The organism is Pseudaquabacterium pictum, assembly GCF_005403045.1.
Lineage (GTDB): Bacteria > Pseudomonadota > Gammaproteobacteria > Burkholderiales > Burkholderiaceae_C > Pseudaquabacterium > Pseudaquabacterium pictum.
The window spans coordinates 57,131-112,332 of sequence record NZ_BJCL01000011.1 but is presented as its reverse complement, the minus strand read 5'-3'; the positions used below and the strand labels follow the sequence as shown (position 1 = coordinate 112,332).

Below are 55,202 nucleotides of genomic sequence, written 5' to 3'. Positions count from 1 at the left end.
CTGTTCGGCCCGCTGGGCGACCGCTTCGGCAAGCTGCGCGTCATCACCTGGGCCTGCGTGGCCTCGGCCGGCACGGCGCTGCTGTGTGCCCTGGCGCCGGGCCACCACAGCCTGCTGGCCGGACGGCTGCTGGCCGGCGTGGCGGCGGCCGCGGTGATCCCGCTGGCCATGGCCTGGATCGGCGACGCCGTGCCCTACGAGCGGCGCCAGCCGGTGCTGGCGCGCTTCCTGATCGGCCAGATCGCCGGCTTCGCCACCGGCGTGTGGGCCGGTGGCTACACCGCCGAGCACCTGCCCTGGCGCACACCGTTCGTCGGCGTGGCGGTGCTGTTCCTGGCCGCGGCGGCGGTGCTGGTGCAGGCCCGGCGCCGGCTGCCGCCGCCGGTGCTGCAGCCGCCAGGGCGGCCGGGCGGCGCGGTCATCACCATGGTGCGGCAGTTCCGCGCCGTGCTGGCCCAGCCCTGGGCGCGGGTGGTGCTGGTGGTGGTGTTCTGCGAGGGCGCGGTGGTCTACGGGCCGTTCGCCTTCATCGCCGCCCACCTGCACCAGCGCTTCGGCCTGCCGCTGTCCACCGTGGGCGGGCTGGTGATGGGCTATGCGCTGGGCGGCCTGGTGTTCGCGCTGGGCGCGCGGGTGCTGGTGGCCCGGCTGGGCGAGGTGTGGCTGGTGCGCGGCGGCGGCTGGCTGATGGCCGCGGCCCTGGTCACCATCGGCTTCGCCCCGGCCTGGGGCTGGGCGGTGCCGGCCTGCATGGTGATGGGCCTGGGCTTCTACATGCTGCACAACACCCTGCAGACCAATGCCACGCAGATGGCGCCCGAACGCCGCGGCACCGCGGTGGCGGCCTTCGCCTGCAGCTTCTTCCTGGGGCAGAGCGTGGGCGTGGGACTGGCCGGCCTGGTGGTCGACCGCACCGGCACCGGCCCGGTGATGGCGGTGGGGGCGCTGGGGCTGCTGGCGGTGGCGGCGGCGTTCAACCGGCAACGGGCGCGGCGGGCGCAGACTGGGACGGCTGTGCACGTCTGAACCGACTTCAAGCATCGCTTTGTGCGAGCAAATCCGGGGACCTGGCACCAAGGACCTCGGCTCCAATTTCTGGATGCATGTGCACTCGCTTCGCGTCCTCTGGTTCACACCTGTGCCGGACAACGACACAGCCCAAGCAGTCGATGGTTTGCGCCAGCGCGGATGTTCGGTTCAGATCCTGCCGATGGCTGCGGTCAACACCGAGCAAACCGCGGATGTGGTGATTGCCAACCTCTCTGGCAATGCAACCGAATCAACGGCCGTGCAGCCGTCGCTCAGCGGCCGGGCGACGCCCATCCTGCTGCTGCTACCGACAGCGACCGAACTCGCGCAATGGCTGCCCGACTTGGCCGGCTGCCAGGATGCCACGGTCGCAGGCGAAGGGCTTGATGTGACGTGGGCGCGCCTGCAACGCCTGGTCCGGAACCACCGGCAGGCGATGTCGGCCACCGCACAGGATGCACTGACCGGCCTGGACAACCGGGTTGCCACGATGGACTGGGTGCAGCAGGCAGCCCTGGACGACGGTCCGGAACTGACAGTGCAGGCCCTGGTGATGCTGGACCTTGACCACTTCAAGCAGATCAATGACTCGGCCGGCCACGCGGCTGGCGATCTGGTGCTCCAGGCAGTGGCAGAGATGCTGAAAGGGCAACTGATGCAGGGTGACCGCTGCGGCCGCTACGGTGGTGAAGAGTTTGTGCTGCTGCTGCGACGCAGCAGCGTGGACGAGCTGCGCACGGCCATCGAACCGCTGCTTCAGGTGTCCTGCGCCGTGCCTGCAGGCTCATCGGCTGGAAGCGCGTCAGTGATCGACCTCACGCTGTCAGCAGGCATTGCACTGAGCGAAGCAGGGCTGTCGGGCACCGCGTGGCTGGAACGCGCGGACAGGGCTCTCTACGAGAGCAAGGCGCAGGGACGTCACCGGGCCACCTTCTTCGAAGAGATGCTTGGGGGCGACGGCGACACGCACTCGCTGCAAATGCGCCACTTCGACAACGTGACCCGTGTCGTGACGCAGCGGGTTGCCAGCCTGGTGTCGCTGATGGGTCAGCAGATGCTGCGGTCGCTGGAGCGGGAAGCTCGCCAGGACGCGCTGACCGGTGTGGCCAACCGCGGGCAATTCGACAAGCGCGCGATCCGTGAAGTTGAACGCGCCAGGCGAGACCATCGCCCACGCTCACTGCTCTTCATCGACATCGACGAGTTCGGCCGCTTCAACCGGGAGCACGGAGCACCGGTCGGAGACGCCGTGCTGCGCCACTTCGCGAAGACAGTTGACGGCGCCCTTCGACCCATCGACTGGCTTGCCAGGTACGGTGGCGAGGAGTTCTGCGTCGTGATGCAGGCTCAGGCCGACGCTGCGGTGGCCGCTGCGGATCGGCTGCGCGAGGTCGTCGCGCAGTCCAGCCTGGAACAGACCCGGGGCCCGGCGCTGAAAATCACCGTCAGCATTGGTGTGGCGCAGCACGACGGCAGTTCCGAAACAGTGGAGCAGTGGGTTCAGCGCGCCAGCTCAGCCTTGCAACAGGCCAAACGTGCGGGCCGAAACCGTGTCGTCTGCGCCGACAACGCGATCACGCCATCGAACTGAGGCCGTTCGCGGCGCTAGGAGAACCCCACCACCGCATGCGGCAGGTAGGGCGCCTGCAGCGCGGCGATCTCGTCGGCCGTCAGTGTGATCTCCAGCGCCGCCAGCGCATCGTCGAAGTGCACCGGCTTCGACGCGCCGATGATCGGCGCCGTCACCCCCGGCTTCTGCAGCAACCAGGCCAGCGCCACCGCGGCCAGCGGCGCGCCGCGGGCTGCAGCCACCTGCGCCAGGGCGGCATGCACCATGCTGTCGTTGGCCTCGGTGTGCTTGAACAGGCTGGCGCCGAACACATCGGTCTCCACCCGCGGCGTGTGCGCACCCCAGGGCCGGGCCAGGCGGCCGCGGGCCAGCGGGCTCCAGGGGATCACGCCCACGCCCTGGTCCTGGCACAGCGGCAGCATCTCGCGCTCTTCCTCGCGGTAGAGCAGGCTCAGCTCGGGCTGCATGCTGATGAACGGTGTCCAGCCATGGCGGCGCGCCACCTCGTTCGCCTTGGCGAACTGCCAAGCGTGCATGCTGCTGGCGCCCAGGTAGCGGGCCTTGCCGGCCTTCACCACGTCGTGCAGCGCCTCCATCGTCTCCTCGATCGGCGTGTCCGGGTCCCAGCGGTGGATCTGGTACAGGTCCACATGGTCCATGCCCAGCCGCCGCAGGCTGCCGTCGATCTCTTCGAAGATGGTCTTGCGCGACAGCCCACCGATGTTGGGCGCCCGCCGCGCGCCGAAGCGCACCTTGGTGGCCACCACGATCTCGTCGCGCCGCGCAAAGTCGCGCAGCGCCCGGCCGACGATCTCTTCGGACGTGCCGTCGGAATAGCTGTTGGCGGTGTCGAAGAAGTTGATGCCGCGCTCCACCGCCAGGCGGATCAGCGGGCGGCTCTGGTCTTCGGGCAGGGTCCAGGGGTGGGCGCCGCGCTCGGGCACGCCGTAGGTCATGCAGCCCAGGCAGAGCCGCGAAACGGTCAGCCCGGTGCGACCGAGCCGGGTGTACTGCATGCCGCTCATGGGTGCGGCCCCCACGGCGCGGCCATCATCAGCTTGTTCTCCTGGTGCTGCAGCAGCGGCCGCAGCTGGGCGGCGAAGGCCATGAAGTCGGGGTCGGCGAACAGCCCGGCCCAGAAGGCGCGGCGGTCGGCGTCGTCGTCGAACTTCCACAGGTGCACCAGCTGGTTCAGCGCGCCGATGTCGCCGGTGAAGTAGCCCACCAGCTTCTTCGGGTGCTTCTCCAGCGCCGGCCAGCCCAGCTCCTTGTACAGCCGCGTCACCTCGCTCATCTTGCCGACGGTGACCTGGTAGGTGCGCAGTTCGTAGATCGCCATGGATGCTCCAGCAGTTGCCAGCCGGCATGATGCGGGGCTGCCCGCGCGCGCGCTGACCGCTTGGCGACAAGCCCGCCAGTGCGGCGCTGTAGAGTGCCGGCACCGTGACCGAGCCCGACACCATCACCAACACCCCGCTGGATGTGCTGATCGTCGGCGCCGGCCTGTCGGGCATCGGCGCCGCCCGCCACCTGCAGCGGCGCTGCCCCGGCCGGCGCTGGGCCATCGTCGAGGCACGGCCCACGCTGGGCGGCACCTGGGACCTGTTCCGCTACCCTGGCATCCGGTCGGATTCGGACATGTACACCCTGGGCTACGACTTCAAGCCCTGGCGCGCCGCCAAGGCGATTGCCGACGGCCCGGCCATCCTGCAGTACATCCGCGAGACGGCCGACGAGGCCGGCATCACGCCGCAGATCCGCTTCGGCCACCGGGTGCAGCGCGCCGACTGGCACAGCGCCGATGCCTGCTGGACGGTGACGCTGCAGCACACCGATGCCGCCACCGGCGCGGTGCGCACCTGCACCCAGCGCGCCCGCTTCCTGTACCTGTGCAGCGGCTACTACAGCTACGCCCGTGGCCACCGGCCCACCTTCGACGGCGAGGCCGACTTCCGCGGCCGCATCGTCGAGCCGCAGTGTTGGCCGGGGGATCTCGACCATGCCGGCCAGCGGGTGGTGGTGGTGGGCAGCGGCGCCACCGCCGTCACCCTGGTGCCCGAGCTGGCCAAGACCGCCGCGCAGGTGACGATGCTGCAGCGCTCGCCCACCTACGTGGTCAACCGGCCGTCGGTCGATGCCATCGCCCAGCGGCTGAACCGCTGGCTGCCCGCCGGGCTGGCCTACACGCTGACCCGATGGAAGAACGTGCTGGTCGGCCGCTTCTACTACGGCCTGGCGCGCAAGCGACCGGCCCAGGTCAAGCAGCGCCTGGTGGCCATGGCCGCCGCCGAGCTGGGCGACAGCTGCGATGCGACGCTGCACTTCAGCCCCCGCTACAACCCCTGGGACCAGCGGGTGTGCGTGGCGCCCGATGGCGACCTGTTCCGGCAGATCCGTGCCGGGCGGGCGGCGGTGGTCACCGACACCATCGCACGCTTCACCGCCACCGGCCTGCAGCTGACCAGCGGGCAGCACCTGGAGGCCGACACCGTGGTGCTGGCCACCGGCCTGCAGCTCAACGTGGCCGGGGACATCGCCATCACCGTCGACGGCCGCGCCGTGGTGCCGGGCCAGACGCTGTCGTACAAGGGCATGATGCTGGGCGACGTGCCCAACCTGGCCCTGGCCTTCGGCTACACCAACGCGTCGTGGACGCTGAAGGCCGACCTCACCGCCGGCTGGGTGTGCCGGCTGCTGAACCACCTGCAGCGCCACGGTCAGGCCATCGCGGTGCCGCGGCACGATCCGTCGGTGCCGGTGCAGCCCTTCCTCAGCTTCACCTCGGGCTATGTGCAGCGCGCCGCCGGCCTGCTGCCGCAGCAGGGCACCCGCGCGCCCTGGCAGGTGCACCAGAGCTACCTGGCCGATCTGCTGGCCATCCGCTTCGGCCGGCTGGACGATGGCGTGCTGCAACTGCGCCGCGCCGGAGCAACCGCATGAAGCTCCATGGCCAGGTCGCCGTGCTCACCGGCGCCGCCAGCGGCATCGGCCGCGCCACCGCGCTGGCGCTGGCGCAGCGCGGCTGCCACCTGGCACTGGCCGACATCGACACCGCCGGCCTCGCCGACACCGCGGCAGCCGCGGCGGCCCAGGGCGTCCCCGTCAGCCAGCACCGGCTGGACGTGGCCAGCCGCGACGCGGTGGCCGCGCTGCCGACCGCGGTGCTGGCGCAGCACGGCCGCGTCAGCCTGCTGGTCAACAACGCCGGCGTGGCCCTGGGCGGCAGCTTCGACCAGGTGGCCGAGGCCGATTTCGACTGGCTGATGGACATCAACTTCCATGGCCTGGTGCGCATGACCCGCGCCTTCCTGCCGCTGCTGCGGCAGCAGCCGGTGGCGCGCATCGTCAACATCAGCAGCGTCTACGGCCTGATCGCGCCACCGGAGCAGACCGCCTACGCGGCGGCCAAGTTCGCGGTGCGCGGCTTCAGCCATGCGCTGCGGCATGAGCTGGCCGGCAGCACCGTGGGCATGACGGTGGTGCACCCCGGTGGCGTGGCCACCAACATTGCCCGCCGCGCCCGCCTGCCGGCTGATGCCGCGCCGGCCGATGTGCAGGCCCGCCTGGCCCTGGCCGAGAAGATGCTGCGCCTCTCGCCCGAGCGGGCAGCCGCCACCATCGTGCGCGGCATCGAGGCCGACCGCGCCCGGGTGCTGGTGGGCGGCGACGCCCACTTCATCGCCGCGCTGGAACGGCTGATGCCGGTGCGCTACTGGTCGGTGCTGGCGCGCTTGTTGCCTGCATGATCCCGCTGCAAAACCCCCACCCCTGAAGCCGAGGCCCCGATGAACGCCCCCCTGCCCCTGCCCGCCCTCGATGCCATCCGCCAGCACGAGGCCGAAATGGTCGCCATCCGCCAGCAGATCCATGCCAACCCCGAGCTGGCCTACGAAGAGCACGCCACCAGCGACCTGGTGGCCGAGCGGCTGCAGCGCTGGGGCTGGGAGGTGCACCGCGGCCTGGGCGGCACCGGCGTGGTGGGCACGCTGCGCGGCGCGCTGGGCAACAGCACCCGCCGCATCGGCCTGCGCGCCGACATGGATGCGCTGCCGATTGCCGAGACCAGCGGCAAGCCCTGGGCCAGCAAGGTGTTCGGCAAGATGCACGCCTGCGGCCACGACGGCCACACCGCCATGCTGCTTGCCGCCTGCCGCCACCTGGCCGCCACCCGCCAGTTCGACGGCATCCTGCATGCCGTCTTCCAGCCGGCCGAAGAGGGCCTGGCCGGCGCCCGCAAGATGCTGGAGGACGGCTTCCTCGATCTCTTCCCGTGTGACGCGATGTTCGGCATGCACAACATGCCCGGCCTGCCCGAAGGCCGCTTCCAGGCCGTGCCCGGCTTTGCGATGGCCAGCGGCGACACCTGCATCATCACCGTGCGCGGCACCGGCGGCCACGGCGCCATTCCGCAGACCGCGGTCGATCCGGTGGTGGCCGGGGCCAGCATCGTGATGGCGCTGCAGACCATCGTGGCGCGCAACGTGCCGCCGCTGCACACCGGCATCATCACCGTCGGCGCCTTCCTGGCCGGTGATGCACCCAACGTCATCCCCGGCACCGCCGAGCTGCGGCTCACGGTGCGCGCCATGCAGCCCACCGTGCGGGATCTGCTGGAACGCCGCATCACCGAGCTGGCCCAGGCCCAGGCCGCCAGCTACGGCGCCACGGCCGAGGTGAACTACATCCGCCGCTACCCGGTACTGAACAACACCCCGGAGCACACCGATTTCTGCAAGCAGCTGGTGCGCGACTGGCTGGGCGACACCGGCCTGGTCACCCACCCCGAGCCCTTGACCGCCAGCGAGGACTTCGCCTTCTTCCTGGAGAAGGTGCCCGGCTGCTACATCAACATCGGCAACGGCGTGGGCAGCGTCGGCGGCTGCATGGTGCACAACGCCGCGTACGACTTCAACGACCGGGTGCTGAGCACCGGCGCCACCTACTGGGTGAAGCTGGCCGAGCGCTGGCTGGCGCCGCAGGCCTGAGCGCGGCGCGTCCCTATGCTGCAGGTTGACCGCCTGCAGCACCGGTGGCCCACTGCGCGCTGGCCGGGCAGCCGCCCGTTGCCTGCAACTCGTGGGAGCTCCCGATGACCCTGGACAAGATCGCGCAAGGCAGCGCCGGACCGGTGGCCTTCGCCACGCTGGGCGGCGACACCGCCCTGGCCACCGAGGTGCAGCAGCGCCTCACCGAGGCCGGCCTGCTGGAGCCGCCGGCCGATGGCCAGTTCGGCCCCATCTCGCTGTGGGCGCTGGGTGAATTCATGGCCCGCATCGGCACGCCGGCCAAGTCGCAGCTGGACAAGGAATCGGCCCGGGCGCTGCTGGCGCCCAGCGTCAAGACGCTGTTCCCTCTGGTGCTGCCGCCCACGCTGGCCGGCCGCCTGGCCGCCGCGGTGCTGGCCAAGGGCTGGTGGTTCTGCCGCCACCCGGGCTGCGTGAACATCGTCTATGTCGAGGGCATGAACCCCGACGGCACCGCCAACGAAGACAAGCCCAACATCTTCAACGACCTGCGCACCGTGCTGCAGGTGGATGCCGACGGCGCGGTGCAGCTGGTCGGCAGCTGGCAAGGCACCACCGAGCCCGGCACCTACTACTCCAAGATCAAGGTGCTCGATCCCAACGGCGCGGCGCGCATCGCCTTCGGCCAGTACAAGGCCTGGGAGGTGGGCATGCACCCGCGCAATGGCGCCAACCCGCATGAAGCCCTGGTGCAGGTGGGCCCGATCACCGTGCACCGCGACCTGAACCAGGACTTCGAGCGCACCGGCGACAAGACCTTCACCGGCCTGTTCGGCGTCAACCAGCACTGGGGCTTCGACCTGCCGGAAAGCGACATCGGCAACGCCAGCGCCGGCTGCCTGGTGGGCCGCACCAAGGTCGGCCACCGCGAGTTCATGAAGGCGGTGAAGTCCGATGTGCGCTACATCGCCCGGCCGGGCTTCCGCTTCACCACCGCGGTGCTGGCGGCCGCCGACGTGCCGGACAGCCCGGCCTGAGCACCGGCCGCCGCCACCGTCACCGCGGCGGCGGCACCGGCTGGCCCAGCGCCCGCCGCCACAGCCAGGCCCAGGCGCGGCCCACGGCGGGCCGCATGCCCAGCTGCTCGGCCACCGGCAGCGGCACCCAGGCATCGCCCTGGCGCTGCGCAATCGCAAAGCGGAACACATAGGCCGGCTGCTGGCCCATGCGCAGGTCGGTGATGTGCAGGCGGCCGTCGGTCGCATCCAGCGCATAGAAGCCGTGGCTGAAGGCGGCGATGCGCTGCGCGCCGTCCAGCGCCTGCACCGCCGGCCACAGCGCGGTGCCACGGTCGAAGCGGTCGAAGGCCATGGCCGGGCCGCGGTCCAGCACCGAGCGGAAGCCCTCGTGGTACGCATCGCCCTGCACCGCCACCACCCGCCACAGCAGGGTGTTCAGCGGCGCCGGCGTCACCAGCAGCCGCTCGGCCACGATGCCCTGCGCCGCCAGCGCGGCCCGGGCCACCTGGGTGACGTGCTGCTGTGCCCACACGCCCCAGGCCAGGTAGGCGGTGCTCAGCACCAGGCCGGCGGCATTGGCGGCCAGGCCACGCCCGGTGCCGCCGCTGCGCAGGGCCCAGAGGGTGCCCACCAGCAGCGGCAGGGTGTAGGCCGGGTCGATGATGAACACGCTGCCCACACCGTAGGGGTGGTTGGTGAACGGCAGGCCCAGCTGGGTGCCGTACACCGTCATCGCATCCAGCAGCGGGTGGGTCACCAGCGCCAGCCACATCGCCAGCATCCAGCGCCGCCACAGCGTGCGCTGGCCGCTCAGCCAGGCCACCAGCGCGCCGAAGGGCAGGGCGAACAGCGTCAGCCAGAACGGCGCATGCGTCTCGGCGCGGTGCAGCACCATGTTGCGGATCGGGTCGCCATGGTCGATCAGCACATCCAGGTCGGGCAGGGTGCCGGCCACCGCACCCCAGGCGGCGGCCTTCCACACCGCCGTGCGGCGGCCCATCACGGCCACGCCCACGGCGGCGCCCAGGGCGATCTGAGAGAGGGAATCCATGGGCGCGGATTCTCAGGGCGCGCGGGTGACAGCGCCGGCCTGGGGCCGATCGCCACAATCGGCCGCTTTCACGCCCGCCAGGACACCCGCCATGCCCGCACCCGACATCCACGCCGTCATCTGGGACTTCGGCGGCGTCATCAGCTCGTCGCCCTTCGAGGCCTTTGCCGCCTACGAGCAGGCCCATGGCCTGCCGGCCGACTTCCTGCGCACCGTCAACGCCACCAACCACCTCGACAACGCCTGGGCCCGCTTCGAGCGCAGCGACATCGACCTGGCCACCTTCGACGCCGAGTTCGCCGCCGAGAGCGCCGCGCTGGGCCATGCGGTGCGCGGCAAGGCGGTGATCGCCCTGCTCGGCGGCACCATCCGGCCGCAGATGGTGCAGGCACTGCGGGTGCTGCGCGGGCGGCTGAAGATCGGCCTGATCACCAACAACGTGGCCAGCCCCGGGGCCGAGAACGCCGACCCCACCGGGCGGGATGCGGTGCTGCCGCTGTTCCACCACGTGATCGAAAGCGCCAAGCTCGGCCTGCGCAAGCCCGATCCGCAGATCTACCGGCTGATGTGCGAGGCGCTGGCGGTGGCGCCAGAACACTGCGTCTTCCTCGACGACCTGGGCGTGAACCTGAAGCCCGCGCGCGACATGGGCATGCACACCATCAAGGTGGGCGACCCGGACGTGGCGCTGGCCCAGCTGCAGGCGCTGGTGGGCTTCCCGCTGCAGGGCTGAACGCCGGAAAGCCGGGGTCTTGACCGGCCTGTTCGGCGCATCGGCCCATCGCGGCCCGGGCAGCATGGGCCATCGGCTGGCACCTTGTCCGGCCCGGGAGGCCCGCATGCAGCACGCCGACACCACACCCCTGCCCCCCACGCTGGCACCGCTGCTGGTGCTGCCGCTGCCCACGCTGGTGCGCTTCGGCCGGCTGATGCGCGCCGAGGGCTGGGAGGTGGACCTGCAGCGCATGTGCGTGGACGACGGCTACGCGCTGGACTGCCTGGCCGCCGGCCACTGCAGCAGCGACGCCCGGCTGCGCGATGCGGCCGTGGGCCTGTTTGCCGCCTTCCACCGCAACACCGGCCAGCCGGAAGCGGTGCACTGAACGGTCAGGGCGGCGCGGCCGCCAGCAGCGCCAGCGCCTCGCTGCGCCACCAGTTGGCGGCGGCCAGCCAGCCTTCCCACACGCAGCCGTTGCAGCCGCGGCCGCAGCAGGTGGTGGGCTCGGCCGGCGGCGGGCGCAGCGCCAGGCCCTGCGCCGTCAGCCGGGTCTGCAGATCGGCCAGCACCGGGCGGGCGCTGGGTGCGTCCAGCAAGGGCGGCAGCGGGTCGGTCACCACACCACCCGGGCGGATCACTCGGCCTTGATGCCGGCGCGCTGGATCACGGCCTTCCAGCTGTCGTGCTCGTCGCGGATCACCTTGGCAAAGGCCTCGGGCGGGCCGGTCACCGGGTCGGCGCCGAGCTGGCGCAGGCGGTCGGCCACGTCGGGCGCACGCATCAGCGTGTTCAGTTCGCGGTTGAGCCGCTGCACCACCTCGGCCGGCGTGCCCGCCGGCGCGAAGAAGCCGAACCAGTTGCTGAACGCCAGGCCGGGCACACCCAGCTCGGTGAAGGTGGGCACATCGGGCAGCGAGCCCGAGCGCTGCGCACCGGTGACGGCCAGCGCCCGCACCCGGCCGTCCCTGATGTGCGTCTGCGCCGAGACGATGCTGTCCATCAGGAAGGTGATCTGGCCGGCGATCAGGTCGGTCACCACCAGGCCGGTGCCGCGGTAGGGGATGTGCACCACGAACAGCCCGCCCGCACGCCACTTGAACATCTCGGCCGACAGGTGCGGATAGGTGCCGATGCCGCTGGAGCCGAAGTTGTACTTGCCCGGGTTGGCCTTCAGCGTCTTGATCAGGTCGAGCGCATTGCCCTTGGGGAAGCCCGCGCCCACCACCAGCACGCTGGGCGCGTTGGCCACATGGGCGATGGGCGCGAAGTCGCGGAACGCGTCGTACGGCATCTTCGGGTTCAGCGCCGGGCCGATGGAATGCGTGCTGCTGGTGGCCAGCAGCAGGGTGTGGCCGTCGGCCGGCGCCTTGGCCACCAGATCGGACCCGATGGTGCCGCCGGCGCCGGGCTTGTTGTCGATCACCACCTGCTGGCCGAGCGCGGCACCCAGCTTCTGCGCCAGCAGCCGGCCGATGATGTCGGTGGCGCCGCCGGCCGGAAACGGGATCACCAGCCGCAGCGGCTTGGCCGGCCAGGCCTGGGCGGCGGCCGGCAGCGGCAGGCTGGCGGCAGCCAGGGCGGACAGGGCGATCAGGGAAGCGCGGCGTTGCATGGTCAGGGCGGTGCAGTGGCTGGGGCCGCAGTGTCGCCGCTCGCGGCGACACACACCCGCCATGCGGCCACTGCCAGGGTGTGCATCCACAGGAACTCGCGGCCCATCCATTGCAGCAGCTCGGCATGGAAGGCCGGCCGCAGCCGCCACTGGCGCGGGCCCAGCGGCTCCAGCCAGCCCTGCTCCACCGCGGCCAGCAGGAAGTTGCGGGCCGACCCGCGCGACACGCCCACCCGTTCGGCGATCTGCTGCGGCCAGCCCATGGTGTGCACCTGGCCGTCGGGCTGCACCTGCATGTGGCGCACCAGGCTCAGCAGCTGCGGATAGCCCTTCTCGCGGTTGGTGATCCAGTTCATCGCCGGCAGGCCGTGGGTGATGGCGAAGCGCTCGTGCAGCAGCGGCAGCATGCGGTAGGTGAACAGCTCGGCCACGAAACCGGGCGTGTCGACCATCTGCTGCGGCGTGGCCGGCAATGGCAGCGTGGGCGCGATGCCGCCCAGGAAGCCCTGCACATAACCGGCCATGGCCCGGCGCAGCAGCGGCGTGGGCTCCAGCGGCCGCAGCCGCGCATCACCCGGGCCCGGCGCCGGCTGCAGCAGGCCGGCCACCCGCGCATGCGCCAGGATGGTCTTGATGCGGGAGGCGCCGCCCTCGACCAGGCGGTGGTCGAGCCGGGCGTAGAAATCCAGCACCCGACCCGGCGTGATGCTGACGCCGGGCAGGCTGGCATCCCGCTGGTGGTCCAGCCACAGGCAGGCCAGCAGCAGCACATAGCGGGCGTTGTTGCGCATCACGCTGCCCAGCACCGGCGTGGCGTTGTAGCCGGCCTGCCAGCCGTCGGCAAAGCTGCGCATGCCGTCCCCGAAGCCGGGCCGCTGCGACAGGGCCGCGGCGGCAGCGGTCAGGCCGGGGATGTCGAGCGTGCCGGCGCGCCAGTCACGCGGGTGGTGGCGCAACCAGGGCACCGGGGCGGGCAGGGGATGGGGCGACGGCAACAGCACAGCCCGCATGATGGCAAACCAGGCGGCCCGGCGCATGCGGGCCCGACCCGATGCGCCGCGGCCAGGCTAGCGGCCGCCCTGGGCGTCGTCGATGCGGATGGTGGTGCCGGTGACGAACTCGCTGGCCGGCGACACCAGGTAGAGCAGGGTGCTGTCCATCTGCGCCGGGTCACCCAGCCGCGGCCGGGGGAAGTTCTGGGTGATGTCGCCCACCCGCTGCAGCATGCCGTCCATCATCTCCGAGGCAAACGCGCCCGGCGCGATGGCATTGACGTTGATGCCGAACTTGGCCCACTCCACGGCCAGCGCCTCGCTCATGCGCACCACCGCCATCTTGGTGGTGGCGTACAGCGCGGCGCCGCCGCCCTTGTACTGGAAGGCCGCCATCGACGCGATGTTGACGATGCGCCCCGGCAACTGGGCGGCCATGCGCCGACGGGCGAACTCGCAGCTCAGCAGCCAGGGCGCGCGCAGGTTGACGCTGAGCACCCGGTCGATGTCGGCCACGGCCATCTTGTGGGCGCGTTGCGCATCGGGGATGCCGGCGTTGTTGACCAGGATGCCGGGCGAGGCGCCCAGCCGCGCCTCGATCGCATCGAACAGCGGGGCGAACTGGGCGTCCTGTGTCACGTCCAGGGCAAACGCCTCGGCGCGGCCGCCGGCAGCGCGGATGGTCTGCACCAGGGCGTCGAGCCGGTCGGTGCGGCGGGCGGCCACGGCCACGGTGGCGCCGGCGGCGGCCAGCACCCGGGCGAAGCGGTGGCCCAGGCCGGACGAGGCACCGGTGACCAGGGCCACCTGGCCGCTCAGGTCGAACGAGGCATTGGGCAGGGGGAAATCAGGCATGGCAGTGGGCTCGGCTGACAGGGGCCCCCAGGGGACCACCGCCGGCCCAGGCGCGTCGGTCACCCGCGGGACAAGGCCTGCTGCAGGGCTCAGCCGAAACCGATCGCCGCCGCCTGGTTGGCCAGGCAGGCCAGCACGCTGTGGGCCACGATGCCCGAGGTCTTGGGATTGGCCGCCGTGCTGGCGCCCGACACCGTCACCTGCAGCCGCGAGCCCAGGCCCTCGGCATCAATCTGCCCGGTGTTGCCGGTGGCCGCCGGGTCGGCCACCAGCTGCACCGTGGTGGCCTCGAAGCCCAGGCCGGCCAGGGCCACTGCCGCAGCCAGGTTGGCGTTCTTCGGAAAACCCAGCGCCGCCTGCCGCGCGGTGCCGCTGAACACCACCGCGGGCGCGCGCAGCGCCAGCAGATCCACCTGCTGCTCGGCCGGCGTGCCCAGCCAGGCCTGCGGCGGCTTGGTGGAGGTGTAGCGCACCCGCTGCAGGCCAGCCTGGCGCAGCGCCATCAACCCGTCGAGCCCGGCGATGGCGCCCACCGGCAGCACCAGCCGCGTGCCACCCTGGCGCGCCGCCTGCGCCAGCGCGGCATGCACGGCCGCATCAGCCAGCGCGCCCACCGACAGCGCCAGCAGCGGCGTGCCGCTGGCCAGCACCGCCACGCCATGGGCCACCACCGCGCCCTGGCCGGCGGCCTCCACCACGCCATCGGGCGCCAGGGCCAGCAGCGCGGCCAGGTCGGTCACCACCGCCACGCCAGCCAGCACCGCGGCCTGGGCTGCCGTCACCTGGTGCGGGCGCACCAGCACGGCGGTGAGCTGGTGGCCGGGCACCGGCGTGTGCGCCACCGCCGCCACCAGGGACTGGCCGATGGCGCCGAAGCCGAGGATGCCGAAACGCCTGGGTTGCATGGGGATGGCTGACAGTGGCAGGAACTGCGCAGTGTGCCTGCGCCGCGCAACAGGCCGCGTGAACGCCCGGCCCGGCGCACCAGGCAAGATGGCGACATGCCCGCCGCCCACCCACCCCCCACACCACCCGCACCCGCCCGCAACCCGCTCAGCCCGAAGAAGCTGCTGCTGAGCAAGTGGACGGCGGTGACGCCGCAGCACAAGGAGCGGCATTTCATCGTCACCCGCGTGGTGCTGCCCGAGCCGCCGGCCACCCGCATCGAGCTGGTGGAGCTGGAGGCGGTGCACTCGAAGCGCAGCCTGGTGCTGCCGTGGCGGGCGCTGACCGATGCGGCGGTGTGGCGACGGGGATGGCTGTGAAGTGCCCGCCCGAAACGACTAGACTCCCGCCCCATGCGCCGCTGGCTCGCCATCCTGTTGCTGGTCTTGCTGCCGCTCCAGTCCACCTGGGCGGCCGTGGCCAGCTATTGCGCGCATGCGGCGGCCGGCGCGGTTGACCACGGCGGCCACCACGGCCAGGCGGACACCAGCCACGCCGATCACGGCGTGGTGCCTGAACAGCCGGTGTCGTCCGACAGCGCGTCTTGCGTCCTGTCGGGCATGGGCTGCGGCCACTGCCACGGCCACGGCGCCGGCATGCTGTCGGTGGCCAGCGGCTTCGTGCCGGCGGCACACGGTGGCGCCCCCAGCGCCGCGACTGCCGTGCCAGGTGCCGAGCACCTGCCTGCCCAGCCCGAACGCCCCCAGTGGGCGCGCCTCGCCTGATCGGCGAGGCAGGGTTCTTCTCTTCCCGAACCTGATCCGCGCCTGAACGCGCCAAGGCGGCTGATGGCCGCTGCGGCGCGCCGGGCCGGTGGCGACCGCTGCGTCGCCCCTTGCCGATCTCCCGTGTCCCCCCTCAACACTGGAGCATCGGATGCATCCGACAACACACGCGGCCAGGCCGGCACGGTTGGCCTGGCTGGCCGCCATCCTGGCCGGCATCGGCCTCGGCGCGGCAGCACAGACCGCCGCGCAGCCAAGCCTGCAAGACCTCTTCGACGCCGCCTGGGCACGCCAGCCTGAGGCCCAGGCCCTGCAGGCCCGCCGCGACGCGGCCCGGGCCCAGCAACGTGCAGCCGCGGCCTGGACACCCGAGCCCCCGGCCATGGAAGCCAGCCTGCGCAGCGACCGGCTGGGCCGCAACGACGGTGCGCGCGAACTGGCGCTGGGCATCGCCGTGCCGCTGTGGCTGCCGGACGAGCGCCGCCGCAGTGGCGCGCTGGCCGATGCCGCGCTGGCCGCCACCGGAAGCCGCGCCAGCGCCGCCCGGCTGCGCCTGGCCGCCGCGCTGCGCGAGGCCTGGTGGCAATGGCAGCGCGCCGTCGCCGATGTCGACACCGCCCGGGCGCAGCGGGACAGCGCGCGGCAGCTGGCAGCCGATGTGGCACGCCGCACCCAGGCCGGCGAGCTGGCCCGCGCCGACCAGAACCAGGCCGACGCCGCGGTGGCCGGCGCGGACGCCGCGCTGGCCCAGGCCGAGGCGGCCGCCGCCGCCGCACGCCAGCAGCTGCAGGCCATCACCGGCAGCGCGATCGCCCCCACACCCGCAGCGGCAGCGCTGTCCGAGCCCGAGCCCACCGGTGGCGAGGCAGCCGTGCACCCGGCCCTGGCCGCGTTGCAGGACCAGGCGGCGGTGGCCGAGCGTACCGCCGCGCTGGCCGCCACGCAGTCGCGCGCCCATCCCGAGATGACGCTGGCCACCACGCGCGACCGCGGCGCGGCGGGGGAGCGCGCGGCGCAGAGCCTGACGCTGGCGATCCGCATCCCGTTCGGCGGCGGACCGCGGCACGACGCCCGGGTGGCGGCCGCACGGGCCGATGCCACCGAAGCCCAGGCGCAGCTGGCGCTGGACCGCGCGCGGCTGCAGTCGGACCGCGAGGCCGCCATCGCGCGGGTCGACGCGGCCCGCGCGCAGCAGGCCGCAGCCGAGCGCCGCGCCCGCCTGGCCCGCGAGACCCGCGGCTTCTTCGAGAAATCGTTCCGCCTGGGCGAGACCGACCTGCCGACCCGGCTGCGCATCGAGGCCGAGGCCACCGAGGCCGATCGCCAGGCCGCCCGCAGCCGCATCGAACTGGCGGCCGCCATCTCGGCCTGGCGCCAGGTCCTGGGCCTGCTGCCGCAGTGAGCGCCGCGCCCCCACCCCACATCCCGTCCGGAACCCGACCATGACACCCTGTTCCCCCCTGGCTGCGCTGCTGGTCAGCCTTGCCACCGCCTGGGCCACCGCCGCGCACGCCGGCCCGGGCCATGACCACGGCGACGCCGCGCCCGCACCCAGCGGGCCGGCGCTGCCGCGCTTCACCGCCACGTCCGAGACCTTCGAGCTGGTGGGCGTGCTCAACGGCCGGCAACTCACGCTGTACCTGGACCGCGCCGCCGACAACGCGCCGGTCGCCGGCGCGCAGATCGCGCTGGAGATCGCCGGCGTCCAGCACCAGGCCCAGGCCCAGGACGACACCTACGGCGTGACGCTGGCCGAGCCGCCCAAGCCGGGCGTGCTGCCCGTCACCGCCACGGTGACCACCGGCGCCGAGCTGGACCTGCTCGCCGGCGAGCTCGACCTGCAGGAAGACGCGCACGCGGACGGTGCAGCGCACAGCCACGCCTGGCCGGCACCCGCCGGCTGGGCCGCTGCCGGCCTAGCCGCGCTGGCGGCCCTCATCGCCATCGGCCGCCGCCTGGCAGCCCGCCGTCAACGCCCCACCGGAGCCGCCGCATGACAGCGCACCGCACCCTCCGTCTGTGCACGCTGGTCCTGGCCCTGTGGACAGCGGGCCTGCACCCGCCCGCCTGGGCCGGCCCGGGCCACGACCACGGCGACGCCCCTGCCGCGCCCAGCGCCAACGGCCCGCAGCGCCTGCCCGATGGCAGCGTCTTCCTGCCCAAGCCGGCACAGCGCCAGCTGGGCGTGCGCACCCTGCCCACCGAGGCGGCTGCGCTGCCGCGGTCGTTCGCGCTGAACGGCCAGGTGGTGCCGGACCCCAACGCCGGTGGCCAGGTGCAGCCGCTGAACGCCGGCCGCATCGAGCCGGGCCCGCGCGGCCTGCCCAACCCCGGGCAGCTGGTGAAGAAGGGCGAGGTGCTGGCCTATGTGGTGAGCGCGGTGGCGCCTGTCGAGCGGGCCAACCAGGCCGCCCAGCTGGCGGAGCTGCGCGCGGCCCAGTCGCTGGCCGGCCAGCGCGCGGCGCGCCTGCAGGCGCTGACCGACACCGTGCCGCGCAAGGACATCGAGGCGGCCCAGAGCGACGCGCAGAGCCTGGCCGCGCGCATCGCGGCGCTGGGCACGGCCGTGGCCCCGCGCGAGGCGCTGGTGGCGCCGGTGTCGGGCGCCATCGCGGCCGCGCATGTGGTGACCGGCCAGGTGGTCGATGCGCGCGCGCTGCTGTTCGAGATCGTCGACCCGGCGCGCCTGCGCATCGAGGCCCTGGCCTTCGATGCGGCCATCGCCACCGACATCGGCAGCGCCAGCATCGCCATCGGCGAGCAGCGGGTGCCGCTGCGCTTCATCGGCGCCGCCCGCAGCCTGCGGGCGCAGGCGCTGCCGCTGGTCTTCAGCGCCCAGGGCCCGCAGCTGGCCGCGCTGGCCGTGGGCCAGCCGGTGCAGGTGTTCGTGCAGGGCCGGACGCTGGTGCAGGGCATCGCGGTGCCGGTGGCCGCGCTGATGCGCAACCCGGCCAACCAGACCATCGTCTGGGTGAAGACGGCGCCCGAGCGCTTCGAGCCGCGGGTGGTGACCACCACGCCGCTGGACGGCGTGCGGGTGGCCGTGACCTCGGGCCTGCAGCCCGGTGACCGAATCGCCACCCAAGGCGCCACCCTGATCAACCAGGTGCGCTGACATGGTGCCCCCACGCTCACTTCGTTCACTGCCCCCCAAGGGGGCGCAGGCCTCCCTTGGGGCGGCCCGGCGGGAGTCCTGACATGTTCAAGTGGCTCCTCGACAGCAGCCTGGCCAACCGACTGCTGGTGCTGATCAGCGCCGTGGTGCTGATGGTCTACGGCGCGTTCACGCTGACGCGCACGCCGGTGGACGTGTTCCCCGATCTCAACAAGCCCACGGTCACCGTGATGACCGAGACCGGCGGCATGGCCGCCGAGGAGGTGGAGCAGCTCGTCACCTTCCCGCTCGAGACCACGATGAACGGCCTGCCGGGCGTGGAGAGCGTGCGCTCCACCTCGTCGGCCGGCCTGTCGTTCCTGTATGTCACCTTCGACTGGAGCGTGGACATCTACCGCGCCCGCCAGCTGGTGGCCGAGCGGCTGGCCGCCATGGAAGAGGGCCTGCCCGACGGCCTGGTGCCGCGCATGGGGCCGATCAGCTCGATCATGGGCGAGATCCTGCAGATCGCCATCCCCGTCGACGAACGGAAGATCAGCCCGATGGCGGTGCGCGAGTACGCCGACTGGGTGCTGCGGCCGCGGCTGCTGGCCGTGCCCGGCGTGGCCCAGGTCATCCCCATCGGCGGCCAGGTGCGGCAGTACCAGGTGCAGCCCAGCACCGCTCGCATGGCCGAACTGGGCATCACGCACGACCAGCTGGAAGCGGCGCTGCGCGGCTTCTCGGCCAACACCTCGGGCGGCTTCCTGGAGCTGAACGGGCGCGAGTACCTGATCCGCCACCTCGGCCGCACCTCGCGCCTGGAGGACCTGAGCAACCTGGCCGTGGGCAGCACCCGCGGCCAGCCCATCCTGCTGCGGCAGATCGCCGAGGTGACGTTTGCCGCTGCCATCCAGCGCGGCGATGCGGGCTTTGCCGGCAAGCCGGCGGTCATCCTCGGCATCCAGAAGCAGCCCACGGCCGACACGATCGCGCTGACCCGCACCATCGAGGACGCGCTGACCGGGCTGAAGGCCTCGCTGCCCGCCGGCATGGAGGCGCCGCGCGTCACCTTCCGCCAGGCCAGCTTCATCGAGGCCTCGATCACCACGCTGCAGGGCAAGCTGATCGGCGCATCGGTGTTCGTCGCGGTGATCCTGTTCTTCTTCCTCGGCACGCTGCGGCCCACCGTGATTGCACTGACCGCCATCCCGGTCTCGATCTTCATCACCGCGCTGGTCTTCCGCCACTTCGGCCTGTCGATCAACACCATGACGCTGGGCGGCCTGGCGATCGCCATCGGCGGCCTGGTGGACGACGCGGTGGTGGATGTGGAGAACATCCTGCGCCGGCTGAAGGAAGACCGGGCACGGCCACCGCAGGAGCGGCAACCCACGCTGCAGCTGGTGGCCAGGGCATCGATGGAAGTGCGCTCGGGCATCCTCTACGCCACCGTCATCATCGTGCTGGTGTTCCTGCCGCTGTTTGCGCTGCCGGGCATCGAAGGCCGGCTGTTCGTGCCGCTGGGCGTGGCCTTCATCGCGTCCACGCTGGCATCGCTGCTGGTGTCGGTGACGGTGACGCCGGTGCTCAGCTTCTACCTGCTGCCGCGCCTGAAGACGCTGGACCATGGCGACACCCGCGCCCTGGCCTGGCTGAAGCGGCACTACCGCGGCAGCCTGCAGGTGCTGCTGCAGCGCCCCCGGGCGGCGCTGGCCACCGCCGGCCTGGCGGTGCTGGTGGCGACAGCGGCCGTGCCCTTCTTTCCCACCACCTTCCTGCCGCCGTTCAATGAAGGCACGCTGCTGGTGGGCCTGCGCCTGAACCCCGGCGTCACGCTGAGCGAGAGCTCGACGCTGGCGCGCCAGGCCGAGGTGCTGATCGCCCAGGTGCCCGAGGTCACGCATGTCGGCCGGCGCAGCGGCCGGGCCGAGCTGGACGAGCATGCCGAAGGCGTGCATGTCAGCGAGCTCGATGTCGGCATCGTGCCGGCCGAGCAGCTGACGCGGCCGATGGAGGCGGTGCGCGCCGACATCCGCCGCCAGCTGGCCAACCTGCCCGCGGCCATCGAAGTGGGGCAGCCGATCTCGCACCGCATCGACCACATGCTGTCGGGTGTGCGCTCGCAGATCGCGATCAAGATCTACGGCGAAGACCTGGACGCGCTGCGCAGCCAGGCCGATGCGCTGCGGCAAAGGCTGGCCGGCATCCCCGGCATCGCCGACCTGGCGGTGGAGAAGCAGGTGCTGGCGCCGCAGATCAAGGTGCGGGTGGACCATGCCGCCGCGGCGCAGTACGGCGTGCCCGCGCCGCAGATCCTGGCCACGCTGCAGGGCCTGGTGGAGGGCGAACGGGTGGCGCAGATCGTGGAGGGCAACCGGCGCTTTGCGCTGGTGGTGCGGCTGCCGGAATCGGCACGCTCGGTGGACGGGCTGGCGCAGATCCTGATCGAGACGCCGGCCGGCCGCATCCCCTTGTCCAAGCTGGCCACGATCGAAGACAGCGACGGCCCCAACCAGATCAGCCGTGACGACGGCAAGCGGCGCATCGTGCTGTCGGCCAATGCCGCGGGGCGGCCGCTGTCGGAGGTGGTGGCCGACATCCGCCAGGCCACCGCGCAGACGCGGCTGCCCGAAGGCATGTTCATCACACTGGGTGGCCAGTTCCAGGCGCAGGAGGAAGCGGCGCGGCTGATCAGCCTGCTGTCGGTCGTCTCGCTGACGGTGATGTTCGTGGTGCTGTACAGCCGCTACAAGAGCGCGGTGCTGTCGGCACTGATCATGGTGAACATCCCGTTGGCGCTGGTGGGCGCGGTGATCGGCCTGTGGCTGTCAGGCCAGCCGCTGAGCGTGGCCGCGATGGTGGGCTTCGTCACGCTGGCGGGCATCTCGGTGCGCAACGGCATTTTGAAGGTCAGCCACTACATCAACCTGATGCGCGCCGAGGGCGAGCCGTTCGGCCAGCCGATGATCGTGCGCGGCTCGCTGGAGCGGCTGAGCCCGGTGCTGATGACCGCGCTGGTGACCGCCTTTGCGCTGGCGCCGCTGCTCTTCGAGGCCGAGCGCCCCGGCACCGAGGTGCTGCACCCGGTGGCGGTGGTGATCTTCTCGGGCCTGATCAGCGCCACCCTGCTCGACACCTTCCTGACACCCGCGATGTTCTGGCTGTTCGGCCGCCGGCATGCCGAGCGGCTGCTGAACGACCGGGACACCGAGGCCTTGTGACCCCGGCCCCGACCCCGGCACCGGCCGACCCTTCCCTCAACCCCCTGAAAGGACTCTCATGACGAACCGATTCCCCCTGGCCGCCGTCACCTTCGCCCTGGCCCTGTCCCTGGCCGGCCCGGCCCATGCCGCCGGCGCGCACGACCACAGCCCCAAGCACGGCGGCGTGGTGACCGAGACCAAGGAGATGGACATGGAGCTGGTGGCCAAACCCACGGTGTTGCAGCTGTACCTGCGCGGCCACGGCCAAGGTCAGAAGATCGATGTCTCCAAGGCCACCGCCAAGCTGACGCTGCTGACCGGCACCGAGAAGCAGGAAGCCACGCTGCAGCCCGCGGGCGACAAGCTGGAGGCCAGCGGCAGCTTCAAGGTGGGGCCAGGCACCAAGGCGGTGGCCGTGGTGACGGTGGGGGGGAAGGCGGCGACGGCGCGGTTTGCGGTGAAGTGAGTGGATTGCCTCACCGCACGCAGGTGCGGCAGGAGCCCGGTCAGCAGCGACGCCGCCGCGCCGCTGCTCCCACCGCGAGCAGACCCAGCGCCATCAGCGCATAGGTGCTGGGCTCGGGGATCGGCGAGATCTCCCAACGGAAGGTGCCGTTCATCTGCGCGCTCCTGTTGAAGCCGGTCTCAGCGCTGAGGTTGGCGTTGTTCATCAACGACACGGTGTACTCGTTGCCCGGGGTCAAGCCTGCCTCGAAGGTACCGCTCGTGGTCGGATCGAAGACATCGCGGATGACCGAGCTCTGCTCGGGCTCCGGACCACCCGTCACCACAATCTCCCAGCCTTGCAAGCCGAAGGTGCTGCCGGTTCCGACCACGTTGTAGTGAACGCGGAACTGTGCGTCGCCGGGATTGGCGATGAACGTGTAGCTCCAATCTGGCAGGGCGGTGTTCAACGTGGTCATGATCCGCGGCGAGTCGATCTCGACGCTCCATTCCCAGCCGTACCCCTCGAAGCTGACGACACCGGCATCGGCGCTGGCCCAGACGGCATTGCCGTAGCCCTGGGCGGTGGCCGAATTGCTCTTCGCATCGGTGCTGAACGCCATGCCACCGACAGAAAGCGGGTTCAACGCGGATCCCCAGGCATCACTCGTTTTGTCGACATGGACCTCACCAGCGATCTCCACTGTGGCCTCGAAGCTCATCGAGGCTGCCAGCGGCGTGGCGGCCAGCGCGGGTCCGGTGACGCCGGCGGTCATTGCAGCCAACGTCAGGAGAGAAAACTGCACCTTCATGGGCTTGGTCCTTGTCGCAATGGATGTCGGATCCAGTCTAGCGAGCCCACCGACGTGCCACGCCCCCCCGGATTGCGGGGGCCGGTCAAGGGTCTGCGCGACTTGATGCGACTGCCCTCACGGCGCGCCGGACTTGTTGCTCAGGTCATTCCTTGCTCTGCTGTTGCCGGAGAAGGGGGCGAAACGGCTGCGGTTCAGTAGCAGGTGATCAGTCGCCTGCGTCGACAACGGGAGGGCGCCAGCCCGGATCGCGCAGACGCTGAAGGCGCCAGGCCAGCACGCTTTCTTTCGGCCACTGCGCCTGGCGTTCGGGGAGCAGCATGCGCCGGTGATGCAGCGCGACGAGCCGATGCAGGTCAGGCACACGGTCGTCGAGGGCTGGGCTCACGTGCCAGCACAAATCCGGACCGGGCGCGATCAGGTTGCGGTCCATCGCCCAGTGCATGTCCGGTGTGAGCGCAATGCCGTTGCGTGGATCGTCGTCACCAGAGATGGAGAACGGATGAATGTGAGCCGCCTCAACCATCGCCTCACCCCCTTGGAGCAACACACGGTGACCGGTTGCAGCGCAGCGGTAGTCATAGAACTCGATCACCACGCTGCGAAAGGCAGCGCTGCGCACATAGGCCGGTGGTCGGGGCTCTGCAAGGACTGCTTGTGGCTCTCGCAAAGTGCGTTCGTAGCGGCTGACCGCGCGGCTGCGTTGCGCCATGCGGTTCAGTTCCTGCAGTCCCCGCTGAAACCACCGTCGTGCGATCGCATCCGATAGCGCGATGGTCGCGTCGGCGTCCTGCAGCAAGTCGAACAGCGCATCGTCCAGACGCACGTGGTCGATGCGTTGGACGATCGCGCTGTCGCTGCGTGCGGTGTCCATTGCAGCCACCACCACCTCGCACCCCACTCGCGGCACCAGATGCCAGAAGCTTGACTGCCTGTTGCGCAATCGCCCCTTGAGGTGGAAAAACGGAAAGTAGGCGTTTGGGTGATCGCCTTCACGTCGGACGGCGTCGAAGTACCGGCGGTAGCGCTCCAACAGCGGCGGCTCGTAGGCAATGCGGTTCTCTCGCAAGCCACCCGCGAGTGCCAGGTCCAGCACGGCCAGCAGCATGCAGATCTTGTGCGGGCTCGCCCGACCGTTGGTGCTGTTGATCACGAGGCTGTCGAAACAAGCCTCGTAGTGCCGCAGCGCGTCGCTCCGGGCCTTGGACATGTTCACGTGACTTCGCGAATTCCGATGGATTGGAGGTAGCTGTAAGTCCCGTCGTAGAACGCTGGCGTGCGTGTTGGGTCTTCGGGCTCGCCATGTGGCACAACGATCACCATCCCTTGCCGCGCACGGGTCAGCAACACACGATAGGCGTTCTTCAGGTACAGACGGCGATCCGGCTTGTGGATGTGCTGCCAGCGATCGCCGACGAACGCGTGGTGCTGCCAACCGGCCGGCTGGTGGCGAAGATCGGCATCCCAGACAACGCCCACCCAGTCGAGTTCCAGGCCTTGCACTTGGAACTCGGTCGCCACGTCTTCGAGGTAGTACGACGAGCGGACATCCTCGCGATCGTTGAGGAACCAATTGACCGGGTCGACGGGCGTACGAACGTCGATGGCATGGGGCTTCAGCCGCAAGGCCTGCGATGACACGACGAGGCCGTAGCGCTCACTCCCGCGCGCCTGGCGGCGCAGCCAGCGCCGCGCGCTATCGACGGACCTCGTCATCACCAGCGGGAAGTTCGCAGCGAATTCTCGGTAAAGCGACGCTGCGGCGTCGACCTCCAGATCGAGTACCCGCTTGACGAAGTCCGATACATGTTCCGCACGGAACGACCGCATCGAGACACCCAGGTGCAAGTCATCGTCGATGTGCACCCTCGGGTTGCCTGCCATCGCAGCGATGGTGTCGCCAGCAGCGTACTCGGAGCCCATCAGTTGGGAGGAAAGGTGGACGTGCCATTCTGGGTAGGTGGTGCGCACCACCTCTAGCCACTCGCCGATGCCTGCCTCACCTGTGTTGATCTCCTGCCCGCCACCCACAAGACACACGATCACGGCCCAGTCGCGATGGCGGTCCAGACACGAGATGAGGAAGTCCGGCTCAGACTGTCGGAAACCCACTCGGCCTTTCTTGCGCTGCATGAAGTCAGCAGTCTTGGCCAGGTTCCAAGCGCGCTGCGCCTCATCGAAGATGGTGACGTGCTCGGGCGGCTGCGAGGGGTCCTTGAGACCCTCATCCCGAAAGTGGTGCACAGCCTGAATGAAGGCCTTGACTGCTTGCCGGGCAATACCCTTCGTGACCTTCCGGCCCTCACGCCGCTCCTGCAAAACACGGTCTCGCGCCAGTGCCTCGGTCAGGATGGCAACGAGCGGTCCATTGCCCGACAGATACACGCTGTGCAGATCACTGGCGGCATCCTGGAAGCGCGTAGCGACGTCCAAACCCACGAGTGTCTTCCCGGCCCCAGGGACACCCGTCACGAAGCAGATCGACTTGCACGACACGTCACGCGCATGACGGATGAGGGACGCCACCTTCTCCGAGGTGCGGGCCAGGTTTTTGGCACCTGCATCGTGCCTTGCAATCTCCTTGACAGAGTGCCGTCGGTACAGGCTCGTGGCGGCCTCGATGATCGTTGGCGTGGGCAGATAGCGTCCGCTCTGCCAAGCAGCATCGTCCATTGCCTCCTCGGCCGCGACGCCCAGCACCTGCTGGAGGAATTCGCCGAGCCGGTCTGCAGAGACCAGCGTGGGATCGGCCACCCGATCAGCCGATCGCAACTGACCGCGCTGCAGCCGACCTTTGGCGCCGGTGATCACCAGCACCGGCCAGATGACCCGGTGATGGCTGGTCGCGTGGAAGTTCTTCAGGTCCAGCGCGTAATCCCAGGTCTGCTCGATGTCTGCTCGTTGGAAGTCTGTCCCACCCGTCTTGAACTCAAGCACGAACACCATGCCACGAAGCAGCAGCACAGTGTCGATGCGCTTGCCCAAGCGCGGCACCACAAACTCAAAAAGAACTTCACCCGGACCGAGCGGCGACAGCAGCCCGCGCAGCAGCCTAATCTCTTGCTGCCAAGCGTTGCGCTGAAGAACATCGACAGCGAATTCGCTCGCTGCGGTCAGCGCGCCGAGCACGCGGTCTTCGTCGCAAGCCAGGAAACCCGAAACAGAGCTGGCGTAGTAAGCGCGAGTCAATTTCATGGCCGTAGGACGCCAAGTCAGGCGCTCTGGCGCGCGCCCCAACAATGACTGATCGGTGGTGGTGTCACAAGGCAGTTCGACAGCCTTGATGAGGTCGTCAGCGCATCTGCAAAGTCGCTCACTGCGTTTTCCGCAAGTCGCAGCAAGCAGTGCCTGGCAGTCGCACCAAGGCGTGGTGGATCGCAGATAACTTGGCGCCCTATGTCGCGACAGAGTTACACGTCAATATTCGCCGCCCGCAACGCATTCGATTCAATGAAGTCCCGCCGCGGCTCCACCTCATCGCCCATCAGCATCGTGAACACCCGGTCCGCCTCGATCGCGTCGTCGATCTGCACTTTCAGCAGGCGGCGTACGGTCGGGTCCATCGTGGTCTCCCAGAGCTGCTCGGGGTTCATCTCGCCCAGGCCCTTGTAGCGCTGGCGGCCCACCGCATGCTCGGCCTGCGCCAGCAGCCAGGCCATGGCGGCGCGGAAGTCGGCCACCTTCTGTTCCTTGGCACGCTCGCCCTCGCCACGCCGCACGATGGCGTCGTTGCCCAGCAGGCCCTTGAAGGTGAGGCCGGCTTCCTTGAGCGCCGCATAGTCGGCGCCATGCAGGAAGTCCTGCGTGATCACGCTGGCCTTGATGTTGCCGTGGTGGCGGCGACCGATGCGCAGCAGGTGCTTGTCGGTGCGGGCATCGAACTGCGCCTCCACCGTGGCATCCACCAGCGCGGCCTGCAGGGCCACGGCGCTGGCCTCGGCGGCGGCGGCATTGTCCAGGTCCAGCACCAGGCCGTTGGCCATGGCGCGCAGCGCGTCCAGGTCCATCCAGTTGCCCAGGCGCTCGATCACATGCGCGGCCAGCACGTACTTGCCAGCCAGCGTCTGCAGTTCATCGCCCTGCAGCACCGGCCGCCCACCGGCGGCGTTACCGTCGGGCAGCACGGCGGCGCCGTCCAGCGCCACCTTCAGCAGGAAGCTGTCCAGCTCCAGCCCGTCCTTCAGGTACTGCTCGTGCTTGCCCACCTTCACCTTGTACAGCGGCGGCTGGGCGATGTAGATGTGGCCACGCTCCACCAGCACCGGCATCTGCCGGTAGAAGAAGGTCAGCAACAGCGTGCGGATGTGGGCACCGTCCACGTCCGCGTCGGTCATGATGATGATACGGTGGTAGCGCAGCTTGTCGATGTTGAACTCTTCGCTGCCGATGCTGGTGCCCAGCGCGGTGATCAGCGTCACGATGCTGTCGCTGCTCAGCAGCTTCTCGTAGCGCGCCTTTTCCACATTCAGGATCTTGCCGCGCAGCGGCAGGATCGCCTGGAACTTGCGGTCGCGCCCCTGCTTGGCACTGCCACCGGCCGAGTCACCCTCGACGATGTAGATCTCGCACAGGCTCGGGTCCTTCTCCTGGCAGTCTGCCAGCTTGCCGGGCAGGCCCATGCCGTCCAGCACGCCCTTGCGGCGCGTCATCTCGCGGGCCTTGCGGGCGGCCTCACGCGCACGCGCAGCCTCCACGATCTTGCCGCAGATGATCTTGGCATCCAGCGGGTTCTCCTGCAGCCAGTCGGTCAGCAGCTTGGAGACGATCTCTTCCACCGGGCCGCGCACTTCGCTCGACACCAGCTTGTCCTTGGTCTGGCTGCTGAACTTGGGCTCGGGCACCTTCACGCTCACGATGCAGGCCAGACCTTCGCGCATGTCGTCGCCGGCAATCTCCACCTTGGCCTTCTTGGCCAGCTCGTTGTCGTCGATGTACTTGTTGATCACCCGGGTCATCGCGGCGCGCAGGCCGGTCAAGTGGGTGCCCCCATCACGCTGCGGGATGTTGTTGGTGAAGCAGAGCACGTTCTCGTTGTAGCTCTCGTTCCACTGCATCGCCACTTCAACGCCCACGTTGGTGCCGTTGTCGCTGAGCTTGTCGCCCGCGGCGTGGAAGATATTCGGGTGCAGCACCTTCTTGCCGGTGTTGATGAACTGCACGAAGCCGCGCACGCCGCCGGCAAAGGCGAAGTTGTCTTCCTTGCCGTTGCGCTCGTCCACCAGGCGGATCTTCACGCCGTTGTTCAGGAAGCTCAGCTCGCGCAGCCGCTTGGCCAGCACGTCGTAGTGGAAGTCGATGTGGCTGAAGATGGTGTCGTCGGGCAGGAAGTGCACCTCCGTGCCCCGCGCCTCGGTGTCGCCGATGATCTTCAGCGGCCGCACGTCGAAGCCGTCGCGCTGCTCCAGCAGCCCGTCCTGCGGCACGCCCATGGCAAATTCCATGAAGTGCGCCTTGCCGTCGCGGCGGATGGTCAGCCGCAGCCACTTGCTCAGGCCGTTCACGCAGCTCACGCCCACGCCGTGCAGGCCGCCGCTCACCTTGTAGCTGTTCTGGTTGAACTTGCCACCGGCATGCAGCTCGGTCAGCGCAATCTCGGCCGCGCTGCGCTTGGGCTCGTGCTTGTCGTCCATCTTCACGCCGGTGGGGATGCCACGGCCGTTGTCGATGACGCTGATGCTGTTGTCGGAATGGATGGTGACGATGATGTCGTCGCAATGCCCGGCCAGCGCCTCGTCGATGCTGTTGTCCACCACCTCGAACACCAGGTGGTGCAGGCCGGTGCCGTCGGACGTGTCACCGATGTACATGCCCGGACGCTTGCGCACCGCCTCCAGGCCTTCCAGGATCTGGATGCTGCCTTCGCCGTAGGCGGCCGATGCCTCGTTGCCGGTGGACGCGGCCGCACCTTCGGCGGTGGGCACCTCGCGCTGCGTCACGCCGCTGCTGCTGGGCTTCTTCGGGTCTTGGGGCGTGGTGGCGTCGGTCATCGCAAGCTTTCTTCCTGGGTGGGCTGGCGCAAATCACCGGCCCATCAAAACGCTGAAGCGGGCTCGCGGCCCGCTGTGCTGTCGTGCTGGCCGTCGGATCAGATCCGCATGGGCATGACGACGTACTTGAATCCGCTCTGCTCGGGCACGGTGATCAACGCGCTGGCATTGCCGTCCTGCAGCTCGATCTTCACCATGTCCTGGCTGATGTTGGACAGCGCGTCCATCAGGTAGGTCACGTTGAAGCCCACCTCGATGGTGTCGCCGCCGTAGTCGATCTCGATCTCTTCCTTGGCCTCTTCCTGCTCGGCATTGCTGCTGGCAATGCGCAGGGTGCCCGGCTCGATGTTGACGCGCACGCCCTTGAACTTCTCGCTGGTCAGGATGGCCGCGCGCTGCAGGCTGGCCAGCAGGGTGGCCCGGCCCAGGGTCACGCTGTTCTTGTGGTTCTTCGGGATCACGCGGTTGTAGTCGGGGAACTTGCCCTCGACCAGCTTGGTGACGAAGTCCATGCCCGAGAAGCTGAACTTGGCCTGGTTGCCGGCAAAGCGCATCTCGATCGGGGTGTCCTCGTCCTTCAGCAGGCGCTGCAGCTCCAGCACCGTCTTGCGCGGCAGGATCACCTCCTGCTTGGGGATGTCGGTCTCCAGCTGGCTCTGCGCCAGCCCCAGGCGGTGGCCGTCGGTGGCCACCAGGGTCAGCTGCTTGCCTTCGGCCACGAACAGGATGCCGTTGAGGTAGTAGCGGATGTCGTGCACCGCCATCGCGAAGTGCACCTGGTTGATCAGCGTCTTCAGCGTCTTCTGCGGCACGCTGAAGGCAGGGCCGAAGTCGACCGCCTCGTTCACCAGCGGAAAGTCGTCGGCCGGCAGCGTCTGCAGGGTGAAGCGGCTCTTGCCGCCGGTCAGCGTCAGCTTGTTCTGCGCCGCGGTCAGCGTCACCAGCTGGTCGTTGGGCAGGCTGCGCAGGATGTCGATCAGCTTGCGCGCGCCCACCGTGGTGCTGAGGTTGCCCGCATCGCCGCCCAGCGTGGCCTGGGTGCGCACCTGGATCTCCAGGTCGCTGGTGGTGAACTCGATGTCCTCGCCGGTCTTGCGCAGCAGCACATTGGCCAGGATGGGCAGCGTGTGACGCCGCTCCACGATGCCGGCCACGCTTTGCAGGGCCTCCAGCAGTTTTTGTTGCGGCGCTTTCAGAACAATCATGTCTTCCTCTTTGAACTTGGTAGTTCTAGTAGAGAGCGGTGGTTTTTGTGAACAAGCCCATTTTCACCTGTCTTTTCAAGGCTTTAGCCGGCCCGGAAGTCTGTGGGGCAAGGGCCCGGAGCCTGGCGCGCAACAGACAACAACTTCGCGGCGCGCGCCGGGCCTGTGGACAGGTGCCGGGTTGTTCGAGACTTGTCCACACACCTGTGCCTTGACAGCATCGGCCGCCTTCACCCCTTCAGCGTCTGTTCCAGCACATGCAGTTGCTGGTTCAGTTCGCTGTCCTTCTGCCGGTCGCCGCCGATCTTGCGCACCGCATGCAGCACCGTGGTGTGGTCGCGTCCGCCGAACAGCTCGCCGATCTCGGGCAGGCTCTTCTGCGTCATTTCCTTGGCCAGGTACATCGCAATCTGCCGCGGCTTGGCGATGCTGGCCGGCCGCTTCTTGCTGTACATGTCGGCGATCTTGATCTTGTAGAAGTCGGCCACCGTCTTCTGGATGTTCTCCACCGAGATCTGCCGGTTCTGGATGCTCAGCAGGTCTTTCAGCGCCTCGCGCGCCAGGCCGATGTTGATGTCCTTGTGGCTGAAGCGGCTGTAGGCCAGCACCTTGCGCAGCGCGCCTTCCAGTTCGCGCACGTTGGCGCGCACGTTCTTGGCCACGAAGAAGGCCACGTCCTCGGGCATCTCGGTGCCTTCGGCCAGCGCCTTGCGGATCAGGATGGCCACCCGCATCTCCAGCTCGGGCGGCTCGATGGCGACGGTCAAGCCGGCGTCGAAGCGGCTGGTCAGGCGTTCATCGATGTCGACCAGGCCCTTGGGGTAGGTGTCACTGGTCATGATGATGTGCGCCCGCTTGGCCAGCAGCGCCTCGAAGGCGTTGAAGAACTCCTCCTGGGTGCGGTCCTTGCCGGCAAAGAACTGCACATCGTCGATCAGCAGCAGATCAAGGCTGTGGTACTTGGCCTTCAGCTCGTCGAAGGTCTTGCGCTGGTAGTTCTTGACGACGTCGCTGATGAACTGCTCGGCATGCAGGTACAGCACGCGGGCGTCGGGCTTGTCACGCAGCAGCGCGTTGCCCACGGCATGGATCAGGTGGGTCTTGCCCAGGCCCACGCCGCCGTAGATGAACAGCGGGTTGTACATGACGCCCGGCGCGCCCGCCACATGCAGCGCTGCGGTGCGGGCCATCTGGTTGGCGCGGCCGGCCACCAGGGTGTCGAAGGTGAGCGCGGTGTTCAGCTTGTGGCTGTTGGCTGCCGGCGGCAGGTGCAGCGGGCCGGCGGGGCGCGGCGTGCCGCCATCGGCCGGTGCCGGGGATGCCGGGCGCACGCTGGTGGACGGCGCCAGCGCCTGGCCGTTGAGCAGTGCCGCAGCGCGCACCGGGCCGTTGGCCGCCAGCGGGCGCGCGGGCGGTGCCTCACGCGCGGCCAGGGCCAGTTCCAGCCGCACCGGGCAGCCGGCCAGCTCGGTCAGGATGTTCTCGATGCGGTGCGCGTACTGCGAGCGGATCCAGTCCAGCTTGAAGCGGTTGGGCACACGCACCTGCGCAACCGCGCCGCCCTGGCCGTCATCGTTGATGTCGGCTGGCGGCAGCGCGCGGATCCAGGTGTTGTATTGCTGTTCGGACAGTTCGGTGGCGAGTTGATCGCAACCCCGCTGCCACAGGTCTGGGCTCATTGTGGACAAGTTCTTCTGAGAGCGGCCGCATTGTAGGCCCGCCGGGCCCGGCAAGCCATGGTTATCCACAGTTCATGGCGCCACGTCAACCCGGCCTGCAAGCCACGGTTTGTGGTGCAAGTGTTTGACCGCAAAGGGGCTTTTTGCTCTAATCATGGGTTTCCCCAACGCGCAGGTGCGTGCTGGCGGGCTGCTGAAACCTTCGGCGGCCAGCGGCGCGACCCCCAACCCGAGCATCCGGCATCCGCCAGGTGCAGCCTGCGCCCGGCGTTCGATCGCCATGGGGGCCCCTGAAGGAAATCACCATGAAGCGCACCTACCAGCCTTCCAAGACGCGCCGCGCCCGCACGCACGGCTTCCTCGTCCGCATGAAGACCCGCGGCGGCCGCGCCGTCATCGCCGCACGCCGGGCCAAGGGCCGCAAGCGCCTGTCGCAGGTCTGATCCCGGCTGCTGCGGCAACCCTGTCGCACCACCAGGCAACGCACACCAGCCATGGTCGGGCGCATCCTGCGATCGGCCGACTTCCAGCGTGTGCTGGCCATGCCGCCCCGTTCGCGAAGCACGCACTTCGCCGCACACCATGTGCCGGCGTGCCCCAGCGTGCCCGCCAAGCCGCAGCGCCAGGTGATTTCAACAGAGTTATCCACAGGTGATGCACCCAGTTGCCCACCAGCTGTGGATGATCTGCCGGCAGCGGCGCCGGAGCCAGCCCCCCAGGGCCAGTGGCTGGGCTTGGTCGTGCCCAAGAAGCACGCCCGCCGCGCGGTCACCCGCAACCTGATCAAGCGCCAGATGCGCGCCGTCATGGCCAGCGCAGGCGCTGCCCTGCCCGCCGGTCTGTGGGTGTTGCGCCTGAAGGCCCCGTTCGACCGCCAGGTCTTCACCAGCCCTGGCTCGGTTCCGCTGCTGCAGGCTGCGCGGGACGAACTGCACTTGCTGCTGCAGCGCGCCGCTGCACCGCGGCGCTGATCGGCAGGCCGTGCAGATGCCGCCCACCGGGTCGTCCCCCGGCCACTGGCCGCGCCTGGCACTGATGGGCCTGGTGCGCGGCTACCGTCTGCTGCTCAAGCCCTGGCTGGGCAATGTCTGCCGCTTCGAGCCCACCTGCTCCGCCTATGCGCTGGGTGCGCTGCAGCAGCATGGCGCGGCGGCCGGCAGTTACCTGGCCGTGCGCCGCATCCTGCGCTGCCATCCCTGGTGTGATGGCGGCTGCGATCCCGTGCCCGACACGCCCCCGCCCCTGTTCACCCGTTTGCTTTCTTCGAAGACCCGTCCATGACCGACATCCGCCGTTCCATCCTCTGGATCGTGTTCTCCGTTTCGCTGGTGATGCTCTGGGATGCGTGGAACACGCACAACGGCCATCCGTCGATGTTTGCGCCCGCCGCACCCAAGCCGGTGGCGGCCTCGGGCCCGGCACCCGCATCGGCAGCCGGCGTGCCGGCAGCAGCCACGGTGGCCGGCGCCACGCCGGCACCGGCGGGCACCGCGGCCACGCCCACCGCCGCGGCGGCGGTGCCGGTGGCCAGCGAGAAGGTCACCATCACCACCGATGTGGTCAAGGCCACCTTCGACACCAAGGGCGGTGACCTGGTGCGTCTGGAACTGCTGAAGTACGACGACGCCGTCGATCCCAAGCAGAACGTGGTGCTGTTCGACCAGAGTGCCCAGCGTGTCTACCTGGCGCAGACCGGCCTGGTCACCACCCAGCCCGGCATCAGCCTGCCCAACCACTTCACCGTGATGCGCGCCCTGCCTGGCGAGCGCACGCTGGCCGATGGCCAGAAGGAACTGAGCATCAGCTTCGAATCGCCCGACATCGGTGGCGTGCAGCTGGTCAAGACCTACACCTTCAAGCGCGGCGAATACCCGGTTGCGGTGAAGCATGCGGTGAAGAACACCGCCGCTGCGGCCGTCAGCCCGCAGCTGTACCTGCAGCTGGCGCGCGACGGCAACCCGCCCGCCGGTGAATCGAGCTTCTACTTCACCTTCACCGGCCCGGCGATGTACACCGACGCCAGCAAGTTCAAGAAGATCGAGTTCAAGGACATCGAGAAGGGCAACACCGACCACGACAAGACCGCCAACAACGGCTGGGTGGGCATGGTGCAGCACTACTTCGCCAGCGCCTGGCTGCTGCCTGACCAGGCGCAGCGCGAGTTCCGCACCGCGAAGGTGAGCAACAACTTCTACTCCATCGCCATGGTGGTGCCGCTGGGCGAGGTGGCCCCGGGCGCCACCAAGGAGCATGTGGCCACGCTGTTTGCCGGCCCGCAGGAAGAGAAGAAGCTCGAGGCCATGGCGCCCGGGCTGGAGCTGGTGAAGGACTACGGCTGGCTCACCATCCTGAGCAAGCCGCTGTTCTGGCTGCTCGACAAGCTGCACCAGATGCTGGGCAACTGGGGCTGGGCCATCGTCGCCCTGGTGGTGCTGCTGAAGATTGCCTTCTACTGGCTCAACGCCCACGCCTACAAGTCCATGGGCAAGATGAAGGCCATCAACCCCAAGATCATGGACATGCGCGAGCGGTACAAGGACAAGCCGCAGCAGATGCAGCAGGAGATGATGCGCATCTACCGCGAGGAGAAGATCAACCCGCTGGGTGGCTGCCTGCCGATCTTCGTGCAGATGCCGTTCTTCATCGCGCTGTACTGGGTGCTGCTGTCGAGCGTGGAGATGCGCGGCGCGCCGTGGATCGGCTGGATCACCGACCTGTCGACCAAGGACCCGTTCTTCATCCTGCCGCTGCTGATGACGGCCAGCACCATGTTCCAGACCTGGCTGAACCCGACGCCGCCCGATCCGGTGCAGGCCAAGCTGATGTGGTTCATGCCGTTGATCTTCAGCGTGATGTTCTTCTTCTTCCCGGCCGGCCTGGTGCTGTACTGGCTGACGAACAACGTGCTGGGCATTGCGCAGCAGTGGTTCATCAACCGCCAGCTCGGTCTGAACAAGTAGCCGTCGCCTTTGGCGTGACGGGCTGCACAGACGCTGCCGGTACCTCCCCTGCCCAGGGGTTCCACGGCTGCGGCGATGCGCCGATGATGGCCTGACGGATGCGGTGCATGCCACCGCCTCCAACGGTCAATGCGGGGTCCACCCGGTGCCGCCCGGCACCGGCCCTGGAACGTGCATCGGGGCGCACACGCGGGCGGCCCGGCGTTCCACCCCGCGCCATTTGCCTGGCCCACACGCTGCACCACAATCTGCAGCGTGCAGCCCACCCACCTGACAGACCCGATCGCCGCCATCGCCACCGCCCCGGGGCGGGGTGCGGTGGGCATCGTGCGTGTCTCCGGCCATGGCCTGGCCGCGCTGGCGCAGGTCCTGTGCGGCCGCACGCTGCCGCCGCGGCAGGCGGTGTACGGGCCCTTCCGCGACGCTGAGGGCCAAGCCATCGACCAGGGCCTGGCGCTGTGGTTTCCCGCGCCGCACAGCTACACCGGCGAAGACGTGCTGGAACTGCAGGCCCATGGCGGTCCGGTGGTGCTGCAGCTGCTGCTGGCGCGCTGCCTGCAGGCGGCCGCAGAGGCCGATCCGGCCACCGGCGCCGCCACCGCACCGCGACTGCGCCTGGCCCAGCCGGGTGAATTCACCCAGCGCGCCTTCCTCAACGACAAGCTCGACCTGGCCCAGGCCGAGGCGGTGGCCGACCTGATCGCCGCCAGCACCGAGGCCGCAGCCCGCTCGGCCGGCCGCTCGCTCAGCGGCGCGTTCTCGCAGGAGATCGAAGCGCTGCGCCAGCGCATCGTGCGGCTGCGCATGCTGGTGGAGGCCACGCTGGATTTCCCCGAGGAAGAGATCGATTTCCTGCAGCAGGCCGATGCCATGGGCCAGCTGGCCGCCATCGACACCGGCCTGGCCGCGGTGGTGGCCCGCGCCCGCCAGGGCGCGCTGCTGAACGAAGGCCTGCAGGTGGTGCTGGCCGGCCAGCCCAACGTCGGCAAGAGCAGCCTGCTCAATGCCCTGGCCGGTGCCGAGCTGGCCATCGTCACCGCCATCCCCGGCACCACCCGCGACAAGGTCAGCCAGACCATCCAGATCGAGGGCGTGCCGCTGCACATCACCGACACCGCCGGCCTGCGCGATGAACACCAGGCCAGCGACGAGGTGGAACGCATCGGCATCGGCCGCAGCTGGGCGGCGATTGCCGAGGCCGATGCGGTGATCTTCCTGCACGACATCACCCGCCTGGCCGATCCGGCCTACCAGGCGGCCGATGCAACGATTGCTGCACGCCTGGCCAGCGTGGCACCCAGCCGCATCCTGCAGGTGCACAACAAGACCGACAGCCTGCCGCCCGGCTTGTCGCCCGACCTGCCGGCCGGCGCCCTCGGACTGTCGGCCCGCACCGGTGATGGGCTGGATGCGCTGCGCCAGGCGCTGCTGCAGCGCGCCGGCTGGCAGGCGGCGACCGAAGGCGTCTACATCGCCCGCAAGCGCCATGTGCTGGCGCTGCAGCGCTGCGGCACCCACCTGCAGGCCGCCCGTGAGCAGGCCGCAGCGGGTGATGCCGCGCTGGACCTGTTTGCCGAGGAACTGCGGCTGGCGCATGACGCGCTCAGCGAGATCACTGGCACCTTCACCGCCGATGACCTGCTGGGCGAGATCTTCGCCGGCTTCTGCATCGGCAAGTGACGACGAGATTGGACCGGCGATGACCGAGACGCCATCGCCCCAGGCCGTGCGATCGCCGCGTGTGCAGCCCTCGGTCGGTGCCGCGCTCGTGCTGTACGCCGGCTACCTGGTCCTGTTCTACGTCACATGGGTCGTCAACCGCGTCGACTACATGACGATCGGCCAGACTGCCGACAGCGCGCGGCTGCACTACGCCCTGCCCACGCTGTTCGGCAGTGCCTTCCTGGTGGTGATGCTCAGCGTGTTCGGCTGGTGGCGCATCACGCTGTTCGATCACCAGCGCAGCGGCCCGGCCTGGGCCTGGCTGGGCCCGGCGTTGATGTTCGGCATCGCCGCCAGTTCCTTCCTGCTGATGCGCCGCGAGAGTGCCACACCCGCGCTGGTGCTGTGGTGCGTGCTCGGCGGCATCGGCGTCGGCTTTGGCGAGGAGATGATCACCCGCGGCGCCCTGCTGGTGGGCCTTCGTGCGCGCCACACCGAAATCCACGCCTGGCTGATGTCCACGCTGCTGTTCTCGGCCCTGCATGTGCCCAACGCGCTGTTCGGCGAGCCGGTGCTGGCCATGCTGGGCCAGCTGGTGATGACCTTCCTGTTCGGCTCGCTGCTGTACGCCGCGCGGCGGTTGTCGGGCACCTTGCTGCTGCCGATGTTCCTGCACGGCTTCTGGGACACATCGCTGTTCCTGCCGCGGGCCACCGGCAGCGATCCCAACCTGGTGGCCATCGCGGTCTACCCGCTGGCCATCGCCTGCGCAGTGGCCGTGGTGCGCCGCCAGCGTGGCCTGCGCCTGGGCGCAGCGGCCGGCCGGTCAATGCCCGGCGAAGTCCACCAGCGTGAACAGCGGCAGCCCTGATTCACGCAGCCGGGCCGAGCCGCCGAGCTCGGGCAGGTCGACGATGGCCGCGCCCTCGATCACCGTGGCGCCCAGCTTCTCCAGCAGGCGCTTGCCGGCCATCATGGTGCCGCCGGTGGCGATCAGGTCGTCGATCAGCACCACCCGGTCGCCCGCCTGCACCGCGTCGGTGTGCAACTCCACCGTGGCGCTGCCGTACTCCAGCTCGTAGCTTTCGGCCACGGTGGTGAAGGGCAGCTTGCCCTTCTTGCGGATCGGCACGAAGCCGATGTTGAGTTCGTAGGCCAGCACCGATCCGATGATGAAGCCGCGCGCATCCAGCCCGGCGATGGCCTGCGGCCGCACGTCGAAGTAGCGGTGCACGAACTCGTCGATCAGCACCCGGAAGACCTTGGGGTTCTGCAGCAGCGGCGTGATGTCGCGGAACTGCACGCCCGGCGCCGGCCAGTCGGGCACGGTGCGGATGTGGTCACGGATGTAGTCGGTGTGCAGGGCCAGCGGGCTGGCAGATGTCGTGGTCATGGTCATCCTTTCAGCAGCTTGGCTTCGGCCAGCGACAGCGGCTCGGGCAGGCCGGACAGCACCAGTGTGTCACCGGCGGCCAGCACCAGGCCGTCGCTGGCGTCCACCACCCGGCCGCTGGCCTGGCGCACGCTGACCACCTGCACGCCGATGGCATGCAGCGCCTGGTCGCCCAGCGGCTGGCCCACGCAGGCCGCGGCCACCGGCAGCGGCACGGTGTTCAGCCGGGCCTGGTGGCGGTCGTCGGCGGTGTCGTCGTCGGCGCCGTGGAAGTAGCCGCGCAGCAGGTGGTAGCGCTTGTCGCGCGCGTCGCGGGTGATGCGGATCACCCGCTGCATCGGCACGCCCACCAGGGCCAGGGCCTGGGCGGCCAGCATCAGGCTGCCCTCGATGGCCTCGGGCACCACCTCGGTGGCGCCGGCATCGCGCAGGCGTTCCAGGTCGGTGTCGTCGATGGTGCGCACGATCACCGGCACCTTGGGCGCATGTTCACGCACCAGCTGCAGGATCTTCAGCGCCGACGGCGTGTCGTGGTAGCTCACCACCACCGCGCTGGCCCGCGCCAGGCCGGCGGCCATCAGGCTGGGCAGCCGGGCGGCATCGCCGAACACCACGCTCTGGCCGGCAGCGGCGGCCTGGCGCACCCGGTCGGGGTCCAGGTCCAGCGCCATGTAGGGGATGGCTTCCTGCGTCAGCAGCCGCGCCAGGTTCTGCCCGCTGCGGCCGTAGCCGGCGATGATCACGTGGGCCTCGGTCTTGATCGACTTCTTGGCGATGGTGGTCAGCTGCACCGACTGCATCAGCCACTCGCTGGACGACAGCTTCATCACCACCCAGTTGCTGTGCATCACGATGAACGGCGTGGCCAGCATCGACAGCACCATGCAGGCCAGCACCGGGCTGACCCACTGCGGCTGCACCAGGCCGCGCTCGGCGCCCAGGGTCAGCAGCACGAAGCCGAACTCGCCGGCCTGCGCCAGGTACAGGCCGGTGCGGATGGCCACGCCCGGCGAGGCGCGGAACAGCCAGGCCAGCGCCGCTACCAGCGCGCCCTTGACCAGCAGCGGCACCACGCTCAGCAGCAGCACCAGGCCCCACTGGTCGATCACCGGCCGCCAGTCCAGCTTCATGCCGATGGTGATGAAGAACAGGCCCAGCAGCACATCGTGGAAGGGCCGGATGTCGGTCTCCACCTGGTGCTTGAACTCGGTCTCGGCCACCAGCATGCCGGCGACGAAGGCGCCCAGCGCCAGGCTCAGGCCGGCATGCTCGGTCAGCCAGGCCAGGCCCAGGGTGATCAGCAGCAGGTTCAGCACGAAGAGCTCTTCGCTCTTGCGCCGCGCCACCAGGGTCAGCCACCAGCGCATCACCCGCTGGCCGCCCACCAGCAGCAGGGCCAGCAGCACCGTGGCCTTCAGCATGGCCAGGCCCAGGGCGCGGACCATGTCCTCGCCGCTGCTGCCCAGCGCGGGGATCAGCACCAGCAGCGGCACCACCGCCAGGTCCTGGAACAGCAGCACGCCCATCACCCGGCGGCCGTGTTCGCTCTCCATCTCCAGCCGCTCGGCCATCAGCTTGACGACGATGGCGGTCGACGACATCGCCATCGCCGAGCCCAGCACGATGGCGCCCTGCCAGCCCAGTTGCCAGCGCCCGCCCAGCCAGTGGTAGCCCAGCGCCAGCAGGGCATTGCCGGCCACCGCGCCCAGCACCGTCAGCACCACCTGGGAGAGCCCCAGCCCGAACACCAGGGTGCGCATGCTGCGCAGCTTGGGCAGGTTGAACTCCAGCCCGATCACGAACATCAGGAAGACCACGCCGAACTCGGCCAGGTACTTCACGCCCGCCGTGTCCTTGGCCAGCGCCAGCGCATTGGGGCCGATCAGCACACCCACGGCCAGGTAGCCCAGCATCGGCGGCAGCTTCAGCAGCCGGCAGCCCACCACGCCCAGCACTGCAGCCACGAGATAGAGCAAGACGAGTTCGAGGGTGGTGGCCATGCCGTCCGGGGTGGGCGCCTAGAATCGATTTCAGAGTCCTTCATCGTAAGCCAGCCCCCTGCCACGGCGGCTGGCCCACCGGATCCACGTGAGCCTCCCACCCGCCCCCTCTGCCAGCGCCCAGGCGCAGCGCGCCCTGCAATTGGCGGCGCAGACCTTCGAGATCGAGGCCCGCGCCCTGCTGGGCCTGGCCGCGCGCCAGGGCGATGGCTTTGCTGCCGCGGTGTCGGCCATGCTGGCCTGCCGCGGCCGCGTCATCGTGATGGGCATGGGCAAGAGCGGCCATGTGGGCCGCAAGATCGCCGCCACCCTGGCCTCCACCGGCACGCCCGCGTTCTTCGTGCACCCGGCCGAGGCCAGCCACGGTGACCTGGGCATGGTGCAGCCCGGTGATGTGGTGCTGGCCATCTCGAACAGCGGCGAAAGCGACGAGCTGGCCGCCGTGCTGCCCGCCCTGCGCCGCCTGGGCACCACCCTGGTGGCGATGACCGGCAAGCCCGATTCCACCCTGGCCCGCCATGCTGACCAGGTACTGAGCTGCGCTGTCGACCAGGAAGCCTGCCCGCTCAACCTGGCGCCCACCGCCAGCACCACCGCGCAGATGGCCCTGGGCGATGCCCTGGCCGTGGCCCTGCTCGATGCCCGCGGCTTCAAGGCCGAGGACTTCGCCCGCTCGCACCCCGGTGGCGCGCTGGGCCGCAAGCTGCTGGTGCTGGTGTCCGACCTGATGGTGCAGGGCGATGCGCTGCCGCTGGTGCAGGCCACCACCCCGGTGATCGACATGATGCGCACCATGTCGGCCAAGGGCCTGGGCGCGGCGCTGGTGGTCGATGGCGACGGTCGGCTGCAGGGCATCTTCACCGATGGCGACCTGCGCCGCCAGGTGGAACGCGGCGCCGATCTGCGCACGCTGACCGCCGGCGCGGTGCTGCACCCGCGCCCCAAGACCGTGGCCGCCGATGCGCTGGCCGTCGAGGGCGCCGAGCTGATGGAGCAGCACCGCATCACCTCGGTGGCGGTGCTGGATGCCGATCAGCGGCTCGTCGGCCTGCTGACCATCGGCGACCTGATGCGGGCGAAAGTGGTTTGAGCGCGCTCCAGTTCCCGCCCGAGTTGCTGCTGCGCGCCCAGGGCGGCAGCCTGGGCATGCGTGCGGCGATCTTTGATGTCGACGGCGTGCTCACCGACGGCCGGCTGTACATCGGCGAGGCCGGCGAGGTGTTCAAGGCCTTCCATGTGCTCGACGGCCATGGCCTGAAGCTGCTGGCCCGGGTCGGCATCCTGCCCATCGTCATCACCGGCCGGGATTCGCCGGCGGTGCGCCGGCGCATGGCCGACCTCGGCCTGGCCGATGCCCACTACGGCGTGGCCGACAAGCTGGCCGTGGCCGAGGGCCTGCTGGCTGCGCGCGGCCTGGCCTGGCCGCAGGTGGCGGTGATCGGCGACGACTGGCCCGACCTGCCGCTGCTGGCCCGTGCCGGCTTCGCCTGCGCACCGGCCAATGGCCATGCCGAGGCGCGGGCGCTGGCCCACCATGTCACCGCCGCCCGCGGCGGCGAAGGTGCCGCGCGCGAGTTCTGCGATCTGCTGCTGGCCGCCAGCGGCCGCTACGGTGAACTGCTGGCCGCCCACCAGGGCACGCTGGATGGGCGCTGACCTGGCCGCCGCACCGGCGATCCCCGGGACGGATCGGCCGGCGCACGCGTCGGACGAGGGGCTGGCATGAACCGCCCCGAGCTGCACCTGCCCGATCTGCCCGAGGTGTCGGTGCAGCTGGGCCTGCCGACGCTGGCCGGCACCGAGCCGCCGGCCGCTGGCCGCCCGGCACGGCCGGCGCTGCCCTGGCGCTACCGGCTGCAGCAGGCGCTGTCGTCCTACCTGCCGCTGATGCTGATGGCCCTGCTGGCCGCGGGCACCTGGTGGCTGGTGCGCAACACGCCGCAGGCGCCCGGCGCCCGGCCCGACGCCCCGCCCCGCCAGACGCCCGACTACACCATGACCGGCTTCGCCATCACCCGCTTCGCGCCCGACGGCCAGGTGTCGCTGCGCATCGCCGGTGACACGCTGCGCCACTTTCCCGCCACGGACCGGCTCGAGATCGACGGCGTGCGCATCCTGGCCACCGGCCCCGACGGCCGCAGCACCAACGCCACCGCCCGCCATGCGCTGGCCAACGGCGACGGCAGCGAGATCCAGCTGCTGGGCGGCGCCCAGGTGGTCAGCCAGCTGCCCGGCGGCGAGACACTGGAGGTGCAAGGCGAGTTCCTGCACGCCTTCCTGCGCTTCGAGCGGCTGCGCTCGCACCTGCCGGTGCAGGTGCGGCACGGCGGCACCCTGGCCCGCGCCGGCGGTCTGGACTACGACAACCTGCAGCGTCAGCTCACCTTGAACGGCCCGGTGCGCGCCACCGTGGCCCCCGGCGGCCGGGCACGCCCCCCGGCGACGCCGGCCAGCGGGCGCCAGCCATGACCCGGCCGCTGGTCTGCATCACCGGCGCGTCCAGCGGCATCGGCCAGGCGCTGGCCCTGCGCTACCACCGCGCCGGCTGGCGCCTGGCGCTGGTGGCCCGCCGGGCCGACGCGGTGCAGCAATGGGCCGACGCGCAAGGCATCCCGGCGGCCGACCTGCTGGTGCTGGCCGCCGACGTGCGGGATGTCGACGCCATCACCGCCGCCGGACGGCGCTGCATCGCCGAGGCCGGCCTGCCCGATGTGGTGATCGCCAATGCCGGCATCAGCATCGGCATGGACACCGCCGACTTCGCCGACCTGGACGTGATGCGCGCCACCTTCGAGACCAACAACCTGGGCATGGCGGCCACTTTCCAGCCCTTCGTCGCGGCCATGTGCCAGCGCGGCAGCGGCAAGCTGGTGGGCATCGCCAGCGTGGCCGGCATCCGCGGCCTGCCCGGCCACGGCGCCTATTGCGCCAGCAAGGCGGCGGTGTTCGCCTACTGCGAGAGCCTGCGCGGCGAATGCCGGCCGCACGGCGTGCAGGTGGTCACCATCGCGCCGGGCTACATCGACACGCCGCTGACCCAGCGCAACCGCTACCGCATGCCGTTCCTGATGGCGCCCGAGGCGTTTGCCGACCGCGCCTACAGCCACATCGGCGCCGGCGTGCGCACGCGCTTCATCCCCTGGCAGATGGGCGTGGTGGCGGGCCTGCTGCGTTTGTTGCCCGGCTGGCTGTACGACCGCGTGCTGGCCGGCCGACCGCGCAAGCGGCGCCAGAACGAATGACGCCGGCATGAAAAAAGGGCACCGCGAGGTGCCCTTCTTCAGTTGGCAGGCTGTGCTGCCGGTGGATCAGTAGCCCTGGCTGCCGCCACCGTAGCCACCGCCGCCGCCGCCACGCGGGCCGCGACCGGTGCCGTAGGGGCTGCGGCCACCGCCGCCACCACCGCCGCCGCCCGCACCACCGCCGTAGCCGCCGCCACCGCCGCTGCGGCTGCCGCCGCCACCACCGTAGCCGCCACCACCGCCGCCGGCGCCACCACCGTAGCCGCCGCCGCCACCGCTGCGGCCACCACCGCCGCCGTAGCCGCCGCCGCCACCACCGCCGTAACCACCCGGGCGCTCTTCACGCGGGCGGGCTTCGTTCACGACGATGGCGCGGCCTTCCAGCGGCTGGCCGTTCATCGCGTTCATGGCGGCCTGTGCTTCAGCCGGCGAGGACATCTCGACGAAGCCGAAGCCCTTCGAGCGGCCGGTTTCGCGGTCCATCATCACCTTGGCAGACGTGACGCTGCCGAACTGCCCGAACGCCTGCTGCAGGGATTCGTCGCGCACCGAGTAGGCCAGGTTGCCGACGTAAAGCTTGTTTCCCATGAGGGGAAGCTCCTTCTCAAGAAAAGTAAACCATGTGGAGCTTCATCCCGGCATGAACCATTCAAGCAGCAGGCGCCGTCTCCAGACACGGGCCGAGGGCGCAGACGCCCTCTCGAGTCATTATGGTGGCAAAACGTCTAGCGCGCCCAGCGCCTGAGGGCAAGTGCTAACCCGCACGTATCATGAGTGTTGTCATGCGGGTACAACCGGTCGATCACGGCGCCCTGCAGGCGCTCAATGCGGTGCTTCAGAGCATCGAATCGGTGCGCAATGCACGCGCTTTGTACCTCCTGATGCTGGCCTTCGCCGGCGCCAGTCTGCTGATGACGCTGGCCCAGGGCGCGTTGGCCCGCGAGGCCGGCACCGCGGCTGCGCTGTGGCTGGCTGCGGCCTTCTTCTGCCTGTTCTACACCACCAACGCCGCCGGCCTGGTGCTGATGGACGAGGCCTGCGGCCGCGAGCCGCGCCTGCCGGGCGACGCGCTGCGCGATGCCTTGCGCAGCGCCCACCGGCTGCTGGCGGTGGTGCTGTGCGTGCTGGCCGCCGCCGCGTTGCTGCTGGCCGTGGTGCTGGGCCTGCTGTGGGCCAGCCGGCTGCCGGCGGTCGGGCCCACCCTGCTGGGCGCGGCGGTGGCGCTGGGCGTGCCGGCCCTGGGCCTGGCCGGTGTGGCGCTGGTGGCCCTGGTGGGTCCGCTGGCCGCGCCAGCGGTGTGGGCCGGGCTGGGCGTGTGCCAGACGCTGGCCCTGCTGCTGCGCCAGGTGCGGCGGCGCTTCGCCCATGCGCTGATGCTGTCGGCCGCGGTCAGCCTGCTCACCGCCACCGTGGCCGGCCTGGTCAGCGTGGTGGTGCTGGCCGGCGGCCGGGCGCTGCTGGCGCTGGCCGTGGGCGTGCTGGAGATCGACCTCGCGCCGCAGCCGCTGCTGGCCGCGCTGTTCGGCCAGGGCCTGCGCATGGCGCCGGGGGCGCCGGCGTTGTCGGCAGCCACGCAGTCGGCGCTCACCGGTGCCGGGCTGGTGTTTGCGCTGGGGCTGGTGGTGCCGGGCGTGGTGTACCTTCGCGGGCTTTGCGAGCTGTTCCTGGCGCTGCGCCGCAGCGACGACGACCCGCCGGCCCTGCCATGACGCCTCCTCCGCTGGATCTGCTCAAGCCCCTGATCGCCCTGCTGGCGATCGTCAACCCGATCGGCGCGGTGCCGTTCTTCCTGACCTTCACCCAGGGATTGAACCGCGAGCAGCGCATGCGCACGCTGCGGGTCAGCGCCTTCTCGGCCTTCTGCGTCATCGCCGTCAGCGGCGTGGCGGGGCTGCAGATCATCGGTTTCTTCGGCATCTCGATCGCCAGCTTCCAGGTGGGCGGCGGCATGCTGCTGCTGATCTCGGCGCTGCACATGCTCAATGCCCAGCCGGCCGAAAGCGGCAAGGACGACCTGGCCGAGGGCCAGAGCAAGGCCGACGCCGGCGTCAGCGTGGCGGTGGTGCCGCTGACCATCCCGCTGCTCACCGGCCCGGCCACCATCAGCACGGTGGTGATCTATGCCGAGAAGACCCGCCACCTGTGGGAACACGCGGTGATCGTGGGCTACGGCGTGGTGATCGGCCTGGCCACCTACGCGGCGTTTGCGGCGTCCGGGCGCATCGCCCGGGTGCTGGGCCGCACCGGCATCAACGTGATGACGCGGCTGATGGGCCTGATCCTGGCGGCGATGGCGGTGGAACTGCTGGCCGACGGGCTGGTGAAGCTGTTCCCGATCCTGGCGAGCCCCACGTTGCGCGGCTGACACTGATGAGCGACCTGACCTACACCCACATCGTCGTCGGCGCCGGCACCGCCGGCTGCCTGCTGGCCAATCGGCTGAGTGCCGTGTCCACCAACCGCGTGCTGCTGATCGAGGCCGGCGGCAACGACGACTACCTCTGGGTGCACATCCCGGTGGGCTATCTCTATTGCATCGGCAACCCGCGCACCGACTGGCAGTTCTTCACCGAGCCCGACGCCGGCCTGAACGGCCGCAAGCTGCGCTACCCGCGCGGCAAGGTGCTGGGCGGCTGCAGCAGCATCAACGGCATGATCTACATGCGCGGCCAGGCGCGGGATTACGACGGCTGGGCCGCCGCCACCGGCGACGCGCGCTGGCGCTGGGACGATTGCCTGCCCTACTTCAAGCGCCATGAGGACCACTGGCGCGGCGCCAGCGACGTCCATGCCGCCCCCGGCTTCGACCCCAAGGGCGACCGCGCCGGCGGCGAGTGGCGGGTGGAGAAGCAGCGCCTGAGCTGGGAGATCCTCGACGCCTTTGCCGCCGCGGCGCAGGAAGCGGGCATCCCCGCCACCGACGACTTCAACCGCGGCAGCAACGAGGGCGTGGGCTATTTCGACGTCAACCAGCGCGGTGGCATCCGCTGGAATGCCACCAAGGCCTTCCTGCGGCCGATCCAGCACCGGCACAACCTGCAGGTGTGGACCGGCGCGCAGGTCAGCCGCCTGGTCACCGCCCAGGGTGAGCAGGGCCTGCGGATCACCGGCGTCGAGGTGCTGCCGCGCGGCAAGGACAACCAGCTGGCTGCCACCCCGCTGGTGGCGCGGCTGGCCGACGACGCGGGCAGCGGCCGCCATGCGGTGGTGATGGCCGCCGGCGCGGTGGGCACGCCGCAGATCCTGCAGCTCTCGGGCATCGGCCCGGGCGGGCTGCTGCAGCAGCATGGCATCTCGGTGGCGCACGACCTGCCCGGCGTCGGCGAGAACCTGCAGGACCACCTGCAGATCCGCGCGGTGTTCCAGGTCGAGGGCGTGAAGACGCTCAACACCCTGGCCAACAGCTGGTGGGGCAAGGGCCTGATCGGGCTGGAATACATGCTGCGCCGCAGCGGGCCGATGAGCATGGCGCCGTCGCAGCTGGGCTGCTTCACCCGCTCGGCGCCGGGTTTCGACCACCCGAACGTGCAGTACCACGTGCAGCCGCTGAGCCTGGACGCCTTCGGCGAGCCGCTGCACCGCTTCAACGCCTTCACCGCCAGCGTCTGCAACCTCAACCCCACCTCGCGCGGCACGGTGCGCATCACCAGCCCGCGACCGCAGGATGCGCCGGCCATCCAGGCCAACTACCTGAGCACCGAGGCCGACCGCCTGGTGGCTGCCGACAGCCTGCGGCTGACCCGCCGCATCGCCGCCCAGCCGGCGCTGGCCAAGTACCGTCCCCAGGAAGTGAAGCCGGGCGTGCAGTTCCAGACGGACGATGAGCTGGCGCGGCTGGCCGGCGACATCGGCACCACCATCTTCCACCCGGTGGGCACCTGCCGCATGGGCGCGGCCGATGATCCGCTGGCGGTGGTCGACTCCACGCTGCGGGTGCGCGGCGTGCGCAACCTGTGCATCGCCGATGCCAGCGTGATGCCGCGCATCACCAGCGGCAACACCAACTCGCCCACGCTGATGATCGCCGAGCGCGCGGCCGACTGGCTGCTGCGGCCTGCCGCGGCTTGACGGCGGGTAAATCCGGGCTGACGCCGGGCGGGCACCTGCCTACATTCCGGGCACTCGGCGCTTGCGGCCGGCAGCAGTCGGCCGCAGGGGCCCGGGGGACCGAGGAGACACAGACAGCAGAACGAGACACGTGGCGGACCGGGCGCAACACCAACACACAGCGCCTCCACCGGCCGCCCCGACTTGACCGCGCCAGGCCGATGCCTGGCGTTTTTTTTGGCCGGCCGGCGCCGCAGCGCCGGAAAAGCGCCCGGCCGGGCATGGACTTCAGCGCTTTGCCGCCGGGGTGCCGGGGCTAGTCTCGCCAGGGCCTGCCGTCCTGATCCGCCCCGCCAGGTCCCGCCACCACCACTGCCGCCGCCGCGGCCTGCTGCCATGTCCGTCTCCCCCGAACTGCGCACCCTCGAGATCGACATCCCGGCCAAGCCCGATGCGCTGGTCAAGCTGTCGCTGCTGCTGGCCGAGGACGATGTCAACCAGCAGGCGGTGGCCGCCCTGGTCGAGTCCGACATGGCGCTGGCCGCTGCGGTGCTGAAGGCGGTGAACTCGTCGCTGTACGGCTTGGCCGGCCGGGTGCAGAGCGTGCAGCAGGCCATCACCTACCTGGGCACCCGCGAGGTGGCGGCCATCACCTTCGAGATGGGCCTGCGCGCGGCATTTCCGCCGGCGCCCGAGCTGGAGCCGATCTGGCAGCGCGCGGCCCACCGCGGCTTGCTGATGGGCCGGCTGGCCACGGCGCTGGGGCTGGATGCCTGGGCGGCGCACTCGGCCGGGCTGTTCGAGGAATGCGGCAAGGCGGTGCTGTTCCGCCATGCCACCGACCACTACCGCGCCATGCTGCGCGCCGCCGCCACCGACGCCGACCTGTGCCAGCTGGAGCACACCGGCTTCGGCGTCAGCCACGACGCGCTGGGCGCGGCGCTGTGCGAGAGCTGGGGCCTGGGCCCGGCGGCGGTGTCCAGCGTGCGCCACCATGTCACCGCCCAGGGCCTGCTGGAGCTGCCGGGCGCGCCGGCGCGGCGCAGCGTGCTGGCGCTGTCGGTGATCGCCGCGGCCATCGTCACCATGCCGCCGTCCGTCGACGAGGTGGTGCCGCAGATCGCGCCGCAGGCCGACCTGGACACCACCCTGGTGCTGCGCGCCACCCGCAAGCTGCTGAACGACCTGCAGGCCGCCCAGGCCCACGGCCGCGGCGGCTGATCCCGCCGGTGGTGCGGGGTTCCCTGCGCCGGGCTCAGGAGGTGCCCTGATCTGGAAACCCCCTCTGGGCAGCGCGGGTGCCCACCGCTACGCTCCCGCCCTTCGACAGCCGGCCAGTACTGTGCCGTGAAAGGGATCAGCATGCGTCACGTGCCCGTGGATGCCTCGCAACTGGCGCTGCAGCGCCTCTACCACTGGGAGCAGACGGCGCCCACGCGGGTGGTCTTCACCCAGCCCATGGGCGGCGGAGCGGTCGAGACCTTCACCTGGGCCCAGGTGATGGACCAGGCCCGCCGCATGGCCAGCCACCTGAAGGCCCAGGGCGTGCAGCCCGGCGACCGGGTGGCGCTGATCAGCAAGAACACCGCCTGGTGGCTGATCACCGACTTCGCCATCTGGCTGGCCGGCGGCGTCTCGGTGCCGCTGTACCCCACGCTGGCGGCCGACACCATCCGCCAGATCCTGGCCCACAGCGAGGCCAAGCTGCTGTTCATTGGCAAGCTCGACGGCTGGGCCGGCATGCGCCCGGGCGTGCCTGCGGGCATGCACTGCATCGCCATGCCGCTGGCGCCGGCCGCCGCCGAGCTGCCGCCCGGCTGCGAGCAGTGGGCCACCATCCTGGGCCACAGCCAGCCGCTGGCCGGCAACCCGGTGCGCAGCGGCGACGAGCTGGCCACCATCATGTACACCTCGGGCACCACCGGCATGCCCAAGGGCGTGATGCACAGCTTCGCCACCTTCGCCTGGAGCCTGTCGTCCGGCCTGAAGCGGGTGAGCATGCTCAACCAGAACAGCCGCATGCTGAGCTACCTGCCGCTGTCGCACGTGGCCGAGCGCTCGCTGGTGGAATTTGCGCTGCTGTCGACCAACATGCAGGTGTTCTTCGCCGAGAGCCTGGACACCTTCGCGCAGGACCTGCAGCGCGCCCGGCCCACGGTGTTCTTCTCGGTGCCGCGGCTGTGGGTCAAGTTCCAGCAGGGCGTCTCGGCCAAGATGCCGCCGGCCAAGCTGGCGCGGCTGCTGAAGATCCCGATCATCAGCGGCATCGTTCGCAAGAAGGTGCTGGGCGCGCTGGGGCTGGACCAGTGCGTGTTCGCTGCCGGCGGCGCCGCGCCGATGCCGCCCGAGCTGCTGAAGTGGTATGGCGCGCTGGGCCTGAACCTGGTCGAGGTCTACGGCATGACCGAGAACTGCGGCCTGTCGCACGCCACGCTGCCCGGCGTGCCGCGGCCGGGCACGGTCGGCCAGCCGTATGAAGGCGTCGAATGCCGGCTCGATCCCGCCAATGGCGAAATCCAGATGCGCAGCCCCGGCCTGATGCTGGGCTACTACAAGGAGCCTGAGCTCAGCAAGGACGCCCTCACCGCCGACGGCTGGCTGCACACCGGCGACAAGGGCGCGCTCGATGTCGAGGGCAACCTCAAGATCACCGGCCGGGTGAAGGACCTGTTCAAGACCGGCAAGGGCAAGTACGTGGCCCCGGCGCCCATCGAGGACAAGCTGGTGATGCACCCGTCGGTGGAAGCCTGCTGCGTGACCGGCGCCAACCTGGGCCAGCCGCTGGCGGTGCTGATGCTCAACGAGGGCGCGGTGGCCAAGGCCAAGACGGCCGATGGCAAGGCCGAGCTGGAAGCCGGCCTGTCCGAGCACCTGAAGACGGTGAACGCCACGCTGGACCCGCATGAGCAGATGGATTGCCTGGTGCTGGTGACCGAGCCCTGGAGCGTGGACAACGGCTTCATCACGCCCACCTTCAAGGTCAAGCGCAACCGGGTGGAAGAGGTGTACGCCGCCAGCTACGAGCGCTGGGTCGGCATGCGCAAGAAGGTGATCTGGCTGTAGCCGCGGCTACGGCCCGCGCCGCGCGGCCAGCAGCAGCTCGGCCACCAGGCCGGCGGCCAGCACGGCGGTCGCCACCACGTCGGCCGTGACCACCCGGCCGATGGCGGCGTTGTAGCCGCCCACCCAGCGGGCCACCAGCAGGAAGCTGGCGGCGCTGGCCAGGCCGACCAGCAGCGCGGCCAGCCGCAGCGGCGGCAGGGCCGCCGCACACAGCATGAACAGCCCCAGCACGCCGAACAGCACGGCGCGGTGCTGCAGCAGGATGGCCAGATTGGCATCGGCCACCGGCACGCCGTACAGGCGCGTCAGCGTGGCCGGCCCCAGCACGCCAGCCACCGGCAGCAGGTGGATCAGGCCGGCCACCAGCAGGCCGGCCATGGGCAGAAACTTCAGGATGGGCGGAACGTGCGCAGGAAGGTCGGGCATGGGCAGGGATCGCAAGGTGGCTGATGCGGCCATCGTGCCTGCCGGCTTGGCGGCTGGCTTTCAAGAATCGCCCGTCCTGCCGCGCGTCCTTCCGCGCGTGTGCGTGGGGCCGGCGCGGGCGCTGTACACCGGCCCGGGGCTGGACCTGGCGCCGCACATCAACCTGGCGCTGACCATCGCCGTGGCCTGGCAGCAGCCCTTCGCGCTGCGGACCTGGGCCCGCACCGGCGGCTGGTCCGACTGGCGACGCTGTGAGGCCGCGGTGGTGCCGTCTGAATCGCTGCACCACCTGCAGTCCAGCGGCTCGATGGCCTTCCTGTACCTCGACCCCCTGCAGGACCGGCGCAGCCCGCTCAGCCTGGCCGATCTGCTGGCCGGGCGCGCGCGGCTGCTGGAGGCCGGTCCAGCGGTGGGGATCGACGCTGCGTTCGCCGCCTTCGGCCTGGCCCGCCGGGTGCCCACGGACGACCGCATCGCCCGCGTGGTGCTGGAGATCGAGCGCCATCCCGATGCGTTTGCCCGGCTGCGCGACGCGGCGGCGGTGGCGCACCTGTCGCCATCGCGGTTCCGGGCGCGCTTCGACCGCGAGGTCGGCCTGCCGTTCCGCCGCTACCGGATGTGGCGGCGCATGGCGGTGGTGATGCGCACGCTGGCCGGTGGCGGCAACCTGACCGACGCCGCGCTGGCGGCCGGCTTCGCCAGTTCGGCGCACCTCAGCAGCGCCTTCAGGCAGGTGTTCGGCCTGCCAGCCAGCAGCCTGCTGGCGCTGGGTGTCACCATCGACCTGTCGGGCGACGCCGTGCTGCCGGCCCAGTGGGTCAGCGCGCGCCCTCGGGCGCCCGCTGCGGCAGCTTGACGAACAGCGTGGCCACCGCCGCGCACAGCAGCAGCGCCCCGGCCAGCAGCACCACATTGCGCGCATCGCCGCCCAGCAGCGGCTTGTAGTACAGCGGCAGCGTCACGCTCTGGATCAGCATCGGGATCACGATGAACATGTTGAAGATGCCCATGTAGACGCCGGTGCGCTCGGGCGGGATGCTGCTGGCCAGCATCACGTACGGGTTGCCCATGATGCTGGCCCAGCACAGGCCCACGCCGATCATCGGGATGAACAGCCAGGCCTGCTGGTCGATCGACGGAATCGCCAGCATGCCCAGGCCGCCGGCCGTCAGGCAGGCGGCATGCATCACCTTGGCGCCGAAGCGCCTGGTGAACGGCACCAGGGCGAAGGCCGCCACGAAGGCCACCGCGTTGTAGAAGCCGCCGATCTGTCCGTTGACCAGCACCGCATCGCGGAAGCCGGTGCTGGTGGGGTCACTGGTGTTGAACAGCGAGCGGGCGATGCTGTAGGTGACGTACTGCCAGTAGCAGACCATGCCGTACCACTGGAACAGCTTCATCCAGGCCATCTGCCGCATCGCCGGGGGCATGGCGACGATGGCATCCCAGATCTCGCGCAGCGTGGCGCCCACGCCGGGCTTCTTGGCTTCGATCTCGGCGCGCTGTTGCGGGGTGAGCGGCAGCTCGGGCACGCGCCAGATCGAATAGGCGATGGTGCAGATCGACAGCACCGCGCCGATCAGGAACGAGATCTTGGTGATGACCGGGATGTTGTTGGCATCCACCATGTCCTTGTTCATGCCCAGCCACACCAGGATCGATGGCGCCAGGTAGCTCAAGGTCTGCGCCAGGCCGGTGAAGGCGCTCTGCGTCAGGTAGCCCTGGGCATGCTGCTTCTCGTCGAGCCGGTCGCTCACGTAGGCGCGGTAGGGCTCCATCGTGGTGTTGTTGGCCGCGTCCATGATCCACAGCAGGCTGGCCGCCATCCACAGCGCGCCGCTGTAGGGCATGGCGAACAGGCTCAGGCTGCAGAGGATGGCGCCGATCAGGAAGTACGGCGTGCGCCGGCCGTAGCGTGAGGCGGTGCGGTCGCTCATGGCGCCGACGATGGGCTGCACCAGCAGCCCGGTCATCGGCCCGGCCAGCGACAGCAGCGGCAGCGCCGCCTCGTCGGCGCCCAGGTAGCTGTAGATCGGGCCCATGTTGCTCTGCTGCAGGCCGAAGCTGAACTGCAGGCCGAGGAAGCCCACGTTCATCTGGACGATCTGGCGCAGCGACAGGTGCGGCTTGGTGGGGCCCGGGGTCATGGTGGCGGCTTGGCTGGCAAAACCGCCACTCTAGAGCTGCTGCAAACGATTGCAATTGCGGGTTTCCCTGGTGTGTTTCACGTTGGATCCACTGCCTGCGGGGCGGCAGGCGGTGGCCGAGCTGCTCTCCTGCCCTGCGCAAAGACCACTGCGCTGCGCTGCCGCCAGCGCCAACGGATGTTCGACGGACCTGGGTTGCTCGACGATGGTCACGATCTCGTCAGGGTCGTCGCCGAAACAGATGGTGAAGCGGCTGTCCAGCGGCTCGTTCATGGGATGTTTCCTGCAGCGGTCGGGCCGGCCTTGCCATGCTCACTTGCTGAGCGCCCAGTAACCGGTGACGAGCGGCAGCGAAATCCCCGCGTCCACGGTGCCGGACGCCGGCGTGCCCACACCGCCAATCCCCAGCGCGAATCCTGGAATGGCGCCCATGTCCTGCAGTGCCACGTCCCAGGACAAGCCCACACCCACCGGGCCCAGCCCGCCCTGCACACCGATGGTCGGCTTGATCTTGGTGCCGATGCGGCCGGGCGACCAACCCATGCTGGGGCCCACGCTGGCACCCATTCCCGCGGAGCCGCCCAGGGTTTCGACCACCGCCATCTTGTAACCACGCTTCTGCGAGAAGGGATGGTTGGAAGGCGTCACCTCCATGGCAAAGCAGAATGCTGCATTGGCACCTGCGCCATAAGCGCCTGCACCGCCCAGGCACAGGCTGAAATTGGAATTGGCCAGGGCACCTGGAATATTCTGGTCGTGCAGGGTTTGGCCTGCATTGACGGCCTCGCCAAACGCAGTTTCGCCAGCGGTGCCCGCCAGCAAGCCCAGTTTCTTGGCCAGCCGCGGCACATCGCACATCGATTGGCTGTCGATCTTGCCCGACGGAATGGCGCGCATCACCCGGCTGAGCGCCCGCTGGCTGTCGCCGTCCAGGCTGGACAGGCGCGCTTGCACATCCAGCAGTTTGCCGGCATGGGTGTTCAGCGCCGTCACACTGGCCGCCCGCAGGCTGGCCAGCATGCCGGCGTCCAGCGCACCCGCCGTCAGCGCGGTGGTGGCCAGGGAGGTCAGCGCCGATTGGCTGACCCGCAAGGTCGAATTGGCCGCCGATGCGAGCCGGGTGTATTCGGCCTGGCTGATGGCCGCGCTGCGGGCCCGGAAGGTTTCCACCGTCTGGACGGCGGCTGCCGTGATGCTGGCCGATTGCTGGTTGGCCTTGTCGGTGGTGTTGCGCGCATCGGCATACGCCTGGCGCAGGATCTCCCCGGCTTGCTGGTTGGCGGCGTCCACCAGTTTCCGGGCTTCGTTGTTGGCGGCGTTCTTGGCCTTGCAGATGATGTCGCAGGCTTGGGCCTGGCTGGCAAAACCCAGCACGGCCAGGGACACCAGCAGGGGCCGGAGAGCGAATCTTGCAGCGTTGGTCGTCATGTTGAATGCTCGTGTTGGAAGTGGTTTGGGGCGCAGGCGTCAATCGCAGATCTGGGGTTCTGCCGCCTTGGTGGTCTTGGCGGTGGACAGGGCCGCATGGAGTGTTTTGTTGGCCGTTTGCGTGGCCTCGTTCCGGATGCCGTTGGCGCGGTTGTTGGCGTCGGCAATGATCTTGTCCGCAGATTTCCGGGCCTCATTGGCAATCTTGTCGGCGGCCTCGTTGGCCAGGCACTTGGCATACCGGTCCGGGCGCTTCCAGTCGTATTTGCAGGCATGGGCCTGGCCGGCAAAGACCAGGCTGGCAAATGCCAGCAGAATCACGGCGGGGGTTTTCTTCGGGTGGTTCATGGCGGTGGTCTTTCGGTGGGTGGGGAGTGGATGAACGGACTTTGTCTGACCAACGCCATACCGTCCTCAAACCGCGCTCAAACGTTCTCAAACGTTCTGGACCGGCGGGTTTTGAAGGCCGGGTTCGATCGCCAATACACTGGATCGACACCCGCCAGCCCCCCGGCCACCCATGGACGCCACTTCCACCCCGTGCATGACCGGCCTGCGATTCGGACCCGGCGGCAAGTTCCTGCTGCAGCGCCTGGAGCGCCGCCTGTGGGCGCATGACCAGCCGGTCGGCCTCGGCGCCAGGGCCTTCGACCTGCTGCTGTGCCTGGCGGAGCGGCCGGGGCAGCTGCTGACCAAGCAGGCGCTGATGGACCTGGTCTGGCCCGGTGCTGTGGTCGAGGAGAACAACCTCGCCACCCAGATCAGCAGCCTGCGCAAACTGCTGGGCGCGGAGCTGATCGCCACCATCCCGGGCCATGGCTACCGCTTCACTTCGCCGGTCGACGTGGTGGCAGCGCGCCGTGGCAGCGCCGCAGCCGGCATCGATCTGACGGCGCCTGCCGCACCAGCTGCACAGGGTGCCGGGCC

At 70.0% G+C, this 55,202-nt stretch carries 54 protein-coding genes (2 of these 54 running past the window's edge); 32 read left to right on the top strand and 22 right to left on the bottom strand.

What is annotated here, in order from left to right:
- Together FFT10_RS19455 and FFT10_RS19450 are read left to right on the top strand one after the other, a co-directional pair.
- Positions 1-1,026 carry the 3' portion of an MFS transporter gene (locus FFT10_RS19455; RefSeq protein WP_137734526.1) on the top strand. Its footprint begins 198 nt before the window's first position, so the window shows 1,026 of its 1,224 coding nt (coding positions 199-1,224); its start codon lies beyond the left edge, outside the window; it ends in the stop codon at positions 1,024-1,026.
- A gap of 73 nt (positions 1,027-1,099) precedes the next feature.
- Entirely contained in the window at positions 1,100-2,620 is a 1,521-nt protein-coding gene (locus FFT10_RS19450) for a diguanylate cyclase (RefSeq protein ID WP_137734525.1), read from the top strand.
- 14 nt (positions 2,621-2,634) lie between these two features.
- Here the strand turns inward: FFT10_RS19450 and FFT10_RS19445 are convergent, their stop codons facing one another.
- Together FFT10_RS19445 and FFT10_RS19440 are read right to left on the bottom strand one after the other, a co-directional pair.
- Positions 2,635-3,615: an aldo/keto reductase gene (locus FFT10_RS19445; RefSeq protein WP_137734573.1), complete on the bottom strand. Its 981-nt coding sequence runs from the start codon at positions 3,613-3,615 to the stop codon at positions 2,635-2,637.
- A gap of 5 nt (positions 3,616-3,620) precedes the next feature.
- Positions 3,621-3,938 (bottom strand): NIPSNAP family protein, encoded by a 318-nt coding sequence (locus tag FFT10_RS19440; RefSeq protein ID WP_137734524.1) that lies wholly within the window; start codon positions 3,936-3,938, stop codon positions 3,621-3,623.
- A gap of 104 nt (positions 3,939-4,042) precedes the next feature.
- Between FFT10_RS19440 and FFT10_RS19435 the strand changes: the two genes are divergently transcribed.
- The 4 genes from FFT10_RS19435 to FFT10_RS19420 all read left to right on the top strand — a co-directional run bounded on the left by FFT10_RS19435 (position 4,043) and on the right by FFT10_RS19420 (position 8,600).
- A complete protein-coding gene (locus FFT10_RS19435) occupies positions 4,043-5,539 on the top strand; it encodes a flavin-containing monooxygenase (RefSeq protein WP_228027193.1) in 1,497 nt (498 codons plus the stop codon).
- Positions 5,536-6,345, top strand: a complete 810-nt coding sequence (locus FFT10_RS19430; protein ID WP_137734523.1) for an SDR family NAD(P)-dependent oxidoreductase — start codon at positions 5,536-5,538, stop codon at positions 6,343-6,345. The genes FFT10_RS19435 and FFT10_RS19430 overlap by 4 nt, the downstream gene beginning before the upstream one ends.
- 39 nt (positions 6,346-6,384) lie before the next feature.
- Positions 6,385-7,584 (top strand): M20 aminoacylase family protein, encoded by a 1,200-nt coding sequence (locus tag FFT10_RS19425; RefSeq protein ID WP_137734522.1) that lies wholly within the window; start codon positions 6,385-6,387, stop codon positions 7,582-7,584.
- A 104-nt stretch (positions 7,585-7,688) separates the two neighbouring features.
- On the top strand, positions 7,689-8,600 hold the full coding sequence (locus FFT10_RS19420; protein WP_137734521.1) for a peptidoglycan-binding protein: 912 nt from the start codon (positions 7,689-7,691) through the stop codon (positions 8,598-8,600).
- 19 nt (positions 8,601-8,619) lie between these two features.
- Here FFT10_RS19420 and FFT10_RS19415 read toward each other — a convergent pair whose 3' ends face one another.
- Entirely contained in the window at positions 8,620-9,633 is a 1,014-nt protein-coding gene (locus tag FFT10_RS19415) for a metal-dependent hydrolase (RefSeq protein WP_137734520.1), read from the bottom strand.
- A gap of 91 nt (positions 9,634-9,724) precedes the next feature.
- Between FFT10_RS19415 and FFT10_RS19410 the strand changes: the two genes are divergently transcribed.
- Together FFT10_RS19410 and FFT10_RS19405 are read left to right on the top strand one after the other, a co-directional pair.
- A complete protein-coding gene (locus FFT10_RS19410) occupies positions 9,725-10,366 on the top strand; it encodes an HAD-IA family hydrolase (protein ID WP_137734519.1) in 642 nt (213 codons plus the stop codon).
- Between the two features lie 106 nt (positions 10,367-10,472).
- Positions 10,473-10,736 (top strand): hypothetical protein, encoded by a 264-nt coding sequence (locus FFT10_RS19405; protein ID WP_137734518.1) that lies wholly within the window; start codon positions 10,473-10,475, stop codon positions 10,734-10,736.
- Positions 10,737-10,740: 4 nt separating this feature from the next.
- Here the strand turns inward: FFT10_RS19405 and FFT10_RS19400 are convergent, their stop codons facing one another.
- The 5 genes from FFT10_RS19400 to FFT10_RS19380 form a co-directional block, all read right to left on the bottom strand.
- Positions 10,741-10,956: an oxidoreductase-like domain-containing protein gene (locus FFT10_RS19400; protein ID WP_373282547.1), complete on the bottom strand. Its 216-nt coding sequence runs from the start codon at positions 10,954-10,956 to the stop codon at positions 10,741-10,743.
- 29 nt (positions 10,957-10,985) lie between these two features.
- On the bottom strand, positions 10,986-11,963 hold the full coding sequence (locus FFT10_RS19395; RefSeq protein ID WP_137734517.1) for a Bug family tripartite tricarboxylate transporter substrate binding protein: 978 nt from the start codon (positions 11,961-11,963) through the stop codon (positions 10,986-10,988).
- A 2-nt stretch (positions 11,964-11,965) separates the two neighbouring features.
- Positions 11,966-12,928 (bottom strand): helix-turn-helix domain-containing protein, encoded by a 963-nt coding sequence (locus tag FFT10_RS19390; RefSeq protein ID WP_137734516.1) that lies wholly within the window; start codon positions 12,926-12,928, stop codon positions 11,966-11,968.
- 102 nt (positions 12,929-13,030) lie between these two features.
- Positions 13,031-13,810 (bottom strand): SDR family NAD(P)-dependent oxidoreductase, encoded by a 780-nt coding sequence (locus tag FFT10_RS19385; protein ID WP_137734515.1) that lies wholly within the window; start codon positions 13,808-13,810, stop codon positions 13,031-13,033.
- A gap of 89 nt (positions 13,811-13,899) precedes the next feature.
- The gene (locus tag FFT10_RS19380; protein WP_137734514.1) at positions 13,900-14,715 is read right to left on the bottom strand and encodes an aspartate dehydrogenase; all 816 of its coding nucleotides are present in this window, start codon (positions 14,713-14,715) and stop codon (positions 13,900-13,902) included.
- Positions 14,716-14,811: 96 nt separating this feature from the next.
- Here FFT10_RS19380 and FFT10_RS19375 point away from each other — a divergent pair, with 96 nt between their 5' ends.
- The 7 genes from FFT10_RS19375 to FFT10_RS19345 all read left to right on the top strand — a co-directional run bounded on the left by FFT10_RS19375 (position 14,812) and on the right by FFT10_RS19345 (position 22,246).
- Positions 14,812-15,075, top strand: a complete 264-nt coding sequence (locus FFT10_RS19375; protein WP_137734513.1) for a TIGR02450 family Trp-rich protein — start codon at positions 14,812-14,814, stop codon at positions 15,073-15,075.
- A gap of 33 nt (positions 15,076-15,108) precedes the next feature.
- Entirely contained in the window at positions 15,109-15,480 is a 372-nt protein-coding gene (locus tag FFT10_RS19370) for a hypothetical protein (protein ID WP_137734512.1), read from the top strand.
- 151 nt (positions 15,481-15,631) lie between these two features.
- Entirely contained in the window at positions 15,632-16,882 is a 1,251-nt protein-coding gene (locus FFT10_RS19365; RefSeq protein ID WP_137734511.1) for a TolC family protein, read from the top strand.
- A 40-nt stretch (positions 16,883-16,922) separates the two neighbouring features.
- Positions 16,923-17,477, top strand: coding sequence for a hypothetical protein (locus FFT10_RS19360; RefSeq protein ID WP_137734510.1), 555 nt, complete (start codon positions 16,923-16,925; stop codon positions 17,475-17,477).
- Positions 17,474-18,595: an efflux RND transporter periplasmic adaptor subunit gene (locus tag FFT10_RS19355; protein WP_137734509.1), complete on the top strand. Its 1,122-nt coding sequence runs from the start codon at positions 17,474-17,476 to the stop codon at positions 18,593-18,595. The genes FFT10_RS19360 and FFT10_RS19355 overlap by 4 nt, the downstream gene beginning before the upstream one ends.
- Before the next feature lie 83 nt (positions 18,596-18,678).
- The gene (locus tag FFT10_RS19350) at positions 18,679-21,798 is read left to right on the top strand and encodes an efflux RND transporter permease subunit (RefSeq protein WP_137734508.1); all 3,120 of its coding nucleotides are present in this window, start codon (positions 18,679-18,681) and stop codon (positions 21,796-21,798) included.
- A gap of 58 nt (positions 21,799-21,856) precedes the next feature.
- Positions 21,857-22,246 carry a hypothetical protein gene (locus tag FFT10_RS19345; protein ID WP_137734507.1) on the top strand — a complete coding sequence of 130 codons (390 nt, stop codon included), beginning with the start codon at positions 21,857-21,859 and terminating at the stop codon, positions 22,244-22,246.
- Positions 22,247-22,286: 40 nt separating this feature from the next.
- On the opposite strand, the gene FFT10_RS19340 is transcribed toward FFT10_RS19345, so the two are convergent.
- From FFT10_RS19340 to dnaA, 6 genes are all read right to left on the bottom strand, one after another.
- Positions 22,287-23,036 (bottom strand): PEP-CTERM sorting domain-containing protein, encoded by a 750-nt coding sequence (locus FFT10_RS19340; RefSeq protein WP_137734506.1) that lies wholly within the window; start codon positions 23,034-23,036, stop codon positions 22,287-22,289.
- 208 nt (positions 23,037-23,244) lie between these two features.
- The gene (locus FFT10_RS19335; RefSeq protein ID WP_137734505.1) at positions 23,245-24,246 is read right to left on the bottom strand and encodes an HNH endonuclease; all 1,002 of its coding nucleotides are present in this window, start codon (positions 24,244-24,246) and stop codon (positions 23,245-23,247) included.
- Positions 24,247-24,248: 2 nt separating this feature from the next.
- The gene (locus FFT10_RS19330) at positions 24,249-26,231 is read right to left on the bottom strand and encodes a DUF2075 domain-containing protein (protein ID WP_137734504.1); all 1,983 of its coding nucleotides are present in this window, start codon (positions 26,229-26,231) and stop codon (positions 24,249-24,251) included.
- A gap of 215 nt (positions 26,232-26,446) precedes the next feature.
- On the bottom strand, positions 26,447-29,023 hold the full coding sequence (gene gyrB, locus FFT10_RS19325; RefSeq protein WP_137734503.1) for a DNA topoisomerase (ATP-hydrolyzing) subunit B: 2,577 nt from the start codon (positions 29,021-29,023) through the stop codon (positions 26,447-26,449).
- A gap of 98 nt (positions 29,024-29,121) precedes the next feature.
- Positions 29,122-30,228, bottom strand: a complete 1,107-nt coding sequence (dnaN, locus tag FFT10_RS19320) for a DNA polymerase III subunit beta (protein ID WP_137734502.1) — start codon at positions 30,226-30,228, stop codon at positions 29,122-29,124.
- 230 nt (positions 30,229-30,458) lie between these two features.
- On the bottom strand, positions 30,459-31,907 hold the full coding sequence (gene dnaA, locus FFT10_RS19315; protein WP_137734501.1) for a chromosomal replication initiator protein DnaA: 1,449 nt from the start codon (positions 31,905-31,907) through the stop codon (positions 30,459-30,461).
- A 305-nt stretch (positions 31,908-32,212) separates the two neighbouring features.
- On the opposite strand from dnaA, the gene rpmH reads away from it, so the two are divergent.
- The 6 genes from rpmH to FFT10_RS19285 all read left to right on the top strand — a co-directional run bounded on the left by rpmH (position 32,213) and on the right by FFT10_RS19285 (position 37,400).
- Positions 32,213-32,350 carry a 50S ribosomal protein L34 gene (rpmH, locus tag FFT10_RS19310; protein ID WP_137734500.1) on the top strand — a complete coding sequence of 46 codons (138 nt, stop codon included), beginning with the start codon at positions 32,213-32,215 and terminating at the stop codon, positions 32,348-32,350.
- A 51-nt stretch (positions 32,351-32,401) separates the two neighbouring features.
- Positions 32,402-32,878 (top strand): ribonuclease P protein component, encoded by a 477-nt coding sequence (locus FFT10_RS19305; RefSeq protein ID WP_137734499.1) that lies wholly within the window; start codon positions 32,402-32,404, stop codon positions 32,876-32,878.
- A gap of 16 nt (positions 32,879-32,894) precedes the next feature.
- On the top strand, positions 32,895-33,188 hold the full coding sequence (gene yidD / locus FFT10_RS19300; protein ID WP_137734570.1) for a membrane protein insertion efficiency factor YidD: 294 nt from the start codon (positions 32,895-32,897) through the stop codon (positions 33,186-33,188).
- A complete protein-coding gene (gene yidC / locus FFT10_RS19295; RefSeq protein ID WP_137734498.1) occupies positions 33,185-34,867 on the top strand; it encodes a membrane protein insertase YidC in 1,683 nt (560 codons plus the stop codon). Before yidD ends, yidC begins: the two co-directional genes overlap by 4 nt.
- Positions 34,868-35,122: 255 nt before the next feature.
- Positions 35,123-36,547 (top strand): tRNA uridine-5-carboxymethylaminomethyl(34) synthesis GTPase MnmE, encoded by a 1,425-nt coding sequence (mnmE, locus tag FFT10_RS19290; protein ID WP_228027191.1) that lies wholly within the window; start codon positions 35,123-35,125, stop codon positions 36,545-36,547.
- 19 nt (positions 36,548-36,566) lie between these two features.
- Entirely contained in the window at positions 36,567-37,400 is an 834-nt protein-coding gene (locus tag FFT10_RS19285) for a CPBP family intramembrane glutamic endopeptidase (protein ID WP_162520849.1), read from the top strand.
- Here FFT10_RS19285 and FFT10_RS19280 read toward each other — a convergent pair.
- Together FFT10_RS19280 and FFT10_RS19275 are read right to left on the bottom strand one after the other, a co-directional pair.
- Entirely contained in the window at positions 37,356-37,922 is a 567-nt protein-coding gene (locus FFT10_RS19280) for an adenine phosphoribosyltransferase (protein WP_137734495.1), read from the bottom strand. The genes FFT10_RS19285 and FFT10_RS19280 overlap by 45 nt on opposite strands.
- A 2-nt stretch (positions 37,923-37,924) precedes the next feature.
- Entirely contained in the window at positions 37,925-39,922 is a 1,998-nt protein-coding gene (locus FFT10_RS19275; protein WP_137734494.1) for a cation:proton antiporter domain-containing protein, read from the bottom strand.
- A gap of 88 nt (positions 39,923-40,010) precedes the next feature.
- Here FFT10_RS19275 and FFT10_RS19270 point away from each other — a divergent pair, with 88 nt between their 5' ends.
- The 4 genes from FFT10_RS19270 (at position 40,011) to FFT10_RS19255 (ending at position 43,164) form a co-directional block, all read left to right on the top strand.
- Positions 40,011-41,012: a KpsF/GutQ family sugar-phosphate isomerase gene (locus tag FFT10_RS19270; RefSeq protein WP_228027190.1), complete on the top strand. Its 1,002-nt coding sequence runs from the start codon at positions 40,011-40,013 to the stop codon at positions 41,010-41,012.
- On the top strand, positions 41,009-41,578 hold the full coding sequence (locus tag FFT10_RS19265; RefSeq protein WP_228027189.1) for a KdsC family phosphatase: 570 nt from the start codon (positions 41,009-41,011) through the stop codon (positions 41,576-41,578). The genes FFT10_RS19270 and FFT10_RS19265 overlap by 4 nt, the downstream gene beginning before the upstream one ends.
- Positions 41,579-41,644: 66 nt before the next feature.
- The gene (gene lptC, locus FFT10_RS19260) at positions 41,645-42,391 is read left to right on the top strand and encodes an LPS export ABC transporter periplasmic protein LptC (protein WP_137734493.1); all 747 of its coding nucleotides are present in this window, start codon (positions 41,645-41,647) and stop codon (positions 42,389-42,391) included.
- Complete coding sequence (locus tag FFT10_RS19255; protein ID WP_137734492.1) at positions 42,388-43,164, top strand: SDR family oxidoreductase; 777 nt, start codon at positions 42,388-42,390, stop codon at positions 43,162-43,164. Before lptC ends, FFT10_RS19255 begins: the two co-directional genes overlap by 4 nt.
- Positions 43,165-43,230: 66 nt before the next feature.
- On the opposite strand, the gene rbp is transcribed toward FFT10_RS19255, so the two are convergent.
- The gene (gene rbp / locus FFT10_RS19250) at positions 43,231-43,752 is read right to left on the bottom strand and encodes an RNA-binding regulator (protein WP_137734491.1); all 522 of its coding nucleotides are present in this window, start codon (positions 43,750-43,752) and stop codon (positions 43,231-43,233) included.
- Between the two features lie 194 nt (positions 43,753-43,946).
- Between rbp and FFT10_RS27680 the strand changes: the two genes are divergently transcribed.
- The 5 genes from FFT10_RS27680 (at position 43,947) to FFT10_RS19225 (ending at position 50,274) form a co-directional block, all read left to right on the top strand.
- Positions 43,947-44,873 carry a hypothetical protein gene (locus FFT10_RS27680; protein ID WP_154694092.1) on the top strand — a complete coding sequence of 309 codons (927 nt, stop codon included), beginning with the start codon at positions 43,947-43,949 and terminating at the stop codon, positions 44,871-44,873.
- Positions 44,870-45,529, top strand: a complete 660-nt coding sequence (locus FFT10_RS19240; RefSeq protein WP_373282544.1) for a MarC family protein — start codon at positions 44,870-44,872, stop codon at positions 45,527-45,529. The genes FFT10_RS27680 and FFT10_RS19240 overlap by 4 nt, the downstream gene beginning before the upstream one ends.
- 5 nt (positions 45,530-45,534) lie before the next feature.
- Positions 45,535-47,232, top strand: coding sequence for a GMC family oxidoreductase (locus FFT10_RS19235; protein WP_137734490.1), 1,698 nt, complete (start codon positions 45,535-45,537; stop codon positions 47,230-47,232).
- Between the two features lie 375 nt (positions 47,233-47,607).
- Positions 47,608-48,432 (top strand): HDOD domain-containing protein, encoded by an 825-nt coding sequence (locus FFT10_RS19230; protein WP_137734489.1) that lies wholly within the window; start codon positions 47,608-47,610, stop codon positions 48,430-48,432.
- Positions 48,433-48,573: 141 nt separating this feature from the next.
- Positions 48,574-50,274, top strand: a complete 1,701-nt coding sequence (locus FFT10_RS19225; protein WP_137734488.1) for an AMP-binding protein — start codon at positions 48,574-48,576, stop codon at positions 50,272-50,274.
- A gap of 6 nt (positions 50,275-50,280) precedes the next feature.
- Here the strand turns inward: FFT10_RS19225 and FFT10_RS19220 are convergent, their stop codons facing one another.
- Positions 50,281-50,652, bottom strand: a complete 372-nt coding sequence (locus tag FFT10_RS19220; protein WP_137734487.1) for a phosphopantetheine adenylyltransferase — start codon at positions 50,650-50,652, stop codon at positions 50,281-50,283.
- A gap of 145 nt (positions 50,653-50,797) precedes the next feature.
- On the opposite strand from FFT10_RS19220, the gene FFT10_RS19215 reads away from it, so the two are divergent.
- Positions 50,798-51,556, top strand: coding sequence for a helix-turn-helix transcriptional regulator (locus tag FFT10_RS19215; protein ID WP_162520848.1), 759 nt, complete (start codon positions 50,798-50,800; stop codon positions 51,554-51,556).
- Here the strand turns inward: FFT10_RS19215 and FFT10_RS19210 are convergent.
- Genes FFT10_RS19210 through FFT10_RS19195 form a run of 4 tightly spaced genes read right to left on the bottom strand, consistent with a single transcriptional unit; the run spans position 51,519 to position 54,623 of the window.
- On the bottom strand, positions 51,519-52,847 hold the full coding sequence (locus FFT10_RS19210; RefSeq protein WP_137734485.1) for an MFS transporter: 1,329 nt from the start codon (positions 52,845-52,847) through the stop codon (positions 51,519-51,521). The two genes, FFT10_RS19215 and FFT10_RS19210, sit on opposite strands and share 38 nt — an antisense overlap.
- Positions 52,848-52,877: 30 nt before the next feature.
- The gene (locus tag FFT10_RS19205; RefSeq protein WP_137734484.1) at positions 52,878-53,120 is read right to left on the bottom strand and encodes a hypothetical protein; all 243 of its coding nucleotides are present in this window, start codon (positions 53,118-53,120) and stop codon (positions 52,878-52,880) included.
- 39 nt (positions 53,121-53,159) lie between these two features.
- On the bottom strand, positions 53,160-54,275 hold the full coding sequence (locus tag FFT10_RS19200) for a hypothetical protein (protein WP_137734483.1): 1,116 nt from the start codon (positions 54,273-54,275) through the stop codon (positions 53,160-53,162).
- A 39-nt stretch (positions 54,276-54,314) separates the two neighbouring features.
- Entirely contained in the window at positions 54,315-54,623 is a 309-nt protein-coding gene (locus FFT10_RS19195; RefSeq protein WP_137734482.1) for a hypothetical protein, read from the bottom strand.
- Between the two features lie 196 nt (positions 54,624-54,819).
- On the opposite strand from FFT10_RS19195, the gene FFT10_RS19190 reads away from it, so the two are divergent.
- Positions 54,820-55,202, top strand: partial view of an ATP-binding protein gene (locus FFT10_RS19190; protein ID WP_162520847.1) — the 5' portion only. Its footprint extends 2,296 nt past the window's final position; only the first 383 of its 2,679 coding nucleotides appear in the window; its start codon is at positions 54,820-54,822; the stop codon falls past the right edge of the window.

Excerpts from the sequence above, each read along its gene's own strand:
- FFT10_RS19450 (WP_137734525.1), top strand. The coding sequence starts at position 1,100 with ATGCATGTGCACTCGCTTCGCGTCCTCTGGTTCACACCTGTGCCGGAC.
- FFT10_RS19445 (WP_137734573.1), bottom strand. The coding sequence starts at position 3,615 with ATGCAGTACACCCGGCTCGGTCGCACCGGGCTGACCGTTTCGCGGCTC.
- FFT10_RS19440 (WP_137734524.1), bottom strand. The coding sequence starts at position 3,938 with ATGGCGATCTACGAACTGCGCACCTACCAGGTCACCGTCGGCAAGATG.
- FFT10_RS19430 (WP_137734523.1), top strand. The coding sequence starts at position 5,536 with ATGAAGCTCCATGGCCAGGTCGCCGTGCTCACCGGCGCCGCCAGCGGC.
- FFT10_RS19425 (WP_137734522.1), top strand. The coding sequence starts at position 6,385 with ATGAACGCCCCCCTGCCCCTGCCCGCCCTCGATGCCATCCGCCAGCAC.
- FFT10_RS19420 (WP_137734521.1), top strand. The coding sequence starts at position 7,689 with ATGACCCTGGACAAGATCGCGCAAGGCAGCGCCGGACCGGTGGCCTTC.
- FFT10_RS19415 (WP_137734520.1), bottom strand. The coding sequence starts at position 9,633 with ATGGATTCCCTCTCTCAGATCGCCCTGGGCGCCGCCGTGGGCGTGGCC.
- FFT10_RS19410 (WP_137734519.1), top strand. The coding sequence starts at position 9,725 with ATGCCCGCACCCGACATCCACGCCGTCATCTGGGACTTCGGCGGCGTC.
- FFT10_RS19405 (WP_137734518.1), top strand. The coding sequence starts at position 10,473 with ATGCAGCACGCCGACACCACACCCCTGCCCCCCACGCTGGCACCGCTG.
- FFT10_RS19395 (WP_137734517.1), bottom strand. The coding sequence starts at position 11,963 with ATGCAACGCCGCGCTTCCCTGATCGCCCTGTCCGCCCTGGCTGCCGCC.
- FFT10_RS19385 (WP_137734515.1), bottom strand. The coding sequence starts at position 13,810 with ATGCCTGATTTCCCCCTGCCCAATGCCTCGTTCGACCTGAGCGGCCAG.
- FFT10_RS19380 (WP_137734514.1), bottom strand. The coding sequence starts at position 14,715 with ATGCAACCCAGGCGTTTCGGCATCCTCGGCTTCGGCGCCATCGGCCAG.
- FFT10_RS19375 (WP_137734513.1), top strand. The coding sequence starts at position 14,812 with ATGCCCGCCGCCCACCCACCCCCCACACCACCCGCACCCGCCCGCAAC.
- FFT10_RS19370 (WP_137734512.1), top strand. The coding sequence starts at position 15,109 with ATGCGCCGCTGGCTCGCCATCCTGTTGCTGGTCTTGCTGCCGCTCCAG.
- FFT10_RS19365 (WP_137734511.1), top strand. The coding sequence starts at position 15,632 with ATGCATCCGACAACACACGCGGCCAGGCCGGCACGGTTGGCCTGGCTG.
- FFT10_RS19360 (WP_137734510.1), top strand. The coding sequence starts at position 16,923 with ATGACACCCTGTTCCCCCCTGGCTGCGCTGCTGGTCAGCCTTGCCACC.
- FFT10_RS19355 (WP_137734509.1), top strand. The coding sequence starts at position 17,474 with ATGACAGCGCACCGCACCCTCCGTCTGTGCACGCTGGTCCTGGCCCTG.
- FFT10_RS19350 (WP_137734508.1), top strand. The coding sequence starts at position 18,679 with ATGTTCAAGTGGCTCCTCGACAGCAGCCTGGCCAACCGACTGCTGGTG.
- FFT10_RS19345 (WP_137734507.1), top strand. The coding sequence starts at position 21,857 with ATGACGAACCGATTCCCCCTGGCCGCCGTCACCTTCGCCCTGGCCCTG.
- FFT10_RS19340 (WP_137734506.1), bottom strand. The coding sequence starts at position 23,036 with ATGAAGGTGCAGTTTTCTCTCCTGACGTTGGCTGCAATGACCGCCGGC.
- FFT10_RS19335 (WP_137734505.1), bottom strand. The coding sequence starts at position 24,246 with ATGTCCAAGGCCCGGAGCGACGCGCTGCGGCACTACGAGGCTTGTTTC.
- FFT10_RS19330 (WP_137734504.1), bottom strand. The coding sequence starts at position 26,231 with ATGAAATTGACTCGCGCTTACTACGCCAGCTCTGTTTCGGGTTTCCTG.
- gyrB (WP_137734503.1), bottom strand. The coding sequence starts at position 29,023 with ATGACCGACGCCACCACGCCCCAAGACCCGAAGAAGCCCAGCAGCAGC.
- dnaN (WP_137734502.1), bottom strand. The coding sequence starts at position 30,228 with ATGATTGTTCTGAAAGCGCCGCAACAAAAACTGCTGGAGGCCCTGCAA.
- dnaA (WP_137734501.1), bottom strand. The coding sequence starts at position 31,907 with ATGAGCCCAGACCTGTGGCAGCGGGGTTGCGATCAACTCGCCACCGAA.
- rpmH (WP_137734500.1), top strand. The coding sequence starts at position 32,213 with ATGAAGCGCACCTACCAGCCTTCCAAGACGCGCCGCGCCCGCACGCAC.
- FFT10_RS19305 (WP_137734499.1), top strand. The coding sequence starts at position 32,402 with ATGGTCGGGCGCATCCTGCGATCGGCCGACTTCCAGCGTGTGCTGGCC.
- yidD (WP_137734570.1), top strand. The coding sequence starts at position 32,895 with ATGCCGCCCACCGGGTCGTCCCCCGGCCACTGGCCGCGCCTGGCACTG.
- yidC (WP_137734498.1), top strand. The coding sequence starts at position 33,185 with ATGACCGACATCCGCCGTTCCATCCTCTGGATCGTGTTCTCCGTTTCG.
- FFT10_RS19285 (WP_162520849.1), top strand. The coding sequence starts at position 36,567 with ATGACCGAGACGCCATCGCCCCAGGCCGTGCGATCGCCGCGTGTGCAG.
- FFT10_RS19280 (WP_137734495.1), bottom strand. The coding sequence starts at position 37,922 with ATGACCACGACATCTGCCAGCCCGCTGGCCCTGCACACCGACTACATC.
- FFT10_RS19275 (WP_137734494.1), bottom strand. The coding sequence starts at position 39,922 with ATGGCCACCACCCTCGAACTCGTCTTGCTCTATCTCGTGGCTGCAGTG.
- lptC (WP_137734493.1), top strand. The coding sequence starts at position 41,645 with ATGAACCGCCCCGAGCTGCACCTGCCCGATCTGCCCGAGGTGTCGGTG.
- FFT10_RS19255 (WP_137734492.1), top strand. The coding sequence starts at position 42,388 with ATGACCCGGCCGCTGGTCTGCATCACCGGCGCGTCCAGCGGCATCGGC.
- rbp (WP_137734491.1), bottom strand. The coding sequence starts at position 43,752 with ATGGGAAACAAGCTTTACGTCGGCAACCTGGCCTACTCGGTGCGCGAC.
- FFT10_RS27680 (WP_154694092.1), top strand. The coding sequence starts at position 43,947 with ATGCGGGTACAACCGGTCGATCACGGCGCCCTGCAGGCGCTCAATGCG.
- FFT10_RS19240 (WP_373282544.1), top strand. The coding sequence starts at position 44,870 with ATGACGCCTCCTCCGCTGGATCTGCTCAAGCCCCTGATCGCCCTGCTG.
- FFT10_RS19235 (WP_137734490.1), top strand. The coding sequence starts at position 45,535 with ATGAGCGACCTGACCTACACCCACATCGTCGTCGGCGCCGGCACCGCC.
- FFT10_RS19230 (WP_137734489.1), top strand. The coding sequence starts at position 47,608 with ATGTCCGTCTCCCCCGAACTGCGCACCCTCGAGATCGACATCCCGGCC.
- FFT10_RS19225 (WP_137734488.1), top strand. The coding sequence starts at position 48,574 with ATGCGTCACGTGCCCGTGGATGCCTCGCAACTGGCGCTGCAGCGCCTC.
- FFT10_RS19220 (WP_137734487.1), bottom strand. The coding sequence starts at position 50,652 with ATGGCCGGCCTGCTGGTGGCCGGCCTGATCCACCTGCTGCCGGTGGCT.
- FFT10_RS19210 (WP_137734485.1), bottom strand. The coding sequence starts at position 52,847 with ATGACCCCGGGCCCCACCAAGCCGCACCTGTCGCTGCGCCAGATCGTC.
- FFT10_RS19205 (WP_137734484.1), bottom strand. The coding sequence starts at position 53,120 with ATGAACGAGCCGCTGGACAGCCGCTTCACCATCTGTTTCGGCGACGAC.
- FFT10_RS19200 (WP_137734483.1), bottom strand. The coding sequence starts at position 54,275 with ATGACGACCAACGCTGCAAGATTCGCTCTCCGGCCCCTGCTGGTGTCC.
- FFT10_RS19195 (WP_137734482.1), bottom strand. The coding sequence starts at position 54,623 with ATGAACCACCCGAAGAAAACCCCCGCCGTGATTCTGCTGGCATTTGCC.